This window comes from Methylomonas sp. Kb3, from assembly GCF_002834115.1.
GTDB classification, from domain to species: domain Bacteria; phylum Pseudomonadota; class Gammaproteobacteria; order Methylococcales; family Methylomonadaceae; genus Methylomonas; species Methylomonas defluvii.
In genome coordinates, this window is the sequence record NZ_PIZT01000011.1 from 1 (window position 1) to 55,117 (window position 55,117).

Below are 55,117 nucleotides of genomic sequence, written 5' to 3' on the forward strand. Positions count from 1 at the left end.
ATCAATATGGCTCGCCAATCGATTTTCAAAGGGATTATGACAAAATGGCAACAGCCCCCAATGAAATTGCAGAGATGAGCAAAGTCGTTGATATTGTCTGTCGCTAACCGAAAACCGTAGTGACGGGGGGCTGTTTTTAGTCGACCGATAAGCGATTGACGCCGCTAAACAGTGCGCCGGGCGACGCGGTCAGACTGCAAGCCGACGGCCTCATCAGCAAACAGGAACTGGCCGACCGCATAGGCCTGTCGGCATCACCCTGCCTGCGGCGGGTGCGAGCGGTGGAGGAGGGCGCCTGAGCGTCGGCTATCGGGCCTTGTTGGATGCCAAAGCCTTGGGTCTGACACTGATGGCCTTGAGCCACATTCCGATAGACCAACACACGTCGGAACGTTTCAACACATTCGAGGCGGCGGTTGCCGGCATTCCCGGCGCGACCGTAGCTTCTTGTTACGGCGGGTCGTGGATAAGACGGCGTTTCCGGTGGGGGGTGGGCCATGATCATTCCGAATCCACTGCTGGGCAGAGTTTGCAAACATGGCAAATCACTGACTCAAACCGTTACACAAAAAATGAACGCCGCAATTATCATTCAACGCGCAACTACTTCCAATGCAAGAGTCTGCCTTCGCGTAGGCTCAAGGCAGCTCTGTCAAAACGTTTGACTGCAATCGGCTCGCCTAATACCATCCACCCACTAAAATCAGCTCCGGTAACAGCCTCAAAGCAGCAAACACACGGCTTGTAATCTTGCTGGCCGACTAATTGATGACCACCCCTTCAAGGATCAGATGAAAACCTATTTGACTTGTTTAAGCGCGATATTGCTTTTGCTCAGCGCTTGCGCCGGTTCGCCGCCGCTAAAATCGAATAACGTAGCACGCGGCGATTACAGCTACCTCAAGACTCATCTAACATGGTTGATTGAACAGGAAATGTCCGAACAGGACGTGGAAGGTTTGAGTATTGCCGTGGTCGACGATCAGCAGGTCGTTTGGGCGCAAGGTTTTGGTTATGCCGATCAAGACAACCGGATTGTCGCCACACCGGAAACGGTTTATCGAACCGGCTCCATCTCCAAGCTCTTCACCGATACGCTGGTCATGCAACTGGCGGAGCAGGGCAAGCTGGATATTGATCAGCCGCTACAAACCTATCTGCCGAATTTTGCCATCAAAAGTCGCTTCCAGGATGCCGGACCGATAACGCCGCGCAACATCATGACCCATCATTCCGGTTTGCCGGGTGATAGAGGCAATGGCATGTGGACTAACAACCCGGCGCCGTTCAGTCAGCTGGTCGACACGCTGAAAGACGAATACGCCGCCTATCCGCCCAATCGCATCTGGGCCTATTCGAATCTGGGCATCACTTTATTAGGGACGATGTTGGAACGGCTGACCGGCGAGGATTTCAGCCGTTATGCCGACCGGCAGCTGTTAAAACCGCTTGGTATGACCAATGCGGCATTTGCGCCGGGCATATCGGGAGAACTGACTTCCAAAGCCTATAAGAGTGATCAGGAAAAGGCCGAAGTGGCACTGCGCGATATGCCGGCCGGCGGATTGAATGCCGATGTTTTGGATCTAAGCCGTTTTATCGCCATGGTCTTGGCGGACGGCAAAGCCAATGGCCGGCAACTATTGAAGCCGGAAACCCTAAATGAAATGCTGCGCCAGCAAAACCAGGATGTGGCGCTGGATGTGGGCAATAAAATCGGTTTGGGCTGGTTCTTGACCAGCAAGCCCGGTATCGGCGATGTGGCCGCACACGGCGGAGCAACGCTTTTTCACCGTAGCCTGCTGACGGTGCTGCCGGAACACAAGCTAGGCGTGGTCGTGCTGGCGAATTCCCCGCCCACCGGCGACTCGATCGACAAAGTCACCGATAAGGCACTAAAACTGGCGGTTGCGATAAAAACCGGCCAGCCGCTGCTGGAGGACGCCGAAACGCCTGAAATCGAAACACGCGGCTTAACCGCGCAAGAGCAACAATTGGGGGCAGGGCAGTATGCAACCGCGTTAGGCTACATCAAGTTAACAGCCGATGGCGACACCTTGGTCACCGAACTGAACGGCAGCAGTATGGATTTGGTCGGCAGGGACGATGGCAAATTCGGCATTCGCTACAAACTGCTGGGCTTGATTCCAATACAACCAAAGCAGCTGGCCGAGGTTGGCTTGTCGATACGGCATGTCGACGGCCATGATCTGGCGTTGGCCCATTGGCACGGCCAAACCTTTGTATTGGGCGAGAAAATCCAACCCGTACCGATTCCCGCCGCCATGCGTAGCCGTCTGGGTGAATACGAGATTGTGAATCTTGCCGAAGGCGAGGCGATGGTTCCGGAAAAATGCGCGCTACGCGAGCGGGACGGTTTTTTGATGCTGGAGTATTCCATTCCCACATTCGACCTGAATAATCTGACCCTCCCGATTGCACCGGTATCGGAAAACGCCGCCGTCATTCTTGGGCTGGGGCGGGGCATGCAGGAAACCGTGCGGCTGGAGACGATTAATGGTCAAGAATTTGTGGCTTATTCCGGGTATTTATTGCGGAAGAAATGAGCAAAACCTTTAGGATTAACAGTTGCCAGTTAGGGTTTAATGAGTGTTCTCAAGCTTGCCATCATCCAGCAATAAGGTATGCCGATGAGTGAATTTATCGCCTATCTGCCCGAAATGTTCGAACTGTTCGGCACCATTCAGATCCGTAAGATGTTTGGGGGCTATGGTGTCTACCACGATGGCTTGATGTTCGCGCTGGTGGCGGACGATACTCTGTATCTCAAGGCGGATGCCGAGAATGCCAAATTTTTCGAGGAACAGGGGCTTGCGCCATTCGAATATCAGCGGGAAGGCAAAATGACGAAAATGTCATATTACCAAGCGCCGGCCGAGTTTATGGAAGACCGGGAGCAGGCCGTTCTGTGGGCGCGGCGCTCGTACGACGCCGCGCGTAGAGCCCAACGTAAAAAACGCAAAAGCAAAACGGACACGACAGTGATACGTCATTTAGACTGATTCAGAACACCTAATATCGAATAATGTTGAACCCCTCTTCCTGCTGAGGGGCGACGAAGAAACTTGTGATTAGGTCAAATTCGGTATCAGCCACTACAAAAGCGTGAGTGCCAGACGCGTTTCTCGCACGTAAACGTGTCAAGCATTTGTCGTCCGATACATCAAGAAAATGCAACACATGCCTTGATTCGGCTCTGTCGATAAGAGATCTCATCCATTTTCGGTTTGCGACGGTGTTGGCTGGAAAATCCAATACCACGGACACACCTATTCGAAGCAAATCGGTCACGTGTGGACCGATCGCGTCACGCAAATTCGAAGCACATCGAACATAGTCCGCCACAGTCTTGATGTCGTCTGGATATAGATGTACAAGCCAAGTGTCCTCGCTGAGGATCACCGTGTCCGGCGTCTTGGCCAGTTCCTTTGCCAATGTCGATTTGCCAGAGGCGATTTTTCCGCAGAGCAGATGCAATGTTGGCAGTAGCTTTGGCATTTTATATGGCTCCCAGTAAGTCAGTGCCATACGAATTATCGATAACACAAAGCCACTTGCCGACAGGGTCTTCCCGAAAGACATAGGTGGCGCGCCTTGACATGCAATTCGCTACACCGGCAGCATCCGCCGTTTCCAGAACGGTTTCCATGATCACTAGAGCCGTATTTCCGCTCTGAATGACATGCATCGCGCCTTGTTTGACCACAAGACTATGGTTGAAATATTCGGTGATCGCGAGGAACGCCTTATGGATTTGTTCCTTGCCTGTAGCAATCAAGCCTGGCTTGATGACGAGCGTTGCATTGTCTGCGTAGAAAGCCATCAAGGTAACGAAGTCCTCTTCAGTGATTGCTTTGTCAGCAGCTTCGATAATTTGTTTAAGTGGATGGTAAGCCATATCGATCTCCTTGGTAGGTTAAGGCACCAAGAGACAGGCAATATTGAACCCGCCTCAGGGCGGGTTGCAGTAGAAAGTAAACGTGCTAACCCACCATTGTTGAAATGGTGGTAATAATAGCCAGCAGGGTTGGGAGGACGTTAATCATGATGGGATGCTAACAGAAGCTATAGTGCCGATCAAACGATAAACTAGCTGAGCATTTTTAGTAATTCGAATCTGCGTGCAATAAAACAACGCTAACAGATCGAGCCGCAGTTAGTATTGCTGGAACTAGCGGAACTGGAACAGGCCGTGCGGACCTATCCCTTTCCCGACGCGGAAACCCAGCCCGATACATTGCACCTGAATTTTTTGCTGTCCGCACCGGCCAACCCCGACCTGGCCGCGCTGGCTGCCATCTAGAAAGACAGCGAACGGTTTAGTCTGATCGATCTAGTTTTCTACCTGCATGCACCGGAAGGAATCGGCCGCTCGAAACTGGCGGCCCAGGCCGAAAAGCGCCTTGGTGTGGCGATGATCGGCCGCAATTGGCGAACGGTTTGCAAGCTCGTCGAACTGGCGAGAAGCATGACACTCCCAAACGCCGCGGATCGATAAGCCAAGTGCGAGACGGCATTTGGTTTACCCGCGCATTCGTCATGTGCTTGCCCAGTGCATGCGGCCGCTCGGGCTCGTTCCCATTTCTTAACGTTTGGTTGGCAAATTCGGCGAATTTGTCGAGAACTGATGCCGCCGTGATAATTTCGTGATTAGATTTACGGCTCCGCTTGGCCGATAATCAGCTTTATTTTGTCTAAAACCGCCAACCATGCCGCCTACGAAACACCTGCTCCTGGTCGAAGACGATCCCGACATTGCCGGCCTGCTGGCCGCCAATTTGCGCGAGGAAGGCTACAGCGTGGATTGGGCGGCCGACGGCGAGGCCGCGCTGGCCGCGATTGCCGGCAATCGTTACGACTTGTTGCTGCTGGACGTCATGCTGCCCGGTGTGGACGGCTTGGAAATTTGCCGGCGGGTGCGGGCTGGGCCGGTTTATACCCCCATCATCATCGTCAGTTCCAAATCCAGCGACGTGCAACGGGTGGTGGGTTTGGAAATGGGCGCCGACGACTACATCGTCAAACCGTTTGCATTGGCCGAGGTGGTCGCTAGAGTACGGGCGCTGTTGCGGCGGGTGGCGGCGTTGAGTGAACCCATCGCCATTCAAGCAGATGCCGTTCTGGTCGCTCACGGTTTGCGGATCGATGTGCAAAGCCGCACGGTGGTTTTGGACGGCCAAACGCTGGCGCTGACCGCCCGCGAATTCGACTTGCTGCATTTCTTCGCTCGCCATCCGGGCCGTATGTTCACCCGGCTGGAACTGTTGAACCAGGTCTGGGGCTACAACCACGACGGCTACGAACATACCGTCAACTCCCACATCAATCGCTTACGCGCCAAAATCGAAGCCGATCCGGCCAAACCGGCGCGAATACTGACGGTGTGGGGCGTTGGTTACAAGTTTGCCGAAGCGGACACCGCCGACGCATGACGCTGAGCTTCCAAAGCCGCATCGCTCTATTGTTCGCGGCGCTGTTCGTCGCGGTGCAGGCGCTGACGGTGGCGTGCATTTACGTGGCGGTGCGAGACAACCTGTTGCACCAACTCGACCAGGACTTGCGCTACGCCGAGCAAGCCTTCCGGCAACTGCTGGTCGAACGCGCCGAACGAGTCGCCGGCGAGGCCGGCTTGCTGGTCGCCGATTTTGGGTTTCGCAGCACCGTCACCGGCGGCGACCCGGCCACCATCGCCTCGGCCTTGGAAAACCTGCTGCTGCGCATCCACGCCCAACGCGGCTTGTTTATCGATCCACAATTTCAGGTGCTCGCCGATAGCGCCGGCCAGTGGCAAGGCCAGCCGTTTCCGTATGCGCAAGCCTTGGCAAACACCGACGCCACCCGCTCACTGGTCTGGTTCGGCGTGTTGGACGGCCGCTTGCAGGAATGGGCGCTGGTGCCGGTGTCGGCGCCGCTGCCGGTGGGCTGGGTGGCGGTGGCGCAGGCTGTCGACGAGCAGCGTATCGCCCGATTTCGGCAAAACTCGCTATTGCCGCTGCACATCGGTTTGGCCGAACTCAGTGCCGACGGCGGCCGCCTGCTGGCCGCGTCGGCACCGGACGCGGCCCTGGCCTTGCTGCACAGCTCGACCAACCGGGCGCTGGCGGCCACGGTCGATACCGCGCAAGGCCGCTACCTCGGCCGCATACTGACGTTGCCGGCGGCCGGCGGCGATCAAGGCGTCGCCGCATTGCTGCAAATCAAGTTCACCGATGCCTTCGCCGGCTACCGCCATATGCTGTTACTGGCGGCCGGGGTGTTGCTGCTCGGCCTGTTGACGACGCTGGCTGGCAGCGTGGTCATCGCCCGCAATCTGTCGCGGCCGCTACGGGCCTTGGCCGGTGCCGGCGAACGAGCGGTCAACGGCGATTTCGCTGCCTCGCCGCTGACCGGCCGCAACGACGAATTGGGCAGACTGGCCGATACCTTCGTTCGCGCCGCCCAACTGGCCGGCCAACTGGGCGAACTGCGCCAAAAAGACCAGGAACGCCGCGAGTTGGTGGCTTCGATGTCGCACGATTTACGCACGCCGTTGGCTGCGTTACGCGCTTTTCTCGAAACCATGCAGCGCAAGGCCGATACCTTGCCGGCCACCGAACAGCAGCATTTTCTGGACACCGCGCTGCGCCAGACCGAAAAAGTCAGCCGGCTGGCGCAGGAACTGTTCGAACTGGCCAAGCTGGAATGCGACGACGCCAGCCTGAGTCCCGAGCCCTTCAATCTCGCCGAATTGCTGCAGGACGTCGCCCAAAAATACCGGCTGCAAGCCGAGCAGCGCGGTGTCAGCTTGCAAGCCGAACTGCGCCCGGACTTACCTCTCGTCAGCGCCGACATTGGCCTGATCGAGCGCCTGCTGACCAATCTGATCGACAACGCCTTACGCCACACCCCACCCGGCGGCCGAGTGCGGCTGGACGCCTGGCCGGCGCGCGGCCGGATAACGGTGGCCGTCCGCGATACCGGCATCGGCATCGCGCCGGAATATCTGCCGACTTTGTGCGATTGGGACTCACCGCTGGCCCGCCGTGCCCGCGCCGACGGCGGCGGCTTCGGGCTAATCGTAGTTGGCAAGATCGCCCAGTTGCATGGCGGCCGCTTGCAAGTGGATAGCACCCTGGGTGTCGGCAGCGAATTTCGCTTCGACTTACCGCTGGCTGATTCCACACGCACCGCGACAGGCAAATCGTAAACATGCTGTTATTGGCCGCTCGATTCCCGGTCCCGCCAAGCTCGTTCCCGCAGCAGCGGCAAAGCTGGAAGCCACCCTGCCTAATGCAGTCGCTTCTTCTGCTGACGCTTTTCGGTTTGATGATGCAGATCTGCCGAGCCGACGACGGCCAATTTCCGGAAGTGACCTGGCACGGCCTGCTGGACCTGCGCTACCAACACAGCGACGCCGCGCCGGGCGAGCTGGAGAACGGTCTTGGCAAACTGCGCGCCGGCGGCGAACGCGACCGCTGGAGGGTAAACGAAGCTGCCGCCACGTTGCAGGTGCGGTTGGACTGGGATTCGATGCTGAACGCCACCGTCAAATACGCCGACCGTCAATCGACACCGCTGGACTTGACCGAAGCCTATCTGGCCTACCGGCCGGTCGGTGCCGCCGGCTGGCGTCTGGCCGGGCGCTTGGGCATGTTCTTTCCGCCGATTTCGTTGGAAAACACCGGCACCGCCTGGAGCAGCCCGTACACGCTAAGTTCGTCGACGATCAACGCCTGGGTCAGCGAGGAATTGCGTACTTTCGGCGGCGAGTTACGTGTGGATTACCAGACCGAAGCCGGCGACAAACTCGGCGTGTTCGGCGCCGGTTTGGCCAACAATGATACCGCCGGCCTGATGTTGGCCTGGCGCGGCTGGAGTTTGCACGACTTCGAATCCACGTTGACCGGCCGCCTGCGTCTGCCGGAAGGCATCGCCATACCGGCGCTGTTTCCGAAGCAGGCCAAGGCCAGCCAGACCTTCGTCGAAGTGGACGGCCGCCCCGGCTTTTACGCCGGCATCGCCGCCGAACGGCCCCAGCGTTACACCTTGCGCGCGCTGTATTACGACAACAACGCCGATCCGGCCGCGCTGTCCGCCGGCCAGTACGGCTGGCACACCCGCTTCTGGAGTTTGGGCGCCAAAGCCGAATTGCCCTGGGAAACCACTTTGATTTCACAAGCAATGACCGGGCGAACCAGCATGGGCGAATTGCTTGGCGATTTGCGCGCGGTCGACGTCGGCTTTTGGTCGGCATCCTGGTTGCTGAGCCGGCCGCTGGGCGATGGCCGTTTCAGCGTGCGCTACGAACGCTTCGGTAGCGACGAACGCGATTACCTGCCGCAAGACCGCAACGGCGAACACGGCCAAGCCTGGACCGTCAATTACAATCTGACCTTTGCCCAGCACCATCAATTGAATGTCGAATTCAGCCGCATTTTCAGCGCCCGTCCGGCGCGCCAGGAACGCGGCGAAGCCGCTTATCAGGAGGACACACTGTGGCAAGTCGCTTACCGGCTGTTTTTTTAACGGCCTGGGCCGCCGTCGCGCCGGCTGCGGAATTGGCGGGTAAAGCCTTAGCCGGCGGCCGGCCGTTGGCCGATCTGGTGGTCGCCGCCCAAGCCTTGGATGCCGCCGGCCGGGTCAAAGCGCCGCCGGCGCCGGCGGCCATGGCCTTGGACCAGAAAAGCCGCGAGTTTGTCCCGCACGTGTTGGCGGTGCGCAGCGGCACACCGGTGTATTTTCCGAACAGCGACGCGATCAAGCACCACGTCTATTCGTTTTCCGCAGCCAAGCGATTTGAGATCAAGCTCTATAGCGGCGTGCCGCGCGAACCGGTGCGCTTCGACCAGCCCGGCATCGTCGCGCTGGGTTGTAACATTCACGATTGGATGCTGGGTTACGTCTACGTCAGCGATGCCGATTACCTTGCGGTTTCCGACGCCGAGGGCCGCTGGACGCTGGATTTGCCGGAGGGCCGCTACCGCCTGAGCTTTTGGCATCCGGACGCAGCCGAACAAACGGCCGAGCAAATCGTCAGCGTACCGGCCGGTGAACTCGCGGTGACGGTGGAATTGAAAGCCCGCTTCCCCACCGGCAAGCCGCCAGCCAGCTTGCAAAATCAGGGTTACGGCGACGGGTTTTGATGCGGTGCGAAGCTGGAGTACAAATCTAGTTTTGCACTCCACTGCGTTGAAGCGACCGCCTCAAGCCGGCAAAGCCGACACCGGCGCGCGCTTCCGGAACCAACCGAACAACGGCAACGCGCTGCCGAACAACCATGCCGCCGCCGGAGCCGGCACTTGCGACACCGCGCTGATTTGCAGCAGCGGCGTATTGGCGCCGGGCAGGTCGGTAAAGTTGTAACCGGCCGGCGTTCCTAATCCGGCATAGACCGCGAAGTCGTGGTTGGCCTGAATCGTGCCGTTTTGCGCCGGGCTATCCGCCGCGTTAGACCCGACCAGGAACGCCGCGCCAGTGGTGCCGTCCAGTTCGGTGCCGGCGTCCCAAATGCTGCTGCCGTTCTCGACGAAGGTGCCGCCGGTGAAATGGCCTTGGGCGTCGAACAATTCGATTTCGGTCGGCGAATCGTTACCGACGAAACGGTCGTTGGACGGCACCACCATCGCGAAATAACTCAGATAACGGTTTTTCACCGGGTCCAGATCCAGGGTGACGCTGCCTTTGGCGCCGGGCAGGAAAATGCCAGGGCCGAAGGCGTTGACCGACGCGGTCACCGTCGCGCTGGAACCGCCGGCCGCTGCCGCGCTGCTGGCCGCGAATGCCGACGACAAACCGGCGCCGCTGCCTAATTCGGCAATCGCTTCGATGGCCGACGACGCAGTGGTGCCGACATCGAACGCGTCGAACGAACCGTCGTGCAAGGCGATGAAAAACGGACTCAAGGCCGGCCCGTTGGCAGCAGATAAATTGCTGAAACTCAGCGTGACCTGCGCGGCCTCTGCCGAACTTAAAGGTGCCGCACTGGCCGCTAACAACAGCGCCGACAGCGTAAAAGCATGGTTTTTTTGCATCGTGATTCTCCTTAATATGAATGCCAAATGGCGCGGCCATTGTGCAATCGGAAAAGTCACGAAATCTTCACGGGGAGGTCAAATGCACGTGAGATGTGAGCTGTCATTGGGTCAAATGCCAGAAGGTATCAGTTCGGTCAAAAACAGCCAGACGGAACAGAATTACCAGTCTTAGATGGAAGGCATTGGGAGCGTTGAATTCACGAACCACACCGATCACGAACGATGTGCTTCACGCTGTTCAGATTATCCATGGCCCTCCGGATTTTCGTTTTTGTTGCAAAACGATCAGGATTGCCGAATTCGTGCCGCTTCCTGCAAATCGGCTATCAGCTGCTGCGGCTCTTCTCGATAGCGGCGCATGAGTTCCGGAGGAGCTGCCGTATGCTGGTCGTAAATGACACTCCAACGGCTAATTTCGAGTAGCACAGGCACCAGATCGAGCGCTTTTTCCGTTAGCTCATAAAACACTTGGCGTTTGTCTTCAGGCTTGTGTTTACGGATGACGAGTCCGTCCGCTTCCATTTTTTTCAGTCGCGAAGCCAAAATATTGGTTGCGATTCCTTCTTTCGAAGTCATCAACTCCCGGTAGTGCCGTTTGCCACTTAGCATCAGATCGCGGAGTACGATCAGCGTCCACCGGTCTCCGAACACTTCAAGGGCATAATCAATTGGGCATCTAGTTTCGAGTTTCGAGTCGGACATTTGGCTTATTTACTTGCGTTTTGCAATTGAAATGGGATAATTAGTTGCATATTGCAAGTATATCAATCGAAGCTTATTCCGCAAACCACATTCATCAGGAGATCGTATATGTCGCCAATAAATTCTACTGCCACCAATATCTCGTTGCCGCGGATTTACACGGCTCCTTGCATCATAGTCGGATCAGTCGCAGCATGGTTATTTTGGCTATTAGCCGGTGAACATCGGGCTGTTCCACCGGAGCTGCTTGTGTCTCCCATGGCCACGCTCTTTACGCTGACGGCTTTGGTATGGCTGACGATGGTCGTCGCACGCAATGTTGCCGTTATTCGAGGACATGCGTCGATCAGGTATTTCGCGGATTACAAGGCGGATGTTCCAGCCGACGATCGATTCGAGCGTCCGGCTCGAACGTTCAATAATCTAATGCAAGTACCCGCGCTTTTTTATGTGATTTGCCTATTGATGCTTGTCGAGAAAGAAGTGGACACCGTTCAAATCGCGCTTGCCTGGGCTTTTGTTGTACTCAGGTATGTCCATGCCGTCATTTATATGGCGGTAAACTGGGTGCCGTATCGCTTTGCGACTTGGGCTTCAAGCTGCATCATTCTGGGCGTGCTTTGGTTTCGCTTTGTGACGGCGGTTGGGTTGGGATAAGCTTGAATGGACTCCAGTTGGATGGTTGTTACAAAAAACCGAGCAGCGCCGCTTTAACGGCCGCTGCGGTTTTGTTGCTGGCATTTAATTTCGCCGCAGCATTGCTGATATGAAAATTAACAGTCCGCTCGGTAATTTTCATGATATTGGCAATTTCTCCGGCGGTTTTGCCATCCGCCGTCCAGCGTAGTACCGCAATCTCGCGGTTTGATAGTTTCGTATCCGCTTCCGGCAGCAATTTGGGCAATAATCTGCGCGACAAGGCGATATGCGCAGTTTGGGTCAACCAAGCCATTTTAAAAGCCTTGTCCGCCAGCTCGGCTTCGCTCAGCGGCTCATCGGATCGCGCCAACGTCAGCATGCCGGTGGCGCCGGGGACATCCCGCATGGATTGCGCCCAACCGTAACGCAAGCCGAACGAGCGGGCTTCTTCCCAAAACGCCGCCGTTGAAGCGAACAAACCGTCCGTCCACAGAATGGGCTGCGGCGAGCGCAGGGCGTGTTTGACAGTGGGATCGATCGCACAATAGTTTTTGGCCTGATATTGCGCTTGCCAAGCCGACGGATAATTGCTTACTTTCACGATCTTCGGATTGCTCAGCGGCAGCGCCAACCGGAGTCCGTAGGTGCAATATTCAAAACCCAATTCCGCACCGAACGCTGCAATGGCTTGAAAAAGCTGATGCTCGCTATCGCTGGTCTGCAATGCTTGAAGTTGAATTTCTTGCCAGGCTTTCATGGGCTTATTGTCGTTAAATCTGTTCGACAGCTTATCCTAAAGGCTGAGTTCACGGAAACCCCATGTCCGGTAATCCTTACCGGTAAACCAGAATGGCGGTATAAGCTGTCAATGTTGACAGTTGTTAGACCGTTGTAAATAGCGTCTAATCCGGCAAAGCGGGTAGGCGTTTAAACTGCACCTGGTATTATGTTCCAAGCCAACAGCCACCCTTTTTTTGATTATTAAGCCGTAGCCATGACTTTCGATATTTTCATTGCCGATACCGACGCGGAAATTCAAGCCTGTTTTCCGGTGTTCAGCGAGTTGCGCCCGCACCTCAAGCAAGAGCAGTTTCTAGCCCAGGTTCGCCGCCAGCGACTGCAGTCCTACCAAATTCTGGCTGTTAGACAGCAGGGCGCCGTTAAAAGCGTGGCGGGTTTTCGTTTCGCCGAGTTTTTGGCCTGTGGCAAAATACTGTATATCGACGATTTGCCCACGCTAAGCGGCGAGACTGCGCAAGGCTTCGCCGGCGCTTTGCTCGATTGGCTGATAGCCCATGCCAAAGCCCACGATTGCCGGGGCGTGCATCTGGATTCCGGCCATCAGCGCTTTACCGCCCATCGCTTGTATCTTAACAAGGGCTTTCAGCTGAGCAGTCATCACTTTTCCCTGACCCTCAACATCTAGATTTGCCATGAAAATTCTGGCCTTATCGGGCAGTTTGCGGGCGGCGTCTATCAATTCCGCCGTGCTGAGGGTCGTAAAACAGTTGGCACCGGCTTCGATTGAAGTCCGTCTGTTTTCCGGGCTTGGCGAGTTGCCCTTATACAATCCGGATTTGGAAAGCGCGCTTCCGACCGTCGCGAAGCAATTGCGCAACGAAGTCGCCTCGGCGGATGCCTTGCTGATCGCCAGCCCTGAATATGCCCACGGCGTTACCGGCACTATCAAAAACGCGCTGGATTGGTTGGTGGCATTCGAGGGCTTTGTGGATAAACCGGTGGCGGTATTGAACGCGACGCCTCGCGCCCATCATGCCGATGCCGCGCTCCGGGAAACCTTAGTCACCATGTCGGCCACACTGATCGAAGCCGCCTCGATCACCTTGCCGTTGCCGAGCGCGCACATAGGCGAAGCCGAGCTGTTGGCGATGCCGGAAATCGTTTCATTGCTGACCGGCGTATTAGCGGAAATCCAAGGCGCAGCGATGAAACCCTATCTGGACTGCAGTCTTTATATCGATAGCCGACATCCGGCAATTGTCGCCCAAGCAGCCAAGTTGGCGGAGGGCTGCGCCGATGAGGAAGAAATCGCCAAACGCTGTTTCGAATTCGTGCGCGACGCAATCAAACATAGCTGGGACTACCGGCTGAATCCCGTGACCTGCAAGGCTTCGGAGGTGTTGAGCCACGGCACCGGCTATTGTTACGCCAAAAGTCATTTGTTGGCGGCGCTATTGCGCGCCAACGGCATTCCGGCCGGATTGTGTTACCAGCGTTTGACGCTAGACGGCGACCAGCCCCCTTATTGCCTGCACGGTTTGAACGCGGTTTACCTGTCGCAACACGGCTGGTACCGGGTCGATGCGCGCGGCAATAAGCCCGGTGTGGAGGCGGACTTTTGCCCGCCGCTGGAAAAATTGGCTTTCCCGATTGTGAATCCCTTGGAACAAGACTTGCCCGGCATCCATGCGGAACCCTTGCCGGCCGTCGTTAAAGCCTTAACCGAACACCGAACCGTCGAGCAGGTGTATGACAACTTGCCGGATGTCGACCGTCAAAATCATACTGTCTAACAGAAGCAAATATGGCCAGAAATATTGAAATCAAAGCGCGAATCGACAGCGTCGAATCACTATGGCCGCTGGTGGTCAAGATCGCCGATGAAGGACCTATCGAAATCATTCAGGACGATACTTTTTTTCCTTGCCCCAACGGACGACTGAAACTTCGCGCCTTCTCCGATTATGACGGGCAACTGATTTTCTATCAACGCCCCGACAGCGCCGGCCCCAAGCAGTCTTTTTATGTGATATCTCCCACCGCATCGCCGGATGCACTCAGGCAAAGCTTGACGCTTGCTTATGGTGAAAGCGGTAGGGTGCGAAAACACCGCACATTGTTCATGGTCGGCAAAACCCGAGTGCATTTGGATAAAGTCGAAGGATTGGGTAATTTTCTGGAATTGGAAGTGGTGCTTGGCGAGGGTGAACCTAACGAAGCCGGTGTGGTAATTGTGCACGCATTGCTGGAAAGGCTGGGTATCTCTGATCATCAGCTTATCGAGGAGGCTTATATCGACCTGCTTGCCAGGCTGGCGGTTGAAAAACCAGAAATCAAACAATTCACTTGAATACTCATCAGAGATTATTACCATGGACGTTTCGCAATTACCTTTCAATCAGTTGATCGGTTTACGGCTAGCCAACTCGGATAGTGGCTTTTTAGTTTGCTTACCGGGAAACCCTCGATACGCCAATCATCTCGGCACCGTCCACGGCAGCGCATTATTGGCGGTTGCCGAAGCAGGTTCCGGAGCGTTTCTTTCACGGCAGTTTTCCGATACCTCAGGCATCGTTCCGGTGGTCAGAAAGCTTGAGGCCAAATTTCGCAAGCCGGCATTAGGGCAGGTTTCGGCCAGATGCAATGTCTCCATTGCAGAGACTGAGCGCTGGTCTTCTGAGTTGACGGCCCGAGGCCGCGTAGTGGCCGCAATTCCCGTTGAGGTTGTCGATGGGGCGGGAGTGGTGGTCATGTCGGCCGTCGTCGAGTGGTTTATCGCTCAAAACGCAACCAATTAATCGAAAAAATTTATGCAAGCAATCGACCGCTCATCCGCTGAGCACTACACATGGGGCGACGGCTGCGACGGTTGGCATCTTGTAAAACGAACCGACATGTCGGTGATCTCCGAGCGCGTGCCGCCCGGCGCAAGCGAAGTACGACATTTTCATGCCAGCGCTCGCCAGTTTTTCTATATTTTGGAAGGTTGCGCCATGATGGAAGTAAACGGCAAACGCATCCAATTATCCGAAGGACAAGGCATTGAAGTCGCTCCAAGGACGCCACACCAATTCATCAATGAATCCAGCGCTGATGTCCGGTTTTTGGTGATCTCTCATCCCACCACAGTAGGCGACCGTACTGAGGTTTAACATCGCCGTTAATCCGAACGCGTTAACGCGCCTCCCTTATGTTTTACGATAGCCGCCATCGGGAGCATCCATGGACAAGATCGACCTCAGAAAAGAATTGAAGCACTTGTATCAAGCCAGCGCCAAAGCGGTCGTGCAGGTTGAGGTACCGCCGTTGAGATACCTGATGGTGGACGGCGAAGGCGATCCCAATACCTCGCAAGCCTATGCGCAGGCCGTCGAGGCCTTGTTTTCCGTATCCTACACGGCCAAATTTATGGTCAAGAAGGGGTCGCAAGCGCTTGATTATTCGGTCATGCCGCTGGAAGGATTATGGTGGGCGGATGATATGGCTGTCTTTGCAGCCAACGACAAGGCAAAATGGAAGTGGACGATGATGATCTTGCAACCTGACTTCGTAGCGAATGACATCGTCGACGCCGCTCTTGCCGAAGTCCGAAGAAAAAAGAATCTGCCCGGTATAGATAGGCTGCGGCTGGAAAATTTCTCGGAGGGTCTTTGCGCTCAGATTTTGCATATTGGCCCATTCTGCGAAGAAGGACCCACTATTGAGCGGTTGCATGCATTCATCGATACCAGGACTAGCCGGATTGGCAAGCATCACGAAATTTATTTGAGTGATATACGGCGCGCAGATCCGAAGAACTGGAAAACCATCATTCGGCAACCCATGAAATGAGGGTTAATGCCACCGCTATGTTACAAGACGACCCATGGACATTACATTAATCAGGCACGGTAAACCGGCGTTCGAGCTGAAAGGCAAAGCCAAAGCGCGAGAGATTGGCGAGATTATCAGAAATTATGATTTATCAGGAATAGCGGACGAAGCGCCGGAAAACGCCAAGCAGCGCGCATCGGCATGCCATGTCGCCGTTTGTAGCGACTTTATCCGTTCTTTGGAATCGGCCAAGGCACTGGGATTTAGCGATATTTTGCTGAGCGACCCCGTGTTTCGGGAAATCGCTACCCCTCATTTCAAACAGGGGGCATTGACGATGTCGGTTAATGCCTGGGGAATACTATTACGGTGTATGTCGGTGCTTGGTTTCGCTGAAAATGGCGAGTCGCTCTCCATGGCAAAACAGCGGGCGCAAATCGCGGCATCGACATTAATAGATATGGCGCATGAGCATAAAAGCGTCTTGTTGGTGGGGCATGGTTTCGTTAATTACTTCATAGCCCAGGAGTTGTTAGCCAGAAACTGGGTCGGTCCCACGAAGCCGGGCCGCGGCTATTGGGAATATGGAGTATATCGCTATCGTGCAATATGACCCGCAAAGGCACAATCCCTCTCGCATTTTAAGTCACATTCAAAAATATGCTCGCATCGATTACCGGCAACACTAAAATACTCGGCGTCATCGCCGACCCGGTTAGCCAGGCCAGAACGCCGGCTATGGCAAACAGACTGCTGGATGAAAGAGGGCGCCTGGGTGATTTTGTCATGCTTCCCATGCAAGTATCGGCAGAAGATTTTCCCGCGTTTATTACGGGCCTGCGCGCCTTGAAAAACTTCGGGGGGGCAGTGGTTTCCATGCCACACAAAGCCGTTGCCGCCCACTTGGCTGATGAACTGACTCCCAAGGCACGCCTGGTCGGTGCCGTGAATGTCATTCGCCGGAACGGTGATGGCCGCCTGATTGGCACCAAGCTGGACGGCGAAGGTTTTGTTGCCGGATTAGCCGGGGCCGGATACAGCGTGAAAGACGCACATATCCTTCTGGTCGGAGCCGGAGGCGCTGCATCGGCGATTGCTTTTGCCCTTGCCAAACACGGCTGCGCTTCACTTTGCATACAAAATCGTACGCCGGATCGGGTGAGTGCTTTGTCGGAGCGCGTCCGTCATGCGTATCCTCAACTTGAGGTAACCACAGCAATCCACGAAACATCCCACTACGATATCGCTATTAACGCCACTTCTCTCGGCATGAAACCGAATGATGAGCTACCGATAGCCAATCCTTTGATACGGCATTGCGACTTGGTAGCCGAATGCGTGATCGCCCCTGAAATGACACCGCTACTCCAGGAAGCGTCCGGCCAAGGGAAAGTCATCCACACCGGCGTTCCGATGTTGGCCGCGCAAATGCATCTGATGCTGGCTTTCATGGGAGCCGAGTGAGATGCAATAGGCCAAGAGCGCTTGTCGATATAGAATAAATCCTAGACTGCGGTTGCAGCGATGGCGGATCATAAGCGAGCTGTATGCCACAGGTTACAAGTTTCACACCATAACCCTGTCAATACTGACAGTTGTTGCAAGACCTGATCCTGAGTTGTAATTAACCCAAAATAATCCGTTTCTATGCGGAAACTGCCGGAGTCAAAATGTTAGGTGAAACCACAGGTACCGTTCGGGTGTTATTGCGACTGGAGGGATTGTGCGTGCTGCTTGCCGCCTGCCTCGCCTACGCAAAATTCGATTTGGACTGGAGCACGTTCGCAATCTACTTCCTGGTGCCTGATCTATCTTTACTCGGTTACTTCGCCGGCGCCAAAGTGGGCGCCATTAGCTATAACACGGCGCATTCATACCTCGGCGCCGTTGTCAGCCTGGTGATTGGTTTTACGGTTCCGTCCCCGATACTTCAATGTGCCGGTTTGATCTGGTGTGCCCATATCGGTTTTGACCGGGCGCTGGGTTACGGACTCAAGTATCCGGCGGGATTCGGCTTTACCCATCTTGGGCGCATCGGCCGATTTGGTGCCAAACATTGGGAAAAACAATAACCGGGTGAGAAGTCTGGACACAACTTCCATACCCAACGCCCTTAGAACGCCGGGTACCGAAGGTTACAGCGAGTGCGCGGCAACATTGATTCTCCAATACGAAACCATCGTATTCGAGGAGCTTCACCGCGCCGAATTACACCTGTTGCCGACAACACCGGGATTTGTTTTGGACATCGGCGCGGGCATTGGTATCGACGCTGCTTGGTTTGCAGCGCGCGGACACAGGGTGGTTGCAGTCGAGCCGACCGAGGAATTCCGCATTGCCGGAATGGCGAGATCCGCGGGCTCTGCAATTGAATGGCTGGATGACGCTTTGCCTTCGCTCGATCGCGTTTTGGCGCGCCGCCAGATGTTCGATACCGTTATTTTGAACGCAGTATGGATGCACTTGAACGAGCGGGAGCGGCGTATTGCAATGGCTAAAGTGGCCGCACTGTTGGCTCCTAACGGTCTCCTGATGTTGTCGCTTCGGCACGGCTCTGTGCCAAAGGGGCGGCGAATGTTCCAGGTGTCAGGCCAAGAAACGGTTAATTTGGCAGGACAACACGGTTTGCGGCCGATTCTAAATGTTCAGGCCGAGTCCTATCAGCTTCTTAACCGCACCAGCGGTGTTGTATGGACCCGCTTGGCTTTCAGACACGCGGAATAGCTTGCCATAAAATTCGTGCGGTTGCGGCTGCTAGTCGTTTGGAATCGTGTATTTTACGGCGCTAGTTGGACCAATTTTCGCCTTATCTCTGCCTCGTCAGCGAAGAATTTGCCAGCCGAGGATTTGACGTACAGATCGTTAAGGTTGATTACGAATTTCAACGCGGCGGTAATCAAATGCAGGTCATCAAACCTAAATAACGAGCTTGGATCAAGTTCAAAAAGGGCACAATTTTTCGCGCTATTTGCATATTTATAAGACTATTTACATGGCAGAATTCAACCACCTTGCTAAGGACCTTCAACAAGACAAAAAAGTTGTGTTCACGGCTCAATCGTGCAAAAACTTTCACCAGCGCATGCTGGTATGCAAACATGCTTTTGAACAGGGAGTGGTTCCAGTAAATCCCTTCAATTTGTTTGGCTATTTTCTCTACGAACTCGTCGACAGAGATTTGGTTAGAAGCGGGAATAACAATCTCTTGAGTCGATGTGATGAATTATGGGTTTATGGCGAAATTAGCGATGGTGTTCTCGCTGAAATTCAGATGTTCAAAGAGTCCGGGAAACCTATGAGATTCTTTGATATATCTAATCTCCCAGCGGAGGTAAAGGAGATTTCCAAGAAAAATCTTGTCTTTGAAGACAATATCAAACAGTACAAGGGCTATATATAGCAATGGGTAAACGTATACCGGACGAAATTTGCGCTTTACCGTAACGTATGCGTTTTATGCCATGGAGGAAGATCGATGAAATACGCTAGATGGATACTCGCGGTTTTGCTGCTGTTGCCGATTTCCGCGGTCGCATTTTTTAAACCCGTTCGGGTGCTGATTCCGGAAGCATTCGGCGTCAGTTGCAACGAACAACACCTATGCGTGGACAATTTTTCAGAGCTTGCGAAGGCGCAATCACTACTCAACGACTCGAAAAGTTATCTTGCCACGCAATGGGGCTTGTCTATTGGCGAGCCGAAGATCATTTTTTGCAGCACGGAGCAATGCCGGTCCACATTCGGCCTATCCAACAAAGCCGGATTCACCTTGGGCAGTTTCGCAATTGCCGTCGCCCCGCGAGGTTGGCAACAACATTATGTGGCGCATGAGCTCATCCATTATTGGCAGGCCGACCACTTTGGCAGCCTGGCGCTGCTAGCCGGTGAGCACTGGCTAATCGAAGGCATGGCCTACGCGCTGAGCAACGATCCGCGAGGGGAACTGCATCAGCCCTTTGAATCCTATCGTCAGCGCTTCAATGACTGGCATAAACGCCATGCCGATATGCCACTCAAAGAATCGCTGGCTGGATGACTCTAAATATGGCAACCAATATTCTTACTGTATTGCGCACCGTTCGGTGCTGGATATATCGGGCCATAAAAACCGGGCTGGTATTGTCAACCGCATTGCTACTGACCGGGGCCGTTTATCAACGCTTCGCGGTAAAGGCCGACTTGGAAAAATACCCGCCACCTGGCCGGATGGTCGACGTGGACGGCCATCTGTTTCATATTAATTGCTCGGGCGCAGGTCCATTGACCGTGATTCTCGAAGGCGGCGCCGGTGCTTCCTCGCTGGCTTGGGCCTGGATACAGCCGGAGGTGGCAAAAAATGCGAAGGTCTGTTCTTATGACAGAGCCGGATACAGTTGGAGCGCGCCAAGCGCGCTCCCCATGGATGCCATTAACACCAGCCGGCAACTTCACGACCTATTGACGGCTGCGAATATTCCCGGGCCCTACATCCTGGTTGGTCACTCTATCGGTGGTGCGTATGCGCGCATGTTCGCCGCGAATTATCCTCAGGATGTGGCGGGATTGGTTCTGGTCGATGCGACCAACCCGTCGGTGCTGGAAACCTATGCCGAAGTCGATTTACCCAAGGTCGAAGATTGGACGCCACCAACCGTTCAGGTATTTCCCTATCTGGCGTCTGTCGGGGCAATGCGCGCGGTTCTTGGCTTGGGGTTGTTCAATCTTGCCGCGGGACTGCCCGCCGATACGGAAGCGGTCGCCAATGCCTTCCTTGCCCAAACCGATTACCTCAAAACCGTCGTTTGGGAATACCGTTTTCTACCGGACACGTTGAAGCAAATTCGTTCCTTGCAACCCTTAAACGATCTGCCGGTAGCGGTAATCGTAGCGGGCCAGTTTACCGGTCTGGATGCCGAGGCTGCGGCAAAATTCATCGATTGGCATCGGAAACAACAGCGCAATTGGCTGAATTTATCGACGAACAGCTCGTTGCGAACCCTTGAAGAAGCCGATCATATATCCCTGATGACCAATCATCGTCATGCTCACGAAGTTGCGAACACGATTTTACAAATGATCGAGACTATTACCGCGAGTGCTGTACAAAGTACTCCCGTTTTCCGAAGTCCTAACGATTCTGCCTCGGACTCCGCATCAGTAAGCACATACTCTACGGCTATGGAGGTCGAGTGAGTTCCAATAATCCTGTAGCGCTTGTCGATACCCAGCAAAATGAATGGAACAAAATAGCCGGTGAAATCTCATTTTCGCTTGAGCCGGACTTGGATAAGTTAGCAACGCTAATTAGCAAGAATGCAAAAATACTGGATTACGGTTGCGGCTATGGCAGGATAACGAGCGAGCTGCGCGCCAGAGGATACGGTTGTTTGACAGGCGTAGATACGTCAATCGAAATGATCAGGCGCGGCTTAAAACACTATCCAACGCTCGATCTACGTTACATCGATAGCCATGAAATACTTGCCGACATTGGAAAATTCGACGTCATTTTATTTTGCGCCGTACTGACCTGCATTCCCATTAAGGCGCAGCGCTTGAAAATCGTCGAATCGGCCTATGAGTCGCTGAATGAAGGTGGCATCATTTATTGCGTCGAATTTCATCGGTCGGAAAACATCCTTTATTCTTCAACGGGCACGTTCACCGCATCTTTCAATGTGGCAATGAAACATTTTGTTCCTACAGAGATTGCTGAAGAATTATCGCTATTTGATGAAATTAGCCATTTTGTCACTGAGGCCGCGACAGTTTCCGGTGCAAAAACCCATGCCATTCATTATTTCGGGAAAAAACGCTAAATTGGAAAACGGATGCGCAATTCGATGAGTGGCGTACTTTATTTTGCAAAGTATCAAAACTCATGATGTATTGGGAATCGAATAACTGAAAGACTACAGGAAATAGCATGACCGTAAAAGAACACCACGACCGGCATCTTGGCGACTTTTATGCATGGATGGTTGGAGACTTCGATGCCAGGCAAAAAGAACATCAACAATTTTTGGTAGCTAACGACCTATCTCCACATAGCACTTCAATCGCCCTAGATCTGGGGGCGGGGCACGGTATACAAAGTGCTTCCCTGGCAAAATTGGGATATACGGTAAAAGCGATTGATTTTAACCAACAGCTTTTATCCGAGTTAAACGACAATACGCAGAGACTTTCCGTTACCGGCTTTAATGACGATATTCGTCTGGTAAAAAAATATGCTGATCCCCAGCCGGAACTCATTATTTGCTGGGGCGACACACTGACACATCTTGAAAGTTTGGATGAAATTAGGCAATTGGTTATCGATTGCTGCGAATCGTTATTTGAAAGCGGAAAATTGGTTTTATCTTTTCGAGATTATTCAACGGCACTCACAGACGATCAGCGCTTTATACCGGTAAAAAGTGACGACACCAAAATACTGACCTGCTGCCTGGATTATGAGGTAGACCGGGTGCGGGTGACGGATTTGTTGCAGATTAAAACGAAAAACGGCTGGCAGCAAAAAGTGAGTTCCTACTATAAAGTCCGTGTCTCTCCAGACGATGTCGTGAAAATCCTTGCCGATTGCGGCTTAAGGGTGACGTTTAACGAAGTCGTCAACCGCATGACGACCATCATAGCGATTAAACCCTAACTTCGAGAGATTGCATGAGCGAATTTAAAGGCGGTTGCATGTGCGGCGCGGTTCAATACGCAGTGAAATCCGAGCCGCGTTTGTCTTTTTTATGCCAATGCAGGCAGTGTCAACGAATCACCGGCACAGGCCATTCGGCCGAGGTTGTAGCATTGGCAAAAGACACAATGATTTCGGGAGCGCTGAAATTTTACGAACTGACTGCCGATAGCGGCAATACCGTTACTAGCGGCTTTTGTCCGACTTGCGGCAATCCGGTATTAAAAACATCATCGGGTTATCCGGGCATGCTGTTTTTCCATGCTGCCTCCTTGGACAATCCCGGTTTGTTTAAGCCGCAAACCGTTTTTTGGCATGCAAGCCATCAGCCCTGGGACTTTGTCGACCCAAGTCTTGAATTAAAAGAACACGTTTAACCTGAGGAAATACCGAAATGAGCATGATGAAACGCGCACTCCTGGTCTTTATTGTATTGGTGTCCTGCGTCGGTTGCGATCAGGTTACCAAGTCGGTAGCCCAATCGTTTTTATCCGAGACCGAAGTCTGGTCGTTTTGGGGCGATACCGTGCGCTTGCAGTTGGCTCACAACCACGGCGCATTTTTGGGCCTGGGTTCGTCGCTTCCTGAAAACCTCCGAGAAAGTCTATTCTCGTTTGCTGTAGCCGGAATGTTAATCGCTTTGCTGGGTTACATCCTGTTTTCAAAGTCGGCCTCGCCGTCCTCGATCCTGGCCTATGCGCTGCTGTTGGCGGGTGGCTTGGGCAATCTGATCGATAGATTGATATACGGCGGTTATGTGGTGGATTTTATCAACATGGGCATTGGGCCGATTCGTACCGGCGTGTTCAATGTTGCCGATGTGGTCGTGGTCGTTGGCGCACTGATGTTGTTTACCGGCATGCCCCGGGCTAACAAACGGCTGTCTGAGCGATGAACCCGTTCAGCGAATATCCGCAATATGATGCCCTGGGTCTGGCTCAGTTGGTGCAATCCGGCGAGGTTACGGCAGGGGAATTGCTGAAGGCGGCTCAGGCGCGATTGGCCGCGTGCAATCCGTTGCTGAATGCCGTCGTTACGCCGATGGATGATCTAGCGGAATCGCTGGTGAAAAACCTAGGCAACCGTGGACCGTTTACCGGCGTGCCGTTTCTGGTCAAGGACTTGATGCTGCGTTTCGCGGGTATCCCTATGTCGAACGGCAGTGTGGCCATGAAGGATTACCGTCCCGCCGCCGATAGCGAGATGGCCGCTCGGCTCAATGCCGCCGGACTAATTTCCTTCGGCAAGACCAACACCTCGGAGCTGGGCGCATCGTCGCTAGCCAACAATGCCGTATTCGGCAGCACTCGCAACCCCTGGGACTTAAACCTCAATTCGGGTGGCTCCAGCGGTGGTAGCGCCGCTGCTGTGGCCGCCCGCATCGTGCCTATGGCCTATGCCAGCGACGGCGGCGGTTCGATCAGATTGCCGGCGTCCTATTGCGGCATCTTCGGTTTCAAACCGTCCCGAGGCTCGAACCGCTTCGAGGATTTTTCTAAGGCTTGGGGCGGGGCGGTGGTCAGCCACGTCTGCACGATCAGCGTCCGCGACAGCGCCGCCTATCTGGATTGGGTAGCCGGCAACTCCGATCCGGCTTCCACGTCTTACCTGCACGCCGCCAGCCAGCCACCGAAAAGGCTGAAAATAGCGCTGATCAACCAAGCGCCGGTCGAGACCTTGATACACCGCGACTGTCTCTCGGCCGGGGCCAAAGCCGCCAAACACTGCGAAGCACTCGGCCACGTGGTGGAGGAGGCGGTCTGGAATTTCGACGGCCGCGAATTGATGCGGGCCTTTCTGACCGTGGTTTTTTACTATACCGCACGGGATGTCGCCAACATGGCGCAACTGCTGGAGCTGACCGAGCCTCGGCTGGCCATCGAGTTGAACACCCGGCTGCTGGCCGGCATCGGCAAAGGCGTGAGCGACGAACAGCTGCAGCAGGCCTTGGCGGTTTGGCAGCGGATCGCCGGACGGTTGGCGGAGTTTCATCGCCGCTACGATGTGATTCTGACGCCGACGGTCGCGACGCCGCCGTTGGCGGCCGACGCCCTCGATCCCACAGTTGTGGAACGATGGCTTATGCGCGGATTGCTGGCAACCGGCTTGGCCGACAAATTGTTCTCCAACCGCTTGCTGGATGCGATCATCAGTAAAGCCGTGCAGCAAACGCCGTGCACCCCGCTTGCCAACATTACCGGCCAACCGGCCATGTCGGTGCCGCTGTATTGGAGCGACGACGGCTTGCCGCACGGCGTGCAGTTCATGGCCGCAACCGGTAACGACCGGCTGTTGTTCCAACTGGCCGCCCAGCTCGAACAAGCCGAACCTTGGAAACACAGGATGCCGCCGTTATGCAATCAATAAAATTTAGCCAATACGGCGCTGCCGACGGTCAGCCGGTGATCTATTTCCACGGTACGCCGGGTTCGCCTGACGAATGCGAAATTTTTGATCTTCATGGCAAACAACATCATCTGACCATCATTTGTTATGACCGCTCGACCATAGCTCCTCGCTTGCAAGGCGACGTTTATTACCAATGCATAGCCGATGAGATTGCCAAGAAGGTTGGCGCTAACCCCGTCGATTTTATCGGCTTTTCGATCGGCGCTTTTATTGCCTTGCAAGTCTGCCGCGCGATGAGCGGCAAAGTCCGCAGCCTGCATTTGGTTTCCGCGGCTGCGCCGCTGGATGCTGGCAACTTCATCGACGTAGCGGCGGGAAACGCCGTTTTCCGATTGGCTCAAAATCATCCGTCCGCTTTTATGTGGCTGGCTCGAGTACAAGGATGGCTAGCGAGTAGGTTTCCCGGCCTGTTGTTGCGGATGTTGTTTTCCAGCGCGGCCGGCGAAGACAAGGTTTTAGCAGAGGACAAGACGTTTCGGACCACCATGACCAAAATGCTCAAAACCTGTTTCAAGTGCGATTCGCTAGGCTATGCTCGCGACATCATCGCCTACGTGCAGCCCTGGAAAGCGACGCTGGCCGATGTCAGCACCGATACTCATATCTGGCACGGCGCGGAAGACAACTGGTCGCCGGTTGCGATGGCGGATTATTGGGCATCGGCGCTGCCTGACTGTTCGAACATCACGGTACTGGACGGGCTTTCCCATTATTCCTGCCTGCATCGAAGTGCGCCGACGATCTGTATGTCGATCAACACCTTAAATTAGCCGAGGAATTTACGCACCCATGACCAAATCAATCGCACTGCTTGGCGAATACACTCCGACATTTTCGCCGCATCTGTCGACCAATACCGCCATCGAACATGTCAAGGCGGCGTTCGGTTTGGATATTAGCTCCGACTGGGTTTCAACTGCCGACATCGACCAAACGCTGTTCGAGCGCTGTTCCGGTATCTGGATCGCCCCCGGCAGCCCATATAAGAACATTGACAAAACATTGGCGGCAATTCGCCATGCCAGAGAAAACAACATCCCATGCTTCGGTACCTGCGGCGGCTTTCAACATATGATTATCGAATATGCTCGCAACGTGTTGGGATTTAAAGACGCACAGCATGCCGAGTACGATCCGTATGCCTCGAATTTATTTATCTCGCAGTTGGCTTGTTCGCTGGCCGGACGCGAGATGCAACTGAGCTTCGAACCCAACTCTCGCGTGGCAGCCATTTACGGTGCAACGACGGCTACCGAGCAGTATTACTGTAATTTCGGCATCAACCCGGACTATGTCGATGCGCTGAAACAAGGTCCCATGCAAATTAGCGGTGCCGATGCCGAAGGTGATATCCGGGTGATCGAGTGGCCTGGACATCCATTTTTCGTCGGTACGCTGTTCGTGCCGCAAGCCCGATCCACGCCGGAACGACCGCACCCTTTGGTTTCGGCTTTTTTAAGGGCCGTGGAAAACCTATGAATGCTTATCTCATTTTGGATCTAACGATCCATGATTTTGATCGATTCCGAGAATACATCTTGAAAATACCGGCAGTCATAGAAAAACATTCCGGAAGGTACGTGGTCCGGGGCGAACAGCCTACCGTTATAGAGGGTGATTGGACGCCTGAAAGGGTTGTTGTCATCGAGTTTCCATCACGAGAACAAGCTAACGGCTTTCTTCAAGACCCCGAAGCGCAACCGCTTTTTTCATTGCGCCATCAAACGACTACCAGCAAACTCGTTTTAGTGGATGGATGTTTGTAACGCAATCGTAAAGTCCAACATATCAATGGTTAGATCATCAAAATGGCGCAAATCAAAATATACGGCATCAAAGACCATCTCAACCCCATCAAACGGCCATTGTCCGATGTGATTCATGAGTGTGTGGTGGAAGCGCTGCAGTTTCCGCAAGATAAGAGAGCGCATCGATTCTTTCCTATGGAAAAAGACGACCTGTTCGCGCCATGCGGCAGGACCGACGCCTACACGATTATCGAAATCAGCATGATCACCGGCCGGGAGACCGCCACCAAGAAAAAACTCATCCGTTTGCTGTTCGACCGCATTCAGGAACAGATCGGCATTGCCCACCAGGACATCGAAATTTGCATATATGAAAGTCCTGCCTGCAATTGGGGATTCCGCGGCATGCACGGCGACGAAGTGACCTTGAATTACCAAATCAATGTCTAGTGCCAGCAACACTTAAGCGGCCAGTATCCAGCAAGAACACATGTATATACCTAAGCATTTCGAAGAACCCAGCATCGATGTCATGCAGACATTGATACGCGATTATCCGCTAGCAACATTGGTCGCCTCATCCGCCAGTGGTTTGAACGCAAACCACATTCCGTTGCATTGGGTAGAGGAGGGCGGTTCACCTTACGGCAGCTTGCGAGGTCATATCGCCCGCTCGAATCCGCTGTGGACGGACTTCGACCCGCAAACCGAAGTATTTGCGGTGTTTCAGGCAGAAAACGCCTACATCTCGCCATCCTGGTATGCGACCAAACCCCAAACCGGCAAGGTGGTGCCCACCTGGAATTATGCCGCTGTGCATGCTTACGGCAGGCTACGGGTGATTGATGATTCAGTTTGGATTCGCCGGCAATTGGAGTCTATGACGCGGGAGTTCGAAGCTGGTTTTCCCGAGCCCTGGTCTGTATCGGACGCGCCTGCCGATTTTACCGAACGCTTGATCACACAGATTATCGGCATAGAAATCAGCGTGACGCGGCTGCAAGGCAAGTGGAAAGTCAGCCAAAACCAGCCGCCGGAAAACCAAAATAGCGTGATCAAAGCTTTGCGAGAATCCGGCCAGTCGGCCATGGCGAGTTTGGTCGCCGATGCAGCCAAGCCTTGAGTCCGACCATTGAGAGAAGTCGTCATGAAGCCATTTGCAGTTCGCCAAGCTACGCTGTCTGACCTGGAAGCACTCATTCCGTTATTCGACAGTTACCGCCGGTTTTACGGTAAACCCAGCGATCCGAATGCGGCGAAATCATTTTTGCGGGATCGATTCGAACACGGCGAATCGGTACTGTTCCTGGCCGAGCAGGACAATAGAACCACCGGCTTTGTCCAGCTATACCCCAGCTTTTCGTCCGTCTCGCTGGCTCGAACCTTCATTCTCAACGATCTATTCGTCGATGCCGGATTTCGTAGGCAAGGCATTGCCGGTCGGCTCATAGCTGCGGCAGTCGAATATGCGGCCAGCTTGGGCGCTGTTCGCCTGACCTTGTCAACGGCAGTAATCAACACCGAGGCGCAGGGGCTTTATCGAACAACAGGCTGGACGCGCGACGAACAGTTTTATGTCTACCATTTGCCGATCCCGGCCATTGAACTTTTAAGCGAATAAATCATGAATGCTTTGTATGATTGGTTCGGTATGAACCAAGAAATTTTTTACGCCGTTAATGGCTGGCATGGACCTTTGATTGATGCGTTGATGTTGACTGGTACAGCGGTTGGTGACTTCAGAAATATGCCTTGGATACTTGGTGTAATACTCCTTGCGATCGCCTTTCAGCAACTATTTCCGTTTAATGCGGAGCGGCTCCCATCGCTGCCAGGCTTGAAACAGCTGCTAATGCGTTTAATGCTCGGTTATATGGTGACTGCGGGAACTGTGGCACTGTTGAAGATCGGGTTCGACATGCCTAGACCTAGTGCCGTGCTGCCCTCAGGACGTGTTACCGTTTTGGCTCTGCCGGAATCAAGACACAGTTTCCCCAGTGGTCATTCTGCGTTTGCGATGCTGATCATGACGATGTTTTGGCCGTTATTAACAATTCGCGATCGGTTGTTGTTAGCCGTTATGACGCTATGGGTAGGCCTATCGCGAATCAATGTGGGAGCCCACTTTCCGGCTGATGTGTTGGCGGGTTATGTCTGTGGGATAGTCGGCGGCTTGCTTGCCAATAAGGCCGTTATGAGTCGGCTAAGATGAAAATACTGTAGATGTGTAATGCTTAGGAGAACGGGAATATGAAACATCACATCATCACCGTAATGATTTTAGCGGTAGCCGTGGCTTGTTATCTGGCCGGCTATTCCGGTGTTGGTAAAACCGCCTTCATCGTTGGCGCAGGCTTCGAGACGTGGTTTTGGATTCGGCTCTTGATCAAACGTCCGTCCGCTTAAAGCAGATTAGTGTTCGACGCTGATTGGCAGCCGGGTACGTGGCGCGCGGCAGATCGTTCACCGGTGGGCACAAGCTGAAGCGCCTCTTACTAATTGCCAAAACAGAGCCCCGATGCACCATTCAAACGAAATGTTAAGCCAGGAACTGGTGGCGATGGCAAAAAACGACCTTTCAGTACGGGAGGCGTTGGTCGCCGATGGCTCTCTAGGCCACGCTCTCTATCACCCGCATATGGAAGCCGTACATATCAGCAATGCCGCTCGCCTGATGGCCATCATGGACCAATATGGTTGGCCCGGAAACAGTCTGGTGGGCGAGGAGGGAGCTTGGGCGGCCTGGTTGATCGTGCAACATGCTATCGGCAATCCCCCATTCATGCGGCATTGCCTATCTTTGCTGAAGCAAGCCGCTGCCAACAACGACGTGATGTCTTGGCAAGTTGCGTTTCTGGAAGACCGCATTCGCATGTATGAGGGAAAACCTCAATGTTACGGGACTCAATTCCAGCCGAATAAGAACGGCGAACTGGAACCGTATCCAATCGAGAATCCGGAATCCGTCAACGATCGACGGCTTGCGGTCGGTTTGAATACCATCGAGGAAAGAACCGCCGAATTAACAGCGCAAAGCACTCGCGAGAATATTTCAACCCCGCCCGACCTGGACGCGCAATATCAACAATGGCTTTATTCCGTGGGCTGGAGGGTCGCAAGTTGAAGCCCGACAACCGGTTCGGATATTGTTCGATTTTCTCGTACCATCCAACCCTCCGTTGGCTGACATGAAATTGGTATGGTCTCGGCGCTTTCGCTTCTTGTGCTTCGGGTTGGCAATCACATGTTTTGCCGCGCTATCGGGAGCCGTTTATCAAGCCGAAAGAACCGTGGCCGACCTTGCCGCATTCCCGCCACCTGGGCGCATGATTTCGGTGAATGGCGTGAAGCTTCATCTTTACCGCATCGGTTCCGGTTCGCCAACGCTGGTTCTCGAAGCGGGCCTTGGCGAAAACGTGTTGAGTTGGCATCCGGTCCAAGCCAAGCTTGCACAGACCATGCGCGTTTGTGCCTACGACCGCCCCGGATTGGGCTGGAGCGATCCCGTAGACACAGCCATCCACCCGGAAGATGTAGCTAAAAACCTGCATACGCTACTCAACGATGCCGGTATTACGCCGCCTTTTGTGCTGGTCGGTCATTCTCGTGGCGGAATCTACGTGCGTGCTTTCTATCACCAGTTTCCCGAAGATACGCAGGGTATCGTTCTTGTCGATTCGACGCATGAGCAAAGCCCGATGCACCAGTATCCCTATGCCTCGTGGGACTACCGCAAACAAGCCATACAGATTGCAGTGGCCGAGCCGTTATCGCGAATTGGTCTCGTAAGGCTGTTGGGGATTGCCGATGCCGACCGCAAGCCTTCTCCGCTACCGGCGGCAATCCTGGCAGCGAAAACGGCGGTACAGAATCGCACCGATACCGCTCATGCGGTGGTCAATGAAATTGCCGTCATGCGCCGAGGGCTCGATCCGGCCACACCGCCTCCGGGCAGCTTAGGCAATCTCGTGTTATTGGTTCTAACCGCCGGCAACTTGGTGGACCTGGATTATGTCGCGCGCGAAGCGGAGAGATCGGGCAAAGATGTCGAAGCGGAAAAAGCACTTGCCAAAATTCAACAGGCCGAGCAGGACGAACTAGTCCATCTGTCCAGCCATTCACGGCTTATCATCGTCAGCAACAGCGGCCATTTCATCATGCAGGATCAAGCCGATGAATTTGTCGGCGCCGTGAGCGAGTTTGCGAAACCTCTTGCTCAGAAATAGGATGGCGAACGGCTGACCAATTTTTCCGCCGGGCTTGCGCGAAGTGCCAAAATCAACGTTTAAGAAACCAAGGGGATATATCGCTCGTGTTCGAACTCTACATTGCCAATAAAAACTACTCATCATGGTCGCTAAGACCTTGGATACTGATGCGTGAGCTCGGCATACCATTTGTCGAAAAGCTCGTCCCGTTTGCCCAAACCGATGAAACTAACGCCTTCCACAGTTTTTCGCCGACCGGAAAGGTACCCTGTCTGATCGACGGCGAAACAGTGGTCTGGGATTCGCTGGCGATTACCGAATATTTAGCCGAGCGAACGCCGGCGGTTTGGCCGGCCGATGCCTTGGCACGAACCTGGGCGCGTTGCGCGGTTGCGGAAATGCATTCGGGGTTTCAGGTACTGCGGTGCGGATTACGAATTCAAATTGCATCGCCTTCGCCGGCCTTGGAAAAGGATCTGGCGCGACTGAATGACCTATGGCATGAGGGCCTGACTCGCTTTGGCGGTCCCTACCTGGCTGGACCTGCTTTTACCGCCGTCGACGCTTTCTTCGCGCCCGTCGCGTTTCGCGTACAAACTTATGGACTGGAAATGACTCCGGCTTGCCGAACCTACGTCGATCGCTTGTTGGCCTTGCCCGCCATGCGTGACTGGTATGCGGCTGCGCTAAGCGAGACCTGGCGAGATGAAGAACACGAACAGATGGCCAGAAACGCCGGAACTTGGCTAGACGACTATCGTAAGGTTGGCTTGTAACCTCCGCTGCAAAATTTAAACAATGTCATGAAATACGCCAGTCGCCCCAGCCGAAAGCATTAGAACCATCGACTTAAACCTAACCGACAACCACGATATGATCAAAAAAGTAGGTAGCACAATCATTAATGCCAAACACCGCGCCACCTGCCATTGCGGCGCGGTGGAACTCGAACTCGATCTTCTCGACGGCATTGTCGATCCACGCCGTTGCGATTGTTCGCTATGCCGGCGCAAAGGCGCCATTATGGCATCGGTTCCGCTATCGGGAATCAGGGTCGTTAAGGGTCAAGAGCACTTAAAGCTTTATCAATTCAACACCATGAGCGCCAAACATTATTTTTGTTCGAATTGCGGCATCTATACCCACCATCAACGCCGTTCGATGCCTAGCCAGTACGGCTACAACGTCGGCTGCCTGGAAGGTGTTAATCCGTTTGATTTGGGCGAAGTGCGAACCGGTGACGGTATCAATCATCCGGCGGACCGGCAGTCGCGTTGATCAGCGAGCTATCGGTCAAGATTTTTTATGTCTAATTTCCAAGACGCTCCGCTGCAGTCGAGACACCATGGCATGGAAGCTGAAAACGTATATCAGGTTTTCGATTGGCTTTGGTGTTCCGCGCAACTGACTGAGAAGGACATCGCCAAACTTCCGGCGCTTGGCATAGAGGCGGTGATTAACTTGGCGCCGCCAACGGCTAGCAACGCATTGCCAGGCGAAGCAGAATTGGTTGCAGCCCAAGGCATTGCATATATGCAAATTCCCGTGGCGTGGGAACACCCCAGACTTAATCAGTTGGAACAGTTCTTGGGTGTTATCAAGGTATTCGAAGGACATAAAGTCTGGGTGCATTGCGCAAAAAATATGCGAGCATCCTCGTTCATTTATCTCTATCGCAGGCTGTACTTGGCGGAAGAGGAGGTGATTGCATCGTATCCGATGAGCGAAATCTGGGCGCCGAATCCCATCTGGCAAACGTTTATTCGTAATGTACTGAGTACAGCGCTCTAGCTCATTCACTGGGCTGGTTGTTTCAACCTGATGGGGTTTGAATGGCATATCGTTTTAAATGTACTAAGGAATCATCACGACATGATTAAAATTTGGGGAAGGCGTAGCGCATACAATGTGCAGAAGGTGTTATGGACTATTGGTGAGTTGGGTTTGGCATATCAGCATATTGATGCCGGCGGCAGTGCGGGCGGTCTCGATCAGCCCGATTTTCAAGCCATGAATCCGCATGGCCGTATACCGGTGTTGGTCGATGACGACCTGACAGTTTGGGAGTCCAACAGCATCGTCCGCTATTTGTGCGCCAATTACAGTCGTGATCATTTGTGGGCCGAAGCGCCGGCAAAACGCTCGATGGCGGAGCGCTGGATGGACTGGGAGCTGGCAACACTGCAACCAGATTTTCTGGATTTGTTTTGGGGATTTTACCGCACGCCGGAGGCACTACGGGATCAGCAGAAAATTCAGCATGCCGCTATGCGCTGCCAAAAACATTTTGCCATCTTGGATGCGCATCTTGCCGAACAGGCTTTTTTGGCGGGCGATGCGTTCAGTATGGGCGATATTCCCGTCGCCACCTCGCTTTATCGATATTTTGAAATGGGCATTCCCACTCCGAAAATACCTAATGTTCGCAGATGGTACGCTGCGCTTTGCGAACGTAAAGCTTACCGCGAACATATCATGACCACCTTTGATGAGTTGTACGCTCGACAAACGTTTTAATGCCGTTGGCAAGTAGAGAAAAAAATGATTTTGGAAATTGCAATACTCAACGTCATTGCCGGACGGGAGCTGGAGTTTGAGACTGCCTTTCGTAAGGCGTCAGGCATTATCGCCTCAATGAACGGCTATATTTCGCATCAATTACAGCGCTGCATAGAAAACCCCAACCGATATGTATTGTTGGTCAATTGGGATTCGCTGGAGGATCATACCGAAGGCTTTCGCGGCTCAATCCAATACGACGAATGGCGTGCCTTACTGCATCACTTCTATGAACCGTTTCCGACGGTAGAACATTACTCGCTGGTGATGGAAAATCACCTCTAACACTTCTTCCTGTGTTACTGAGGAAAACGGTACTCCTAATAACAATGGCTATGGTCTTTATCGACTTCGACCAACGCCCCAATATTTAGGCAAACACAACATGCACATTTTCGAAAAACTCGGCGGCATCGCCATCATCGTGGGATCTTTATTGCTCAGCGCCTATGCGGTCTTGTTCCCGATCTTGTTACCGTTAGGGACGGGGGCTTTCGACTATGCCGAGGTGGTGCGCTGCCCAGGCTGGGTACCTTTAGCGCTGGTCGCCTTCGCTGGCGTGTTAGCGTTGCTGGTGGGGTTTTATGCCGTTTATGCCAAGATGCGTGACACGGCTGGATTGCGCGGTGCCGTCGGTTTTTTATTCGTGGAGGCGGCTTATTTGTTGCAGGCCTGCAAGGTGACTTGGGAGCTGTTTCTTTACCCAGTGATCGCCCGCTATCCGGAAACCGCTTTTCTGTTACGAGACGCCGTCATCAAAAACGATCCGGCGGTGTTGGCGTTTAGAATTTCGGCATCCGCGACGATATTGATCGGCATCGTGTTGTTTTGTCTGTCGATCTATCGTTCGACTATCTATCCCAAACCCGCGGCGGTATTGATCTTCACCGGAGCTTTGGTTTACGCGCTAGGGCCTGCGATTTCGGTATTCGTGTCTATCGTTGGGATTTTCATCTTTGCCATGGGCTGTATGTTGCTTGGGGTTCGCTTGCTACGCTGACTGCGACGGCTTCCTTTCGTAGTTCAATCAAACCGCGCATCTTGATTGGCGAAAACGCTAGAGCCCCTGAGCCGCCGGTGCTAATCTGCCGCCATCTTGGCTTGCAGGAATTTTACGATGAACGATATTCGCGATCCGGTTTACGCGCGACTGCTCAAGGCGGCGCTGGAGTGTTTCCTTGCCGACGAATACCACAAGGTTACCACTCGTGCAATTGCCGACAAGGCAGGCGTGAACGTCTCGATGATCCGTTATTACTTCGGCAACAAGGAAGGTCTCTATGAAGAGATGATACGTGAGACGCTCAAGCCCATCCTGGACATGCTCGACAGCGATACGCTGTCCGACGTCGGCGGCTTCACCGAATATCTGCGCTTCTATTACGACACCATGTGCAAGCATCCCGAGTTTCCCAAGCTTATTCTCAAGGTGCTTGCCCTCAACCACGGACCGGGCCGACGTTTTATCCTGCAATTGTTGGAACGTGGCCGCAGCGGTGGCGCGCGGCGGCTGGAACAACTGAAGGCAAGCTGTCAGGTCGATCAGGCGATCAATCCCGACGTGGCGCGGATAGCTTTCGTCAGCCTTGCAATGATGCCCATGCTGCTGAAAGACATCTTCGAGGAACAGATGGGCGGGCAGATGGACGAAGCCTTCCTCGACGAACTCGCCGCGCTTAACAGCAAACTGTTGGCGGCTGGCATGGCCATCGCACAACCGGGAGCATTGACATGAGATTGCAAAAGAATGCCGGCGCGGTGCGCCGTTTCGCCAAACTCGCTCGATTCGGCGCCTGGCTACAAAACCTGCCCAATAAACTCGTGCCGGCGCCGTTCCGCCTGATCCAGATCGGTTCGGCTTATTGGCAATCGCGGGCGTTGTATGTCGCCGCGCGACTAGATATCGCCGACGCGCTGGCCGATGGCGCGTTAAGCGCCGAAACCCTGGCCGAACGAGTCGCCGCCGACGCCGATGCACTTTACCGCTTGCTGCGCATGCTGGCGGCGGTGGGGGTGTTCGAGGAAGTCTCGCCGCGTCGCTTCCGCAACAACAAGCTTTCGTCTTGTTTGCGCCCGGATCATCCCCAAAGCGTGCGGGCGATGGTGCTGATGCACAATTCGCCGGAAATGAGCCGGCCGTGGTTCGAACAATTGGAACAGGGCGTGCGCAGCGGCGTGCCGTTCGAATTGGCGCACGGGCAGGCTTTTTACGACTACATGGACAGCCACTCGCAGCGGACAGCAGGCCATTGTGTCGCCGAAACTTGAGTGGCGATACTTCTGTCACGCTTGCATCCCTGGCAGGCCCCGCCTCCCGTGTGGTCGGCAAAACGGTGGCGTCCGACGATCTGCCGCACTCGCGCCAGTGCATTCCATTTGTTCTACGCATTTCCGGTATCAATTGAGCACGTTGAGTAAGGCGCGAAGATTAGGCGCTTGTTACAGTAGCGCTCGATTGAGGAGGTATGAAAGTGGACGATAAAACGGCCAGCGCGGCCTATGCCATGCGTTTCGATAGGGTTTTCGATTACATAGACCAACATCTGTTCAAGCCGTTGTCGGTCGACGAACTGAGCAAACAGGCCAATTTTTCCCGATTTCACTTTCAACGCCAGTTCTCCGCTTACACCGGGTTGAGCACGACGCGCTACATTCGGTTATTGCGCTTACGCAAGGCGTCTTACCAACTGGTATTTCAGGAGCGGCGCAGCATTACCGATATTGGCCTGGACGCCGGTTTCGAGAATGCGGAATCGTTTTCCCGCGCGTTCAAAAAATGCATTGGACAAACGCCTACTCAATTTCGAAAGCACCCGGCATGGCAGCCATGGAATGAGCGCATGCTATTACCCAAACGCCTAAGGAGTCCCCGGATGAACGTTACCATCGTCGATTTTTCAGAAACCCTAGTCGCAGCGCTGGAGCACCGTGCATCACCCAGCCTGCTTATGGACACGGTCAGAAAATTCATAACCTGGCGTAAGCAAAGCGGCTTGTCGCCGATCATCAGCAGTCGGACGTTTGGTATCGCGTATGACGACCCGACTAACACGCCCACGGACTCATTCCGATTCGATGTCTGCGGGGAGGTCAAGCAACTCGTGCCGGCCAATTTGCACGGCGTGGTCAACAAGCAGATTCCGGAAGGGCGATACGCCGTGGTGCGCCATATCGGTTCAACCGACCGTATCAGCGACAGTGTTTATTACCTCTACCGGGAGTGGCTGCCGGAAAGTGGTGAGGAATTGCGGGAATTTCCGGTATTTTTTCATTACATCAAACGCGTGTCTGAAACGGCCGAACACGAACAGGTTACCGATGTTTATCTGCCTTTGGTGTAAGCGGAAAGCGGTCTAACTGCCGAGCTAGGGTAAAACTCGGGGTGCGTGGAGAGCAGGGCCGGGTGAAGATAATCTTTGCCATCCCTTGTGAAAAAGCGGAAGACTAAGATTTAGCTTTTCCGATGGCCTCCAGGGAGAAGAGTGAGTAAGCAGGCGTGTCATCGGTGTAAAAAAATCAGAACTGCGATCGCCTTGGTAAACACCTGCGCTTGGTCGACCTACGCCGATTTCTTCCGCAATAAATAGCCGGAATAAGCCACGTGTTCCCGGCCGGCGACATCGACTAGAAAGCCGGTAGTAACGAACAATCGATCGATCAAACCAGCGTTGTGTGGTGTAGCGGATTTGAGATTCCAAAAAGCCAATCATCACTATCCAATAATCAGAGAATCAAGTTAAACAACTGCTTTCCGTGGCGATGAACGGGTGAATCTTGGCGCCTCGGCCTTTGTTCAAAACCTGAATGAAGAGATCATTGATGAGACTTACGTCGCCTCGTGGACAAAGACAGCCACGGGCCATTCCGAGACGTCATAGTTGTAGCGATTGCTAACGACGGCGGCCAGATCCGTCAACAGAATCGAATCAATGGTGCTGCCAACCATGCCATCCGATAATGAGTCAAAGCCAACGTGAGCGACTTGGACTTTAGTGGCGAGCCACAGGGATGCGGAGTCAGCAGAAAAACATCATAATTTCAGTGTGAAATTTTCTGACAACAAAGAGTGTGTTGTGAAGATCTGGCACCTAAAAGCCAAGGAATTGAGACGATGAGGCGTTTCATTAGTGACAGTATAGGTTTTAGTATAGTAAATTAAGTTTAATATAAAAAAATCCTTATATTTCATGGGTAATACATTGCTGCATCATCGGCGTGTGTTGCATTTTCTCGTCTTGCTTGGCGCCTTGTGTTTTCTGGTTATTCATTTTTAAATATTTGATATATAAGTAATATTTTTTATTAAAATATTATCGACACTTATAAAAATTTATCTGCACTTTAGCGGGTAGTGTAGGTTTTAGTATGGGTTCCTTCAGGTTGTACATGTGCCTTCATTCGTAAAAAAAACCTATACCAAATGCAATTCTACGCCTGCACCGCAACAGCTTTGCAACCTGGGCGGGAATGGCGTTTGATGGTTACCCTGGAATATGTTTGTCTGCGAAGGTGAGAATCTGATTTTGTCGCTATAGAAGCTGTATTGATGGATGTATTCGGCAGGTATCGATTGGTCATTGGCCGGCTGTGTCGTTTCTATTGGCTATTGTCGCCTGGGAGGCTTTGAAAAACCAGTGTGATTCTCGCAGTGATCCAGTATTAGAAGCCAACTGGACATGTTTACCGCCATAGTGCCTCAGAGGCTTCAACTGAAATTGCGAGGATGTTTTACACGATGCTAAGCGACATGGCGGATTTATGATCCACTTTAATTAGCCGAGCAATGGCTTTTGATTTGATTCAAAAGTACGCTGCAATATCGCTCGTGCAGGCTGGGATATTACGATGCGAGCTAGGCGCTGCGTTGGATTATGCAATGGATGCAGGCAGACTGCCTGAAGCCGCGGTAGATTGGTGGCGCTTAATTTTGGCGTCTGCGACAAGATTTATGAGCTCAAATAGCCCATTTACCCAGCCGTGTCTAAAAGCTAAGCCCGCTTTACGCGGGCTTTTTTGTGCCGATTGCTTTGAATTAGCCGTTGGCCGCAGAGAGCTCGACGCTTCGTTCGAAATAGTCTCCCTGTACCAGATCAAAGCCGGTGTTACGAGCCAATGCGGCTGTGCGTTTGTCATCGATTTGCAGTATGAAGCTTCGGCTGTTGATCGAGCTTGCCAAACTGCTTAATTGTTGGAGTTTTTCCAGGAGTTTATTGTCGCGGATGCGGTCCAATTCCAGCGCCGAGATGCCGACGAAGTCGGGCGCAGCGCGAGTAATTAACTCGAAGGCCGATTTTTCCAGCGAGTGATAATCAAACTTCAATGCCAGTTGGTAACCGCGGCGTTGATAATTTTGCAGGCCGCGCAGCAGCAATTGATAAAAACCGGCATAGGCGTTGTTTGCTGTCAGTGTGATGGTGACGTTGGCGGTTTGCAGGCCGCAGGCCACTATGACCTCTTCAAAATAGGCGCCGTGATCTTCCTTGACACCGAGAATGTGCCGAGGGTCGACTTCCAGAAACAATAATTCGTCGAGATGCGCTTGCGGCAAATAGTTCAGCATATGCACGGCTCGCGACATCCGGTCGAAGTTGATGATGGACTCGACATTAGCCTGTTCGGCCTGGGGCTGGGCCAGATATTGTTCCAGCTCGCTGCTTTGTATCGTTTGTTTGTGAATAGTGGACACGTTCAGTTGCGCAATGTGACCGATAACATTGGCCGTGCGCAAAGTCTGGCGCAGCGGCGACAATCTGCTGCCGATGCAGATGGGGCCGAATGCCCCGTGCACCGCGCCGTTATCCAGCACAAACGGCCGTAAGCCGTTATTGTGTTCCTGCTCCAGTCTATCGTTAAAATATTCGACTAATTGTTGTAAAGGCATGAGTATCTGTCCAGTAAATCCCTAATAACTGATGGTTTGCTAATAAACGCAGAGGGTAGCGAAACTAACTCATTAAATAAAACGATAATATTTGAAATTAATATGCCTAAATTAGAAGTGCAGCCGCAAAGCCAGGCATGCCGATTTTTAGGAAAGTGGTCAAACGCGATATGACGTGTAGGTATATCTGAACGAGCGGGTGTTTCTATTCGTAGTTTGGAAATGGAACTCGTCCGAGTAGGGCTCGGACAAGTCCCGACAAGCCGAGTTGCCGGCTGGAAATGCCTTAACGCTGGATGTTTGGCGTTTGGAGCCGATGGAATTATTCGCGAACCCGGATCAGATCGTGGCAGCTTTTGCAGGTAGCGCCGACTTTGCCGAATTGGGCTTTAACTTCCGCCGCATCGCCATTGGCCGCCACTTTTTGCAATTCGTTGGCTTCCTTGATGAAAGTCGCTTCGATTTCTTTTACTTCGTCCTGTTTTTCGAAAAATTCAGGTTTCAGACGGGTCGGTTTCCAGCCGGTGCCTTTATCGGTGCCTTGCCCGTAAAGGCTGAGCAGGCCGGAATTGGCGACTGCAGCAACGGCGTTAGCGGCCGCGATTACCTGATCCTTGTTAAAGGTTTCCGGATGGTCGGCTGCCTGCGCTTTGATTTTCGCGGTATTCCAGCCCAAAAACGAGTAGGCCGATTGGCGGAAGCGGATTTGGTCTTCCACTTCGCCGGCCACGGCCGCCGTCGTGGCAGCGCCCAGCGCCAGTGCGACTATCAGTTTCAATTTCATGGGTTAACTCCTTGTGGTTGTAGAAAATGTAACGTTTAAGTTTTTGGATGGGCCGTAGCCGTTTGGAAGCTGGCCAACGGCGCCAGATAATTCACAAAGCCGCCGCTCCAAACGCCCCAGACTACCGTCACCGCGATCAACAAGGTGATGACGAAACGGAACGGCCCGACCGGTTTGACCGGGGAGGGCGCCAGGGATCTGGGCAATTGCTTTTTGCCGGTCAGCATGGCGCCGACCAGATTGGTTTTTTTCAGGCGTTGGTACAGGACAATCGCGCTGACATGCACGGCTACCAAGCCCAGCAGGATATTCACCGCGTAAATGTGCCAGCCGCTCAGTTTGTCGCTGAGTTCTTTATCGATGCTATGAAACAGCGGGCCTTCAAAAGCAATATCGTCGTTGGCGAACAGGCCGGTGACGGCCAGAAAGCTTAAGACTGCCAGCAAAGCAATAATCGCTATCGCACCGGCGGGATTGTGGCCGACGCCTTGCCATTCGCCTTTAACGTATTCCACCAGTCTGGAAAAGGTCGGAAAGAAACTGGCGAAACGGGCATGGGTGGTGCCGATGAAGCCCCAGATCAATCTAAATACCAGCAAGCCCAGAATCAAACTACCGAAGCGGGCATGCCAATCGGTCAGATTGCCGCCCAGTTTGCCGGTGGCGTAAGCGCCGACCACAGCTATGACCAACAACCAATGAAACAGGCGTAATGGCCAATCCCAAATATGCACTTCCACTTTCATTGAAATTCTCCCGATGATTTAACTGTCGCGTAGATAAGCGTTGAAGAAACTGATGGTTCTGTCCCAAGCCAGCTTGGCGGTGGCGGCGTCGTAGCGTGGGGTGGTGTCGTTGTTAAAGCCGTGCTGCACGCCTGGATAGGTGTGGGCTTCGTAATTGACGCCGGCTTTTTGCAAGGCCGCTTCATAGGCCGGCCAGCCGGCATTGATGCGGTCGTCGACGCCGGCGTAATGGATCAGTAACGGCGCCTTGATTTTTGCGGCCTGATCGGCGGCGGGTTGGGCGCCGTAAAACGGTACGCCGGCGCCTAGATCCGGTAGCCGGGTGGCTAGGAAGTTGACGATGCCGCCGCCGTAGCAAAATCCTACCGCGCCGAGCTTACCGTTACTTTGCGGTAATATTTTGATGGCTTGCGCCGCCGCCAAAAAGTCGGCCTGGGTTTTTTCTTTATCCAGTTTTTGGAACAATTCGCGGGCTTTGTCTTCGTCGCCCGGATAACCACCCAAGGTAAACAGTGCGTCCGGTGCGAAGGCAATGAAATTATCCAGCGCCAGGCGCCGGGCGATGTCTTGGATATGCGGATTCAAACCTCGGTTTTCGTGGATAACCAACACCACGGGCAGTTTGCCTGCCGCTTTGGCCGGTTGCACCAGGTAACCACGAATTCTGCCGTTACCATGTGGGGAGGGATATTCCACATACGTGGCTTTAATGCGCGGATCGTCGTCGGCGACTTGCTTCGCTTCGGCAAAACGCGGATTCAGCGCTTCCAGCAACGCTTCGGCGGTCAGGCCTAATAAGGCGTATTTAGGTACCGACGATAAAAAATCCCGCCGGGAAATATCGCCGTGCACATATTTGTCAAAAGCTTGTAAGGCTTCCGGATGAAAGTCTTGAGCGGTCTTGCGCGCCATCGTACAGTTCTCCTAAAAGTTTGTTCCTAAACGCAACGAAACCCTGGACGCAGCGGCTGCATCCTTGGTTTTGGCGTGGTTCGGATTGTGCTTGTGCGGCAGCGTTTGGCGCCGCGATTAACTAGCCGGGCAAACTTGTTACCCGGCCAGTTCATGATTTATTGCGGAACCGTCAGAACCGACAGCTTTGTGACGCCGGCTCGCTCGATGGATGACATCACCTTGGCAACGATGCCGTATTGCACCGCGTCGTCCGCGTTCAGATTTAACGCAAACTCCGGGTTAGCCGCCAGGCGGTTGCGCAATTCGCCTTCGATGATTTCCAGCGGAAACTCCTGTTTATCGATATAGATTTTGCCTTGCGCATCGACACTCAAGTAAGACGCCTGTTTGTCATCCGGCGGCGCGGTTTCCGCGGTTTTCGGCAGGTTGACGTGTACCGCCTGGGTTAACAGGGGCGCGGTGACGATAAACACCACCAGCAGTACCAACATCACATCCACCAGGGGCGTGACGTTGATTTCACCCATTACCTCATCGCAGCCGTCTTCTTTTGTATTAAATGCCATTATGCGTGCGCCTCTTTCGCGATTAATTCTTCATGGGTGTCTTTGATGTTGGATTTTTTGCCGCCGCTAACATCGGTCAAACGTGCGGACGCTACCGGTTTGCTGCCGGCGCGTTCGATGATGAACGAGCTTTTCAGGGCCAAATGCACAAAGTCGATGGCAAAATCGTCCAGGAATGCCCAAACCACTTTATTGCGGCGGATGAAAAAGTTGTAACCCACGACCGCTGGTACCGCGACCGCGATACCCACTGCGGTGGCGATCAAAGCTTCACCGATAGGGCCGGCGACCACTTCCAAGCTGGCAGAACCGGTTTTGCTGATATTGGTCAACGCCCCCATGATGCCCCACACGGTACCGAACAAGCCCACGAACGGCGAGATACTGCCGATGGTGGCCAGCACCGCCAAACCGCTTTCCAACGAGCCGCGTTCTTTCTGCATTTGTTGACGCAAGCGTCTGTCCAGCAACTCCTGCCTGTCCCAGGTGTGTTCCAGGTCGTGAGTAGAGGCGCCGCCGTCGGTTTCGATCAGCGTGGAGAAACCAATGCCGGCGACTCGGGCGGCCGGACCATCCTGATTTTCCAAATGTGCGGCAGCCTGGATGTTGGGCGCGCTCCAAAATTCCTTGTTATAGCGGCGGTTGTGATAGGAAATGCGGATGTGTTGTACGCCTTTGATCAGAATTAAGCCCCAGGTGACTACCGAGGCGGCGATTAAAGTGTTCAGGGTGCCATCGACGATGACGTTGGTTGCTATCTCAGACATTTTTGATCCTCAAAAAATAATTACAATTTAAAAGTGAATGGAACCGTGGTGTAGCGGGCAATCGCGGTATCGCCGCGTTTGGCCGGCACGAAAGACCACTTGAGAACGGCTTTGACGGCAGCATCGTCCAGCACTTTCTGGCCGCTGGATTTGCTGACGGTCACGCTATCGGTAGTGCCGTCGGGCAGCACGTGTACTTTCATCACCACTTTGCCTTCCCAGCCGCGTTCTTGCGCAACTTCCGGATATTCAGGCAACGGGTTGTGCAGGTAAGCCGCGTCGGCTACCGGCTCGGTGATTTTTTCCTCAACCACCGGCGCGGGAGGCGCTGGCGGAGCCGGTGGGGCGTTGTCTACTACCGGCCCTTCAACAGGCGCCGGCGCGGGCGCTTCCTCAACGACTTTAGGCACCGGTTGGATTTTTGGCGGCTTTAGCGGTACGACCTTAGGTTTGGGCGGTTGTGGCTTAACTTTTGGCGGTGGTGGCGGCACCGGTTTGGGTTGCGGCCTGGTCAGTGTGATTTGGACTTTGGTCTCAGGCTTGATTGGCTCCACAATTTCTTGCTCAAACGCCGCGCCGCTGAAGTGATCGACTACCGTGTTATGGATAAAGATGGTTAGTGCGCCGATTAATAGAAAATCGACCCATTTGTGATCGCGAGTTTCGGTGACGTATTTAAAGTCTCCCAAGGCTACTGCAACCCGTGAATGCGTCAAACCTTCCGGCAACTGAGTAACAGGCGATTTTAATGAAACCACCTCTGCCGCGTTCCAATCTGCGGGGGCTCCCGCCGGTACCAGTTTATTAAAAGTTGCTAAAGGACTGCTCATGCCAATGTTCCCCATTTCTTAAATATAAAGGCCATATTCCCCGTTGTGCCGCGTAAAGTAAGCGATTGTTTAAAATGGTGAATAGGCTTTGATCGCTGCTATTGATTTCTAATAGAGCACGAGCTGTGCCAGATTGTCGGATGGCGTCGCTATATCTGGCTTGGATGGCGAGTTAGAGAGCTAAGTGGTTTATTTATCGATTGTTTTTCAGGGAAAACGCCGGGCGATGCGCGAGCGGATAGCTAGGAATTTCAGCGGATATTCAATCCCGTATTGCTTGCTGAGCACCAATTTTCCGGAGCTTGTGTTTAAAGGGTGTTTGCAGGGCAACAGTTGTTAAGTGCAAGAGATGTCTTAGCCGCAAACGACAACATGCGTTGAGTGTGGGATGGGCCTAAGTAAGCCGGCGAGGACGCGCTGCTGTCGGCTTGGGTCGCCAATGCCGACAGCTACAGAAAATCTTTGGGTTTGGTCGGAGCTTTTGTCCGCCAGCAATTCCAATACCTGCCGCAAGCTTTGTTAGGCGGTTTTGGATTGCAATTGTTGCCGTTCCGCAAAAGGCATAAAGGCTAACAGTATGTAAGGGCGGGGTTAATAGTTTGCCGGCAGCTATAAGTTTATGCCGTGTTGACTTAGCCATGGCTTTAAAAAGCTCCATAACAGTCCGGCTGTACCGCTACCGACAATAACCGGAATAACCCCGGCTTTGTAGCGAAACAAAGCCAGTATGGCGGCTAGCCCGATTAATAGAGCGACCTTGTCCGCCACACCTTCAAATCCTTGGGGCCAGAAGACGTGATAGGCAAAGAATACAGCCAGATTCAGAATGACACCTACCACGGCGGCGGTAACGCCGGTCAATGGTGCGGTGAATTTCAAATTGTTGTGAGTCGATTCCACGAGCGGTCCGCCGGCCAAAATGAACAGAAAGCTGGGCAGGAAGGTGAAGTAAGTCACCACGGTAGCGGCTAGCGCGCCCGCTAAAAATAAATGCTCGCCGCCGAATAGTGTTTGGTTCCAGCCGGCGACGAAGCCGACGAAGGTGACGACCATGATCAGCGGACCGGGCGTGGTTTCGCCCAAGGCCAGACCGTCAATCATTTGCGTTGGTGTCAGCCAGTGGTAATGTTCCACCGCGCCTTGGTACACATAAGGCAGCACCGCATAGGCCCCGCCGAACGTGAGCAGGGCCGCTTTGGTAAAAAACCAACCCATCTGCGTTAATGCGCCGTCCCAGCCGTACTGAGTGCAAAGCCAACCGAGCGCACCACCCCATAATCCCAAAGCGATAAAGGCCAGCCTGACCAGCTTACCGGTATTGAAGCGGGCGTGCTCGGGGGGAGGCGTGTTGTCGTCTATCAATGCCGGGCCGAAATGTGGGTTAGATTTGCCGTGACCTCCGCCCAAATTAAAATATTGGGGGGCCCATTTACCGCCGAGCGCGCCAAGCAAGCCGGCGACGAACACGATTAGCGGAAACGGTATTCGCAACGCAAAAATAGCCAGAAACGCTAGGGCGGCGATTGCCCACAACCAAGCGTTTTTCAGGGTCCGGGAGCCAATTCGATACGCGGCAAACAGCACAATCGCGGTCACGGCGGGTTTTATGCCATACAGTACCCCGGCCACGGCTGGTAAATGCCCGTAAGCCATATAAACCCAACCCAAACCGATTAGAATCAACAAGGATGGCAATACAAACAAGCCGCCGGCCATGATGCCGCCCCAGCTTCGATGCATCAGCCAGCCGATATAGGTTGCTAATTGTTGGGCTTCCGGGCCGGGCAGCAGCATGCAGTAATTTAAGGCATGCAGGTAACGGCGCTCGGAGATCCAGCGCTTATTTTCTACCAGATCCTGATGCATGATGGCGATCTGTCCGGCGGGACCACCGAAGCTGATAAAGCCCAGTTTTAGCCAATACCCAAAAGCCTGTTTCAAACTCACGGGCGGCGGTGGATTGCTGGATGCCTGATTGTTGTTCATCGGTTTGTTCCTGAGAGGGCTTTACAAAAAGTGTCGAAAATATTTCCCGGTTTCGATCTGCGAAGCAAACGCGGCTTGCCATGACTTTGCCTGGTTTGGTGCGTGTCTTTGTTGTTTGGCATCAATTATGCTCGAAAAATTATGAGATTTGTTCGTCAACTAATTGACTATCATAAGAAAAATTTTGCAACTAAGCGTTTTAAAATTCGCCACGCAACGGGTATCGGACTATTATTAGTCCTGTTTCTAGGAATGCTTTTGCGGCCTGGTTCGCAGTACGGAATTAAAAATGTGTTAAGCGATCGATGCTTAGATAGGAACGCATTTGCCATAGCGGATTGTTAATCGTCAGGGTAATTTTGGCCGCTACCGGCAGATAGCTTAGACCGAGCGGGTTGGACAAGCGTCTGTAACAGGAGGATTTGTTCGCCGAGCTCATAATGCCAACTTTGGAACAGGAGGAAATCATGAAAGCCTATGATTTTTCGTTTCTGAAGCAGTCCAAACCCATTTCCGCCGTCATTGGCGGCTGGCTGGTTATTTGTGCGCTAAATGTCCTCGCAGATGCGCCGCCGGTAAGTTTTGAAACGCCTTCCGCGTTAATTCTGACTCCTTCGGATCAAGCACTGACAGCCGATGCCACTGATAGCTCGAATCTTTTGTTGAGTAATGCCGGGCGCAGCACGGCAAACATTAATCCGACTGAAAAACGCAAAAGCCGACCAGTAAACTTGGGTTGCGGTGTCGATGTAAACCAATTCGCCAGTGAAGACAATTCCCTGTCCAGTCGATTGGTTGGGGCATGCGACTTGAAGTTTCGTTACTGAAATCAGGTATCTGTTGGTCGGACAAGATTCAAGTCTGGAAATGCGCTTAGCCGACCAAATGTTGGATTTGCTGACTGGTAATCGCGACGGTATTTAATTTGCGGATTTGCGGTTCGATGCCGTCGAAATTGCCACGAAATTCCATCAGACGCAGTTCGGCTTCAATATCGGCTACTTCCAGCAGGTTTTTCAGCAACCTATCCTGCATTTCTCGCAAGCCGCGCTGCCGGCCGAAATAACCCTCCAGGCACTCACCCACCAGCATGAATGCTGCCGCAAACACCGTCAATACTGCAAAAGCCAATACCAATTTTGGCACACCCTGGGTTAATGCCGCTATCAATGCGCCCGCCGACAGGGTGGCGATGGTGCTGCCGATCAAACGCAAGCGCACCGAGCCTCGCAAACGTGTGCTCAGCAAATTATAAATACTCAAACACTCCTGTCTGACCAGGCCTTTGGTGCTCATGGCTAAATCGACCAGTAACTGGGATTGCGACGAATTGTCTTGCCCGATTAATTTTCCGGGCCTGAGGGTTTCGGTGTAACCGGGATGCTTCGCGCAAATTTGATCCAGCAATTCCGGTCTTAACCTGCTGAGCAGATTGACCAGAGCCTGAATATCAAGAGCGATTGAGTCAAGCATGCATATCTCCACCGGGGCGTGTAAAGGGACAACGGCCAATAATAACCGGGCTTTGGCTATTGCGGGCACAGATTTTTCGGCACTGCGCAAGTTTAGGAGAATTGGCGCAAAAACCAAGGAGGTAAGCGTTGTTAAAGCAAGTGGCTTCAGTTTTAAACGATTTTAGATTGGGCTGAGACATGTTGATGAAGCGCGATTAAGTTCTTCGACAGGCTCAGTGCCCGCAGGTTTATTGATTCCGTTCGTGGTGTGCTTTTTGAGGAAGATTCGTCACCATAGCGACCGTATTTGTCGCTTATGCCCCTATTCTAGCTCCAATCAAAATGTTGTCGCTTTGGAGTCAGTCATGATTAAAAATTCTTTCCCTACATTTATGCGGCCTACACGCAGCACTCGCAGGCGCAGTGCTAAACGCCAACAATTCGATGCTTATCAACGTTTGGCGGCAATCTACCTATTGCGGCTTGTATTAAATATGTCGGGAAGCCTGAAACAAATCCGTTCATTGCGTTTTATTATGAACGACATACTCAGTCTTATAGAGTTATCTGAATGTCAAATAAGTGAAGGTGATTTTGAAGACAATGAAGGCGATAAAAAGAATACCCTAGCACATAGTTCTACAGCGGGGTTACGAAAGCGCATGCGCCGCCATCTGGACTATTTATTGGCAGAGGGTATTGATGCCAATATGCCATTATTCGCGAACATCAAGCTGATCGGCCAGACTTTAAAATTAAATAACGCGGAGCAGGAAATACTAATCCTGCGTCTTTTGATGCCCTTGATAGAACCTTTCCGGGATAAGGTCACTGATCTTTGCGTAGGTTGCACCTTGCAGTCCATGGTGGAGTATCTTAGCGTAATGACGGTACGTTCCGCCGGGGAAATCCGCAAGGCCTTGCAGCCTGCTAGTCCATTATTGCAAATGGGTTGGCTCACTATTCAGCCGGGACTTAATGACCTGGAAGACAAATTGATCCCGGCCGATGGCTTGTTGGACATCTTGCTCCGCGACCATGCCAGTACGGATGAATTGTTTGCCAACTTTTATCAATTGGTCAATCGAACCCAACTGGAGATGGACGATTATGCTCATTTGCAGCACGACATTGATGTGCTGCTGCCTTACCTGACAACGGCACTCCAAGAAAAGCAAGTAGGAGTCAACATCCTCATCTACGGCCCGCCCGGCGTCGGCAAAACCGAGCTTGCCAAGCTGTTGGCGCAAACATTGGACACACCGTTGTATGAAGTCCTGTGTGCTGACCAGGAAGGTAACGCCTTGCGCGGCAATGCCCGCTTTACGGCGTGCAATGTCAGTCAAAAGTTATTGAGCAAAAGCCGTAAGCCCGGCTTGCTATTGTTTGATGAAGCCGAAGATGTCTTCCCCGGCAGGCATAGCGTCTTTTTCGATGATGCAGACGACGGGCAAACTAACGGTCATGGCGACAAAGCCTGGATCAACAAGCAACTTGAAACCAACCCTGTACCGGTCATCTGGATTTCCAACCGTGTTGCAACAATGGACAAAGCCTATTTGCGCCGCTTTAGCTATTCGGTGGAAATCGACAAAATGCCCACCAACATCCGTCGTCGTATCGTCAACAAATACAGCAAAGGCTTAAAGGTCAGTGCGCAGTGGCGGGATAATCTGGTTAATTTCGACCAACTGACTCCCGCTCAAATCGAAAAGGCAACGCGGGTGGCGCGGAACACCCAAAAGCATGCGCCGGATCAGACCGAGCAGATTGCTGAGCGAGTGTTGAAAGCGAGTATGCGCTTGCTCAAGCAAAAGTACAGCTCTCAATCAGCGACAGTTTGGACGCAGTTTGACAGGACATTTACCAATACCGACCTGGATTTGGATGCCTTAATCGCCGGGCTTAAACGCAATGCGCGCGGCAACTTCTGTTTTTACGGTGCGCCGGGTACGGGCAAAACCGCATTGGCACTGCATATCGCGGACATAACCGGGCTGCCATTGCATATTAAACGCGCTTCCGACCTGCTCGATAAATATGTCGGCGAAAGCGAGAAAAACATTGCCAAGATGTTTGAGGAAGCCGAAGCCCAGGGCGGTATCCTGTTATTGGACGAAGCCGATAGTTTGTTAAGCGACCGCAGCTATGCCCAAAGAAGCTGGGAAATTACCCAGGTTAACGAAATGCTCACCCAGATGGAAACCTTCTCTGGTATTTTCATTTGTACCACTAACCTGATGGATAAACTGGATGCGGTATCCTTACGCCGCTTCGATTTTAAGGTGAAATTCGATTACCTCACTCTCGATCAGCGTTGGTCGTTGTTTCGGCAAGAATGTCAACGACTTGGCGGACAATTACCGTCCAACCCGGAAAACGTGGCTATACTCAAACAGCAAGTCCAGCGGCTTTCCAAGCTTACACCGGGTGATTTTGCCGTGGTCAGTCGGCAAGTCGCGGTGTTAGGGGTAATTCCACAGCCGGAAAGAATGATTCAAGTGCTGGAGCATGAGTGCAAGGCGAAGGGGGAGACGTTTACGCAGATTGGGTTTGTGCAATAAGAATAAAAGCTTTTCAAAGGAGAAATTTATGGAAAATAACGCTCAATTATCATTGCGAAAAACTTATTCGTTCGCAAAAAAGTTTTTAATTAAACAGATACCATATCCCAAGGCAAAAGATATTGTTGAAAGTTATCTTAATATGCCTGATAAAAGCGATGAGTCTGTCAATATAAAAGTTCTTTTCAGAAGTTTATTAAGATCAGCCCAAAATGCAAATATGAAGAAAAATGTTGTCGGTGGATCGATAGATGGGATAGACAATCTGGGAAAAGCTCTTTTTTCATTTAATCCACGTAAAGTCGAAGCGGAATTTTTCAATAACCCTGAAGGCCTTTTAGATCATATTATTGTTGTTCTTCAACCTTCTGGACAAATTAGAAATGATTCGAAAAGCATTTGGCCAAAATATTGCAAAACAATACTTTCGGCTGCTGCTTTTTTAAACCAGTTTAAAGATGGTGAAGAGTTTTATGATTGGGCTAATCATTTTTATCAAGATGAAAGGTCAATGCCAGCATTACCGATGATAATTGCTGAAGAGATATATGGCCTTGGCTATCCGCTTGCTTGTGATTTTTTGAAAGATTTAGGATTTGTTGATTATGGCAAACCTGATGTACACATTAAAGACATATTCGTTGGTATCGGTCTATGTGAGGAGAATCCAAGTAATTACCAAGTTCAAAAGGTTATATTTCAAATAAGTAAAGCCGCAAAAGTAACCGCTTTTGACGTTGATAAGGTATTTTGGTTGATAGGAAGTGGCGTCCTTTATAAGCACCCGAATCTCGATAACATAGGTAGATCAAAGAATGATTTTATAGATGAGTTCAATAGTTCATTTAATAACTAAATGGACACCATCCTCCGCTACTTCGAAATGCTCAGATTCATCCCCAAAGAACCGGAGTCCATTACCACTCCGGATTTGCTGAAAAAACTGCAAGACTTAGGTTACGAGGTGGACATCAGGACGGTGCAGCGGGATTTAAATAAGCTGTCTTCATCAGGCTTGTTTCCCTTCACCAGTTCGGATGAAACCAAGCCCTTATGCTGGTTCTGGCCGAAGCAATCCGCGCGTATGCAATTTCCGTTGATGTCGGCGGATGAGGCGCTGACATTCAAGCTAGTTGAGCAGTTTTTGATTCCGTTGTTGCCGTTATCCGTCAGAGCGCATTTGGCCGATTATTTCGCGTTGGCCGATGGTACGCTGAAACATTCTCCCTTGGCCCATTGGCCGGATAAAGTTAGAACGATTCCCGCCAATCAAACCTTGTTGCCACCGCAAATCGACGTCGAGGTATTGAAGGTAGTGTACGAAGCGCTGTTGAAAAACCGGCGTTTTTCAGCAGGCTATCTGCGGCGGGACGAAGCCGCCAAACAGTACGAAGTCAACCCCTTGGGCTTGATGTTCCGGGGCAATGTGGCTTACCTGCTGGCGACGTTGTGGGATTATCAGGATGTAAAACAATTGGCGTTGCATCGTTTCGAACAGGCTATATTGCTGGATAAGGCGGTTACCGTACCCGTGGATTACGATCCGGATGTTTACATAGCCTCAGGCGAGTTCGACTACCCAACTGCGCCTGACGCCGACATTCAGCTGGTAGTGAAAATTTCTCCCTGGGTGCGTAAGCACTTGTCGGAAACCCCGCTGAGCCCTGATCAGCAGATTACGGCGCTCCAGGACGGTTATTTCCGGTTGCAGGCTTCGGTAAAAGACACCTTGCAACTGCGGTGGTGGTTGCGAGGATTCGGTGCGGATATTGAGGTGCTGGAGCCAGATTCGCTAAGGCAAATGTTTGCCGAAACCGTTCGATTGCTGGGCAAAATATACGGTATGTAGGCTTCCAGTATGAACAACCTCTCGATAGCCTATCCGTGGAAATCGTCATGCCAGACTATGGTGCTCGAATTGAAATGCTGCGCGGTAAGGCTATGAACGCCGGTTTCGAGTTGGACATGGACATCGCGTGCTTTATCGCTAGGCGGATTTGCTCGGATGTCAGGGAGTTGGAGATTACATTGCATAAGTCGCAAGCCTAACCAATATGTTTGGAGAAAAAGTGACGCTTGCGCAAGTGGAAGCTTTGTTGTTTTTAAACTAAGGCGCGCAATGCGAAAACGCCGAGATTAAACGACCGGTTTTGTCGCATGGTTCCCGTAGATTGTCTATTTGCAATCACTGGAGCTAATAAGATGTCAGATAATCGTTACTTGCGCCGCAAGAGGCCACAGCAAGCGGGAAATGCTGCGTGAACCAACAAAACGCGATTTTGCGTGCCGCCCAAGCCATTGCCGATGCGGACACTCTGTTGATTACCGCCGGTGCCGGCATGGGTGTCGATTCTGGCTTACCGGATTTTCGCGGCAAGCAAGGCTTCTGGCGCGCACATCCAAGCTATGCCGCCGAAGGGTTGACGTTTCAGGATCTAGCGAATCCGCAATGGTTTTTTAACGAACCGAGACGCGCCTGGGGCTTTTACGGTTCTCGCTACCATTCGTATGGAAATACGCAGCCGCATGCCGGTTTTAAACTGTTGAAAAGCTGGTTAGACAGCAAGCCCAATCCGGGGTTTGTGTACACCAGCAATGTGGACGGACATTTTCAAAAGGCGGGGTTTGCCGAAGAGAGCATTTACGAATGTCACGGTTCAATCCATTACTTGCAATGTTGCATGCCTTGTAACCAAAGGATTTGGCCTATTAAAACACTCCAGCTAACGGTGGACAGCCACAGTATGATAGCCCAGGGCTCCTTGCCTTTTTGCCCCGATTGCGGCGGATTTGCCCGTCCCAATATTTTGATGTTTGACGATGCCTTTTGGTTAGAGCATCGTGCCCGGCAACAACAAAAGCGATACTTGGATTGGCGCTTACGGGCCGTGCATCAACAAGTTGTGATCATTGAGTTGGGTGTCGGCTCGGCAATAGGCCCAATTCGCTGGGTCGGAGAAAATTTTCCCGGTACATTGCTTCGTATCAACCCGAGCGAATCGAAGGCCCCCAAAGGCAGTATTTCGCTTGCCATGTCGGCATTGGCGGCGCTGACTGCTATCGAGCGGATTCTCTCCGCTGGGCACGGACCGCAAGACCTAGAACTGTAAGACAGGTAAGCCAAGAGTTTGACTGCCAAGAAACGATTATTGGCAATCGAACTGCTTAGGCCAATCCCGATAATTGAACACCTGACCTTCTTGGCGCACAGTATCCACCGCCGCTAAATCCAGGTCGGCATACACCCATTGCGCCTGGTTGTATTCACCAATCGCTAAAATCCCGTTGTTCGGAAAACCACGATCCACCGGCGTGTAGATTGCCGCCGCGCCGCAGTTGACGTCCACCGCTTCCGACCAATCGGCGTTGCCAACCAAGGAGGCTTGTACGACATAGCATTGATTTTCCAAGGCGCGGGCCTGGCAACCGATGCGCACCCGGTAATAACCGGCCTCGGTATCGGTGCAGCTAGGCACCAGAATCAAGGTGGCGCCGCGTTCCGCTTGTTGGCGGGCGTAATGCGGAAATTCGCTGTCGTAGCAGATATTGATGGCGACTTTGCCGAATACGGTATCAAATAACTTGATGTCCAAGCCACGGGAAATATGCCATTGCTCGTTCTCGAAGCGCGTCATGGTCAGCTTTTCTTGATAATCCAAGTTGCCTTGCGGGGTGAAGAAATAGGCGTGATTGCGAAATTCGCCGTTGGCGTGTTTGACCGGGTAAGTCCCTGCTTGAATGTAGACTCGGTATTCGGCGGCCAGCGCTTTAAATAGGTCCAGATAGCCGGGCAGCAAGGTTTGCAAAGCATCTAACTGGCCGTTCAACGAGGAATACACTTCCTTGGGAAACAGCGATGCCAGTTCCATGCAGGCATATTCCGGGAACAAAAGAATGTCGGCTTTGTTATCGGCGGCTTCTTTGACCCAACGGCGGGCCTTGATTTCAAAGTTTTCCCAGGTTTCCAGGAAGCTGATGTCGTATTGGGCGCTGGCAATTTTAGGCACGGTCTTCCCTCAACCAAAAAGTCATCGGTTTGGCGGTTTCGGCGACGTCGTCGAGATCCTTCCAGGTGTAGGTGGTTTTCAACTCGGGATGTTTGAAGTAGCCGCGCTTGTTCCAGAACGCATCCAGTGGCACGTAATCGGCTGGCCGGCGCGGGTGGTCAAGCGGGCGCTCGACGCAGCAAAAGGTGATGTGTCTGAAACCGCCCAAATCTTCGGCATGGGCTTCGCGTTGTTCGAAAAACTTCACGCCAATGCCGAGCCCACGGTAGGCCTTGTTCAACACCGATTCACCACAATAAAACACTTGATTCGGATCGTAGCAATGTTCGATGAACGGCTTTTTGACCTCGTCGGTTTCATATTTCAACGGGATCGCCGTCGACGCGCCGATGATGGCGTCGCCATCGAACGCCAGCACGATGACGCTTTCCGGGCAATTTATATAAGTTTGCAGGTATTTCTTCTCGTACTCGTAATCGCCGTCATACAAATACGGAAAATCCCGGAACACCTCGATGCGCAGTCGCGCCAGTTCCGGAATGTATTGAATCAAGGCGTCGCCGCTGAGGCGCTGGATGCGGATGTCTTTGCTCATGCTGGTTTGCGGTTGAATGAAAACAAAATGTCGGTCGCCAAGCTTAAGGCGCGAAAGACATATTGTATTGTAGGCGGTAGCGAATTGCCTATGGCAAAGGTTTATGAACCAGCCAGCTAATCAAATTTCAATGCAGCTCCCGTTTCGTCAAAGCGTAACAGGTCGATCTCGCCATCCGCATCCGTTATTTCCGCCTCGGCTAGAACCCCGTTAGCATGATAGGTGTAGACATGGCGTAATTCCACTTCGCCATAGACCAGTTTTTCCAGCAGCATCAGACGTTCATCGGCAGCGTAGCAGCCGCGGAAGTAGGTGTTGCGGTTTTCCAGATGGCTTTCGTCTGCCAGTTCGTTGACCAGTTTCAAGGGTAGTTTTACGCCGCTATAGCTAATGAAATAGCGGGTATCGCAGTTTTCTAATTCCACTTCAATTTTCCCAAGTCAAAGAAACTAATTTCCGCAATATTTGTGCCGGAATAAGCGAGCCGAATTGTCTGGGT

The 55,117-nt window shown here is 52.8% G+C and carries 69 protein-coding genes; 52 read left to right on the forward strand and 17 right to left on the reverse strand.

Features of this window, described 5'->3' with window-relative positions:
• The first annotated feature begins 155 nt into the window (after window positions 1-155).
• The 3 genes from CWO84_RS24900 (at window position 156) to CWO84_RS08875 (ending at window position 3,023) form a co-directional block, all read left to right on the forward strand.
• Window positions 156-299: a winged helix-turn-helix domain-containing protein gene (locus CWO84_RS24900; protein WP_343221727.1), complete on the forward strand. Its 144-nt coding sequence runs from the start codon at window positions 156-158 to the stop codon at window positions 297-299.
• A 492-nt stretch (window positions 300-791) separates the two neighbouring features.
• On the forward strand, window positions 792-2,567 hold the full coding sequence (locus CWO84_RS08870; RefSeq protein WP_033158714.1) for a serine hydrolase domain-containing protein: 1,776 nt from the start codon (window positions 792-794) through the stop codon (window positions 2,565-2,567).
• Window positions 2,568-2,651: 84 nt separating this feature from the next.
• Window positions 2,652-3,023: a TfoX/Sxy family protein gene (locus tag CWO84_RS08875; RefSeq protein WP_033158739.1), complete on the forward strand. Its 372-nt coding sequence runs from the start codon at window positions 2,652-2,654 to the stop codon at window positions 3,021-3,023.
• A gap of 10 nt (window positions 3,024-3,033) precedes the next feature.
• On the opposite strand, the gene CWO84_RS08880 is transcribed toward CWO84_RS08875, so the two are convergent.
• Together CWO84_RS08880 and CWO84_RS08885 are read right to left on the reverse strand one after the other, a co-directional pair.
• Window positions 3,034-3,519: an ATP-binding protein gene (locus CWO84_RS08880; RefSeq protein WP_033158713.1), complete on the reverse strand. Its 486-nt coding sequence runs from the start codon at window positions 3,517-3,519 to the stop codon at window positions 3,034-3,036.
• A gap of 1 nt (window position 3,520) precedes the next feature.
• A complete protein-coding gene (locus CWO84_RS08885; RefSeq protein ID WP_033158712.1) occupies window positions 3,521-3,919 on the reverse strand; it encodes a nuclear transport factor 2 family protein in 399 nt (132 codons plus the stop codon).
• 264 nt (window positions 3,920-4,183) lie between these two features.
• On the opposite strand from CWO84_RS08885, the gene CWO84_RS24360 reads away from it, so the two are divergent.
• From CWO84_RS24360 to CWO84_RS08905, 5 genes are all read left to right on the forward strand, one after another.
• On the forward strand, window positions 4,184-4,324 hold the full coding sequence (locus CWO84_RS24360; protein WP_165385959.1) for a DUF1697 domain-containing protein: 141 nt from the start codon (window positions 4,184-4,186) through the stop codon (window positions 4,322-4,324).
• 406 nt (window positions 4,325-4,730) lie between these two features.
• On the forward strand, window positions 4,731-5,453 hold the full coding sequence (locus tag CWO84_RS08890; RefSeq protein WP_033158711.1) for a response regulator transcription factor: 723 nt from the start codon (window positions 4,731-4,733) through the stop codon (window positions 5,451-5,453).
• On the forward strand, window positions 5,450-7,207 hold the full coding sequence (locus CWO84_RS08895; RefSeq protein WP_051670389.1) for an ATP-binding protein: 1,758 nt from the start codon (window positions 5,450-5,452) through the stop codon (window positions 7,205-7,207). Before CWO84_RS08890 ends, CWO84_RS08895 begins: the two co-directional genes overlap by 4 nt.
• 83 nt (window positions 7,208-7,290) lie before the next feature.
• Window positions 7,291-8,526, forward strand: a complete 1,236-nt coding sequence (locus tag CWO84_RS08900) for a hypothetical protein (RefSeq protein ID WP_129871396.1) — start codon at window positions 7,291-7,293, stop codon at window positions 8,524-8,526.
• Window positions 8,496-9,143 (forward strand): methylamine utilization protein, encoded by a 648-nt coding sequence (locus CWO84_RS08905; RefSeq protein WP_051670387.1) that lies wholly within the window; start codon window positions 8,496-8,498, stop codon window positions 9,141-9,143. The genes CWO84_RS08900 and CWO84_RS08905 overlap by 31 nt, the downstream gene beginning before the upstream one ends.
• Window positions 9,144-9,203: 60 nt before the next feature.
• Here the strand turns inward: CWO84_RS08905 and CWO84_RS08910 are convergent, their stop codons facing one another.
• Both CWO84_RS08910 and CWO84_RS08915 read right to left on the reverse strand, forming a co-directional pair.
• Window positions 9,204-10,031: a spondin domain-containing protein gene (locus CWO84_RS08910; protein ID WP_051670385.1), complete on the reverse strand. Its 828-nt coding sequence runs from the start codon at window positions 10,029-10,031 to the stop codon at window positions 9,204-9,206.
• Between the two features lie 288 nt (window positions 10,032-10,319).
• Complete coding sequence (locus CWO84_RS08915) at window positions 10,320-10,736, reverse strand: helix-turn-helix domain-containing protein (protein ID WP_033158709.1); 417 nt, start codon at window positions 10,734-10,736, stop codon at window positions 10,320-10,322.
• A gap of 108 nt (window positions 10,737-10,844) precedes the next feature.
• On the opposite strand from CWO84_RS08915, the gene CWO84_RS08920 reads away from it, so the two are divergent.
• Window positions 10,845-11,393, forward strand: a complete 549-nt coding sequence (locus tag CWO84_RS08920; protein WP_033158708.1) for an MAPEG family protein — start codon at window positions 10,845-10,847, stop codon at window positions 11,391-11,393.
• Window positions 11,394-11,421: 28 nt separating this feature from the next.
• Here the strand turns inward: CWO84_RS08920 and CWO84_RS08925 are convergent, their stop codons facing one another.
• Window positions 11,422-12,132, reverse strand: coding sequence for an autoinducer binding domain-containing protein (locus CWO84_RS08925; RefSeq protein ID WP_101052365.1), 711 nt, complete (start codon window positions 12,130-12,132; stop codon window positions 11,422-11,424).
• Between the two features lie 237 nt (window positions 12,133-12,369).
• Here CWO84_RS08925 and CWO84_RS08930 point away from each other — a divergent pair, with 237 nt between their 5' ends.
• The 37 genes from CWO84_RS08930 (at window position 12,370) to CWO84_RS09110 (ending at window position 36,864) form a co-directional block, all read left to right on the forward strand.
• Complete coding sequence (locus CWO84_RS08930; RefSeq protein WP_101052366.1) at window positions 12,370-12,801, forward strand: GNAT family N-acetyltransferase; 432 nt, start codon at window positions 12,370-12,372, stop codon at window positions 12,799-12,801.
• A gap of 7 nt (window positions 12,802-12,808) precedes the next feature.
• Complete coding sequence (locus CWO84_RS08935) at window positions 12,809-13,909, forward strand: NAD(P)H-dependent oxidoreductase (RefSeq protein ID WP_101052367.1); 1,101 nt, start codon at window positions 12,809-12,811, stop codon at window positions 13,907-13,909.
• 11 nt (window positions 13,910-13,920) lie between these two features.
• Window positions 13,921-14,466: a class IV adenylate cyclase gene (locus CWO84_RS08940; protein ID WP_101052368.1), complete on the forward strand. Its 546-nt coding sequence runs from the start codon at window positions 13,921-13,923 to the stop codon at window positions 14,464-14,466.
• The gene (locus CWO84_RS08945; protein WP_240618010.1) at window positions 14,435-14,914 is read left to right on the forward strand and encodes a DUF4442 domain-containing protein; all 480 of its coding nucleotides are present in this window, start codon (window positions 14,435-14,437) and stop codon (window positions 14,912-14,914) included. Before CWO84_RS08940 ends, CWO84_RS08945 begins: the two co-directional genes overlap by 32 nt.
• Window positions 14,915-14,926: 12 nt before the next feature.
• Complete coding sequence (locus CWO84_RS08950) at window positions 14,927-15,268, forward strand: cupin domain-containing protein (RefSeq protein WP_101052370.1); 342 nt, start codon at window positions 14,927-14,929, stop codon at window positions 15,266-15,268.
• A 70-nt stretch (window positions 15,269-15,338) separates the two neighbouring features.
• The gene (locus CWO84_RS08955) at window positions 15,339-15,947 is read left to right on the forward strand and encodes a GyrI-like domain-containing protein (RefSeq protein WP_101052371.1); all 609 of its coding nucleotides are present in this window, start codon (window positions 15,339-15,341) and stop codon (window positions 15,945-15,947) included.
• Between the two features lie 34 nt (window positions 15,948-15,981).
• On the forward strand, window positions 15,982-16,542 hold the full coding sequence (locus tag CWO84_RS08960; protein WP_101052372.1) for a phosphoglycerate mutase family protein: 561 nt from the start codon (window positions 15,982-15,984) through the stop codon (window positions 16,540-16,542).
• Between the two features lie 47 nt (window positions 16,543-16,589).
• Entirely contained in the window at window positions 16,590-17,393 is an 804-nt protein-coding gene (locus CWO84_RS08965) for a shikimate dehydrogenase (protein ID WP_101052373.1), read from the forward strand.
• Between the two features lie 206 nt (window positions 17,394-17,599).
• On the forward strand, window positions 17,600-18,001 hold the full coding sequence (locus CWO84_RS08970) for a DUF4260 domain-containing protein (RefSeq protein WP_101052374.1): 402 nt from the start codon (window positions 17,600-17,602) through the stop codon (window positions 17,999-18,001).
• Entirely contained in the window at window positions 17,955-18,653 is a 699-nt protein-coding gene (locus CWO84_RS08975) for a class I SAM-dependent methyltransferase (protein ID WP_205454250.1), read from the forward strand. The genes CWO84_RS08970 and CWO84_RS08975 overlap by 47 nt, the downstream gene beginning before the upstream one ends.
• Window positions 18,654-18,921: 268 nt before the next feature.
• A complete protein-coding gene (locus tag CWO84_RS08985; RefSeq protein WP_101052375.1) occupies window positions 18,922-19,329 on the forward strand; it encodes a hypothetical protein in 408 nt (135 codons plus the stop codon).
• Window positions 19,330-19,404: 75 nt separating this feature from the next.
• The gene (locus CWO84_RS08990; RefSeq protein ID WP_101052376.1) at window positions 19,405-19,965 is read left to right on the forward strand and encodes a hypothetical protein; all 561 of its coding nucleotides are present in this window, start codon (window positions 19,405-19,407) and stop codon (window positions 19,963-19,965) included.
• Window positions 19,966-19,973: 8 nt separating this feature from the next.
• Window positions 19,974-21,101, forward strand: a complete 1,128-nt coding sequence (locus tag CWO84_RS08995; protein ID WP_165786293.1) for an alpha/beta hydrolase — start codon at window positions 19,974-19,976, stop codon at window positions 21,099-21,101.
• The gene (locus CWO84_RS09000; protein ID WP_165786294.1) at window positions 21,098-21,727 is read left to right on the forward strand and encodes a class I SAM-dependent methyltransferase; all 630 of its coding nucleotides are present in this window, start codon (window positions 21,098-21,100) and stop codon (window positions 21,725-21,727) included. Before CWO84_RS08995 ends, CWO84_RS09000 begins: the two co-directional genes overlap by 4 nt.
• Before the next feature lie 107 nt (window positions 21,728-21,834).
• The gene (locus CWO84_RS09005) at window positions 21,835-22,560 is read left to right on the forward strand and encodes a class I SAM-dependent methyltransferase (protein ID WP_101052379.1); all 726 of its coding nucleotides are present in this window, start codon (window positions 21,835-21,837) and stop codon (window positions 22,558-22,560) included.
• Window positions 22,561-22,574: 14 nt separating this feature from the next.
• Complete coding sequence (locus CWO84_RS09010) at window positions 22,575-22,976, forward strand: GFA family protein (RefSeq protein ID WP_101052380.1); 402 nt, start codon at window positions 22,575-22,577, stop codon at window positions 22,974-22,976.
• Window positions 22,977-22,993: 17 nt separating this feature from the next.
• Window positions 22,994-23,494 (forward strand): signal peptidase II, encoded by a 501-nt coding sequence (gene lspA, locus CWO84_RS09015; protein ID WP_101052381.1) that lies wholly within the window; start codon window positions 22,994-22,996, stop codon window positions 23,492-23,494.
• The gene (locus CWO84_RS09020; protein ID WP_101052382.1) at window positions 23,491-24,966 is read left to right on the forward strand and encodes an amidase; all 1,476 of its coding nucleotides are present in this window, start codon (window positions 23,491-23,493) and stop codon (window positions 24,964-24,966) included. Before lspA ends, CWO84_RS09020 begins: the two co-directional genes overlap by 4 nt.
• On the forward strand, window positions 24,954-25,778 hold the full coding sequence (locus CWO84_RS09025) for an alpha/beta hydrolase (RefSeq protein ID WP_101052383.1): 825 nt from the start codon (window positions 24,954-24,956) through the stop codon (window positions 25,776-25,778). The genes CWO84_RS09020 and CWO84_RS09025 overlap by 13 nt, the downstream gene beginning before the upstream one ends.
• A gap of 19 nt (window positions 25,779-25,797) precedes the next feature.
• The gene (locus CWO84_RS09030) at window positions 25,798-26,487 is read left to right on the forward strand and encodes a hypothetical protein (RefSeq protein WP_033158695.1); all 690 of its coding nucleotides are present in this window, start codon (window positions 25,798-25,800) and stop codon (window positions 26,485-26,487) included.
• Window positions 26,484-26,774 carry a DUF1330 domain-containing protein gene (locus CWO84_RS09035; protein ID WP_033158694.1) on the forward strand — a complete coding sequence of 97 codons (291 nt, stop codon included), beginning with the start codon at window positions 26,484-26,486 and terminating at the stop codon, window positions 26,772-26,774. Before CWO84_RS09030 ends, CWO84_RS09035 begins: the two co-directional genes overlap by 4 nt.
• A 42-nt stretch (window positions 26,775-26,816) precedes the next feature.
• Window positions 26,817-27,206: a tautomerase family protein gene (locus CWO84_RS09040; RefSeq protein ID WP_033158693.1), complete on the forward strand. Its 390-nt coding sequence runs from the start codon at window positions 26,817-26,819 to the stop codon at window positions 27,204-27,206.
• Between the two features lie 40 nt (window positions 27,207-27,246).
• Complete coding sequence (locus CWO84_RS09045; protein ID WP_033158692.1) at window positions 27,247-27,879, forward strand: FMN-binding negative transcriptional regulator; 633 nt, start codon at window positions 27,247-27,249, stop codon at window positions 27,877-27,879.
• A 24-nt stretch (window positions 27,880-27,903) separates the two neighbouring features.
• Window positions 27,904-28,377, forward strand: coding sequence for a GNAT family N-acetyltransferase (locus CWO84_RS09050; RefSeq protein WP_033158691.1), 474 nt, complete (start codon window positions 27,904-27,906; stop codon window positions 28,375-28,377).
• A 3-nt stretch (window positions 28,378-28,380) separates the two neighbouring features.
• A complete protein-coding gene (locus CWO84_RS09055) occupies window positions 28,381-28,968 on the forward strand; it encodes a phosphatase PAP2 family protein (RefSeq protein WP_051670375.1) in 588 nt (195 codons plus the stop codon).
• A 38-nt stretch (window positions 28,969-29,006) separates the two neighbouring features.
• Window positions 29,007-29,162, forward strand: coding sequence for a hypothetical protein (locus CWO84_RS24365; RefSeq protein ID WP_165385957.1), 156 nt, complete (start codon window positions 29,007-29,009; stop codon window positions 29,160-29,162).
• 112 nt (window positions 29,163-29,274) lie between these two features.
• Entirely contained in the window at window positions 29,275-29,880 is a 606-nt protein-coding gene (locus CWO84_RS09060; RefSeq protein ID WP_033158690.1) for a DUF6624 domain-containing protein, read from the forward strand.
• A gap of 64 nt (window positions 29,881-29,944) precedes the next feature.
• On the forward strand, window positions 29,945-30,982 hold the full coding sequence (locus CWO84_RS09065; protein WP_084153426.1) for an alpha/beta hydrolase: 1,038 nt from the start codon (window positions 29,945-29,947) through the stop codon (window positions 30,980-30,982).
• Window positions 30,983-31,068: 86 nt separating this feature from the next.
• Window positions 31,069-31,740 carry a glutathione S-transferase family protein gene (locus CWO84_RS09070; RefSeq protein WP_101052385.1) on the forward strand — a complete coding sequence of 224 codons (672 nt, stop codon included), beginning with the start codon at window positions 31,069-31,071 and terminating at the stop codon, window positions 31,738-31,740.
• A 97-nt stretch (window positions 31,741-31,837) separates the two neighbouring features.
• Window positions 31,838-32,242: a GFA family protein gene (locus CWO84_RS09075; RefSeq protein WP_033158687.1), complete on the forward strand. Its 405-nt coding sequence runs from the start codon at window positions 31,838-31,840 to the stop codon at window positions 32,240-32,242.
• 27 nt (window positions 32,243-32,269) lie between these two features.
• Window positions 32,270-32,755 (forward strand): protein tyrosine phosphatase family protein, encoded by a 486-nt coding sequence (locus CWO84_RS09080; protein ID WP_033158686.1) that lies wholly within the window; start codon window positions 32,270-32,272, stop codon window positions 32,753-32,755.
• Window positions 32,756-32,836: 81 nt separating this feature from the next.
• Window positions 32,837-33,481, forward strand: coding sequence for a glutathione S-transferase (locus CWO84_RS09085; RefSeq protein ID WP_101052386.1), 645 nt, complete (start codon window positions 32,837-32,839; stop codon window positions 33,479-33,481).
• A gap of 24 nt (window positions 33,482-33,505) precedes the next feature.
• The gene (locus tag CWO84_RS09090) at window positions 33,506-33,808 is read left to right on the forward strand and encodes an antibiotic biosynthesis monooxygenase (RefSeq protein ID WP_033158685.1); all 303 of its coding nucleotides are present in this window, start codon (window positions 33,506-33,508) and stop codon (window positions 33,806-33,808) included.
• Window positions 33,809-33,908: 100 nt separating this feature from the next.
• Entirely contained in the window at window positions 33,909-34,523 is a 615-nt protein-coding gene (locus CWO84_RS09095; protein ID WP_033158684.1) for a hypothetical protein, read from the forward strand.
• Window positions 34,524-34,640: 117 nt separating this feature from the next.
• Window positions 34,641-35,258, forward strand: a complete 618-nt coding sequence (locus tag CWO84_RS09100; protein ID WP_101052387.1) for a TetR/AcrR family transcriptional regulator — start codon at window positions 34,641-34,643, stop codon at window positions 35,256-35,258.
• Window positions 35,255-35,791, forward strand: a complete 537-nt coding sequence (locus tag CWO84_RS09105) for a methyltransferase dimerization domain-containing protein (RefSeq protein ID WP_174843455.1) — start codon at window positions 35,255-35,257, stop codon at window positions 35,789-35,791. The genes CWO84_RS09100 and CWO84_RS09105 overlap by 4 nt, the downstream gene beginning before the upstream one ends.
• A gap of 203 nt (window positions 35,792-35,994) precedes the next feature.
• Window positions 35,995-36,864, forward strand: coding sequence for an AraC family transcriptional regulator (locus tag CWO84_RS09110; RefSeq protein ID WP_225892846.1), 870 nt, complete (start codon window positions 35,995-35,997; stop codon window positions 36,862-36,864).
• 1,691 nt (window positions 36,865-38,555) lie between these two features.
• Here CWO84_RS09110 and CWO84_RS09120 read toward each other — a convergent pair.
• From CWO84_RS09120 to chrA, 8 genes are all read right to left on the reverse strand, one after another.
• The gene (locus tag CWO84_RS09120) at window positions 38,556-39,404 is read right to left on the reverse strand and encodes an EAL domain-containing protein (protein WP_101052388.1); all 849 of its coding nucleotides are present in this window, start codon (window positions 39,402-39,404) and stop codon (window positions 38,556-38,558) included.
• A gap of 322 nt (window positions 39,405-39,726) precedes the next feature.
• A complete protein-coding gene (locus tag CWO84_RS09125) occupies window positions 39,727-40,188 on the reverse strand; it encodes a cytochrome c (RefSeq protein WP_033158680.1) in 462 nt (153 codons plus the stop codon).
• A 35-nt stretch (window positions 40,189-40,223) separates the two neighbouring features.
• Window positions 40,224-40,934, reverse strand: a complete 711-nt coding sequence (locus CWO84_RS09130; RefSeq protein WP_033158679.1) for a cytochrome b/b6 domain-containing protein — start codon at window positions 40,932-40,934, stop codon at window positions 40,224-40,226.
• Window positions 40,935-40,952: 18 nt separating this feature from the next.
• Entirely contained in the window at window positions 40,953-41,846 is an 894-nt protein-coding gene (locus tag CWO84_RS09135; protein WP_101052389.1) for a dienelactone hydrolase family protein, read from the reverse strand.
• A 158-nt stretch (window positions 41,847-42,004) separates the two neighbouring features.
• A complete protein-coding gene (locus CWO84_RS09140) occupies window positions 42,005-42,415 on the reverse strand; it encodes a biopolymer transporter ExbD (RefSeq protein WP_033158677.1) in 411 nt (136 codons plus the stop codon).
• A complete protein-coding gene (locus CWO84_RS09145) occupies window positions 42,415-43,182 on the reverse strand; it encodes a MotA/TolQ/ExbB proton channel family protein (protein ID WP_033158676.1) in 768 nt (255 codons plus the stop codon). Before CWO84_RS09145 ends, CWO84_RS09140 begins: the two co-directional genes overlap by 1 nt.
• 20 nt (window positions 43,183-43,202) lie before the next feature.
• Entirely contained in the window at window positions 43,203-44,012 is an 810-nt protein-coding gene (locus CWO84_RS09150) for an energy transducer TonB (protein ID WP_033158675.1), read from the reverse strand.
• 609 nt (window positions 44,013-44,621) lie between these two features.
• A complete protein-coding gene (gene chrA, locus CWO84_RS09155; protein WP_033158674.1) occupies window positions 44,622-45,998 on the reverse strand; it encodes a chromate efflux transporter in 1,377 nt (458 codons plus the stop codon).
• 467 nt (window positions 45,999-46,465) lie between these two features.
• On the opposite strand from chrA, the gene CWO84_RS09160 reads away from it, so the two are divergent.
• The gene (locus CWO84_RS09160; RefSeq protein ID WP_133120657.1) at window positions 46,466-46,825 is read left to right on the forward strand and encodes a hypothetical protein; all 360 of its coding nucleotides are present in this window, start codon (window positions 46,466-46,468) and stop codon (window positions 46,823-46,825) included.
• Window positions 46,826-46,871: 46 nt separating this feature from the next.
• Here CWO84_RS09160 and CWO84_RS09165 read toward each other — a convergent pair whose 3' ends face one another.
• Complete coding sequence (locus tag CWO84_RS09165; RefSeq protein ID WP_033158672.1) at window positions 46,872-47,471, reverse strand: hypothetical protein; 600 nt, start codon at window positions 47,469-47,471, stop codon at window positions 46,872-46,874.
• Between the two features lie 643 nt (window positions 47,472-48,114).
• Between CWO84_RS09165 and CWO84_RS09170 the strand changes: the two genes are divergently transcribed.
• From CWO84_RS09170 to CWO84_RS09190, 5 genes are all read left to right on the forward strand, one after another.
• Window positions 48,115-50,016 carry an AAA family ATPase gene (locus CWO84_RS09170; protein ID WP_165786295.1) on the forward strand — a complete coding sequence of 634 codons (1,902 nt, stop codon included), beginning with the start codon at window positions 48,115-48,117 and terminating at the stop codon, window positions 50,014-50,016.
• A gap of 28 nt (window positions 50,017-50,044) precedes the next feature.
• Complete coding sequence (locus CWO84_RS09175; RefSeq protein WP_205454277.1) at window positions 50,045-50,872, forward strand: hypothetical protein; 828 nt, start codon at window positions 50,045-50,047, stop codon at window positions 50,870-50,872.
• On the forward strand, window positions 50,873-51,865 hold the full coding sequence (locus tag CWO84_RS09180) for a WYL domain-containing protein (RefSeq protein WP_033158670.1): 993 nt from the start codon (window positions 50,873-50,875) through the stop codon (window positions 51,863-51,865).
• 35 nt (window positions 51,866-51,900) lie between these two features.
• Window positions 51,901-52,065, forward strand: coding sequence for a DnaA/Hda family protein (locus CWO84_RS09185; protein WP_225892845.1), 165 nt, complete (start codon window positions 51,901-51,903; stop codon window positions 52,063-52,065).
• A 209-nt stretch (window positions 52,066-52,274) separates the two neighbouring features.
• The gene (locus tag CWO84_RS09190) at window positions 52,275-53,126 is read left to right on the forward strand and encodes a Sir2 family NAD-dependent protein deacetylase (protein ID WP_051670369.1); all 852 of its coding nucleotides are present in this window, start codon (window positions 52,275-52,277) and stop codon (window positions 53,124-53,126) included.
• Between the two features lie 36 nt (window positions 53,127-53,162).
• Here CWO84_RS09190 and CWO84_RS09195 read toward each other — a convergent pair whose 3' ends face one another.
• From CWO84_RS09195 to CWO84_RS09205, 3 genes are all read right to left on the reverse strand, one after another.
• Window positions 53,163-54,023: a carbon-nitrogen hydrolase family protein gene (locus CWO84_RS09195; RefSeq protein WP_033158669.1), complete on the reverse strand. Its 861-nt coding sequence runs from the start codon at window positions 54,021-54,023 to the stop codon at window positions 53,163-53,165.
• Window positions 54,016-54,618 (reverse strand): GNAT family N-acetyltransferase, encoded by a 603-nt coding sequence (locus CWO84_RS09200; protein WP_033158668.1) that lies wholly within the window; start codon window positions 54,616-54,618, stop codon window positions 54,016-54,018. The genes CWO84_RS09195 and CWO84_RS09200 overlap by 8 nt, the downstream gene beginning before the upstream one ends.
• A gap of 116 nt (window positions 54,619-54,734) precedes the next feature.
• Window positions 54,735-55,043 (reverse strand): DUF6156 family protein, encoded by a 309-nt coding sequence (locus tag CWO84_RS09205; protein ID WP_033158667.1) that lies wholly within the window; start codon window positions 55,041-55,043, stop codon window positions 54,735-54,737.
• Between the last annotated feature and the right edge of the window lie 74 nt (window positions 55,044-55,117).

Bases quoted from the DNA above. Each gene is read 5' to 3' on its own strand.
- CWO84_RS08870 (WP_033158714.1), top strand. From the start codon at position 792: ATGAAAACCTATTTGACTTGTTTAAGCGCGATATTGCTTTTGCTCAGC.
- CWO84_RS08875 (WP_033158739.1), top strand. From the start codon at position 2,652: ATGAGTGAATTTATCGCCTATCTGCCCGAAATGTTCGAACTGTTCGGC.
- CWO84_RS08880 (WP_033158713.1), bottom strand. From the start codon at position 3,519: ATGCCAAAGCTACTGCCAACATTGCATCTGCTCTGCGGAAAAATCGCC.
- CWO84_RS08885 (WP_033158712.1), bottom strand. From the start codon at position 3,919: ATGGCTTACCATCCACTTAAACAAATTATCGAAGCTGCTGACAAAGCA.
- CWO84_RS08890 (WP_033158711.1), top strand. From the start codon at position 4,731: ATGCCGCCTACGAAACACCTGCTCCTGGTCGAAGACGATCCCGACATT.
- CWO84_RS08895 (WP_051670389.1), top strand. From the start codon at position 5,450: ATGACGCTGAGCTTCCAAAGCCGCATCGCTCTATTGTTCGCGGCGCTG.
- CWO84_RS08900 (WP_129871396.1), top strand. From the start codon at position 7,291: ATGCAGTCGCTTCTTCTGCTGACGCTTTTCGGTTTGATGATGCAGATC.
- CWO84_RS08910 (WP_051670385.1), bottom strand. From the start codon at position 10,031: ATGCAAAAAAACCATGCTTTTACGCTGTCGGCGCTGTTGTTAGCGGCC.
- CWO84_RS08915 (WP_033158709.1), bottom strand. From the start codon at position 10,736: ATGTCCGACTCGAAACTCGAAACTAGATGCCCAATTGATTATGCCCTT.
- CWO84_RS08920 (WP_033158708.1), top strand. From the start codon at position 10,845: ATGTCGCCAATAAATTCTACTGCCACCAATATCTCGTTGCCGCGGATT.
- CWO84_RS08925 (WP_101052365.1), bottom strand. From the start codon at position 12,132: ATGAAAGCCTGGCAAGAAATTCAACTTCAAGCATTGCAGACCAGCGAT.
- CWO84_RS08930 (WP_101052366.1), top strand. From the start codon at position 12,370: ATGACTTTCGATATTTTCATTGCCGATACCGACGCGGAAATTCAAGCC.
- CWO84_RS08935 (WP_101052367.1), top strand. From the start codon at position 12,809: ATGAAAATTCTGGCCTTATCGGGCAGTTTGCGGGCGGCGTCTATCAAT.
- CWO84_RS08940 (WP_101052368.1), top strand. From the start codon at position 13,921: ATGGCCAGAAATATTGAAATCAAAGCGCGAATCGACAGCGTCGAATCA.
- CWO84_RS08950 (WP_101052370.1), top strand. From the start codon at position 14,927: ATGCAAGCAATCGACCGCTCATCCGCTGAGCACTACACATGGGGCGAC.
- CWO84_RS08955 (WP_101052371.1), top strand. From the start codon at position 15,339: ATGGACAAGATCGACCTCAGAAAAGAATTGAAGCACTTGTATCAAGCC.
- CWO84_RS08960 (WP_101052372.1), top strand. From the start codon at position 15,982: ATGGACATTACATTAATCAGGCACGGTAAACCGGCGTTCGAGCTGAAA.
- CWO84_RS08965 (WP_101052373.1), top strand. From the start codon at position 16,590: ATGCTCGCATCGATTACCGGCAACACTAAAATACTCGGCGTCATCGCC.
- CWO84_RS08970 (WP_101052374.1), top strand. From the start codon at position 17,600: ATGTTAGGTGAAACCACAGGTACCGTTCGGGTGTTATTGCGACTGGAG.
- CWO84_RS08985 (WP_101052375.1), top strand. From the start codon at position 18,922: ATGGCAGAATTCAACCACCTTGCTAAGGACCTTCAACAAGACAAAAAA.
- CWO84_RS08990 (WP_101052376.1), top strand. From the start codon at position 19,405: ATGAAATACGCTAGATGGATACTCGCGGTTTTGCTGCTGTTGCCGATT.
- CWO84_RS08995 (WP_165786293.1), top strand. From the start codon at position 19,974: ATGGCAACCAATATTCTTACTGTATTGCGCACCGTTCGGTGCTGGATA.
- CWO84_RS09005 (WP_101052379.1), top strand. From the start codon at position 21,835: ATGACCGTAAAAGAACACCACGACCGGCATCTTGGCGACTTTTATGCA.
- CWO84_RS09010 (WP_101052380.1), top strand. From the start codon at position 22,575: ATGAGCGAATTTAAAGGCGGTTGCATGTGCGGCGCGGTTCAATACGCA.
- lspA (WP_101052381.1), top strand. From the start codon at position 22,994: ATGAGCATGATGAAACGCGCACTCCTGGTCTTTATTGTATTGGTGTCC.
- CWO84_RS09020 (WP_101052382.1), top strand. From the start codon at position 23,491: ATGAACCCGTTCAGCGAATATCCGCAATATGATGCCCTGGGTCTGGCT.
- CWO84_RS09025 (WP_101052383.1), top strand. From the start codon at position 24,954: ATGCAATCAATAAAATTTAGCCAATACGGCGCTGCCGACGGTCAGCCG.
- CWO84_RS09030 (WP_033158695.1), top strand. From the start codon at position 25,798: ATGACCAAATCAATCGCACTGCTTGGCGAATACACTCCGACATTTTCG.
- CWO84_RS09035 (WP_033158694.1), top strand. From the start codon at position 26,484: ATGAATGCTTATCTCATTTTGGATCTAACGATCCATGATTTTGATCGA.
- CWO84_RS09040 (WP_033158693.1), top strand. From the start codon at position 26,817: ATGGCGCAAATCAAAATATACGGCATCAAAGACCATCTCAACCCCATC.
- CWO84_RS09045 (WP_033158692.1), top strand. From the start codon at position 27,247: ATGTATATACCTAAGCATTTCGAAGAACCCAGCATCGATGTCATGCAG.
- CWO84_RS09050 (WP_033158691.1), top strand. From the start codon at position 27,904: ATGAAGCCATTTGCAGTTCGCCAAGCTACGCTGTCTGACCTGGAAGCA.
- CWO84_RS09055 (WP_051670375.1), top strand. From the start codon at position 28,381: ATGAATGCTTTGTATGATTGGTTCGGTATGAACCAAGAAATTTTTTAC.
- CWO84_RS24365 (WP_165385957.1), top strand. From the start codon at position 29,007: ATGAAACATCACATCATCACCGTAATGATTTTAGCGGTAGCCGTGGCT.
- CWO84_RS09060 (WP_033158690.1), top strand. From the start codon at position 29,275: ATGCACCATTCAAACGAAATGTTAAGCCAGGAACTGGTGGCGATGGCA.
- CWO84_RS09065 (WP_084153426.1), top strand. From the start codon at position 29,945: ATGAAATTGGTATGGTCTCGGCGCTTTCGCTTCTTGTGCTTCGGGTTG.
- CWO84_RS09075 (WP_033158687.1), top strand. From the start codon at position 31,838: ATGATCAAAAAAGTAGGTAGCACAATCATTAATGCCAAACACCGCGCC.
- CWO84_RS09080 (WP_033158686.1), top strand. From the start codon at position 32,270: ATGTCTAATTTCCAAGACGCTCCGCTGCAGTCGAGACACCATGGCATG.
- CWO84_RS09085 (WP_101052386.1), top strand. From the start codon at position 32,837: ATGATTAAAATTTGGGGAAGGCGTAGCGCATACAATGTGCAGAAGGTG.
- CWO84_RS09090 (WP_033158685.1), top strand. From the start codon at position 33,506: ATGATTTTGGAAATTGCAATACTCAACGTCATTGCCGGACGGGAGCTG.
- CWO84_RS09095 (WP_033158684.1), top strand. From the start codon at position 33,909: ATGCACATTTTCGAAAAACTCGGCGGCATCGCCATCATCGTGGGATCT.
- CWO84_RS09100 (WP_101052387.1), top strand. From the start codon at position 34,641: ATGAACGATATTCGCGATCCGGTTTACGCGCGACTGCTCAAGGCGGCG.
- CWO84_RS09105 (WP_174843455.1), top strand. From the start codon at position 35,255: ATGAGATTGCAAAAGAATGCCGGCGCGGTGCGCCGTTTCGCCAAACTC.
- CWO84_RS09120 (WP_101052388.1), bottom strand. From the start codon at position 39,404: ATGCCTTTACAACAATTAGTCGAATATTTTAACGATAGACTGGAGCAG.
- CWO84_RS09125 (WP_033158680.1), bottom strand. From the start codon at position 40,188: ATGAAATTGAAACTGATAGTCGCACTGGCGCTGGGCGCTGCCACGACG.
- CWO84_RS09130 (WP_033158679.1), bottom strand. From the start codon at position 40,934: ATGAAAGTGGAAGTGCATATTTGGGATTGGCCATTACGCCTGTTTCAT.
- CWO84_RS09135 (WP_101052389.1), bottom strand. From the start codon at position 41,846: ATGGCGCGCAAGACCGCTCAAGACTTTCATCCGGAAGCCTTACAAGCT.
- CWO84_RS09140 (WP_033158677.1), bottom strand. From the start codon at position 42,415: ATGGCATTTAATACAAAAGAAGACGGCTGCGATGAGGTAATGGGTGAA.
- CWO84_RS09145 (WP_033158676.1), bottom strand. From the start codon at position 43,182: ATGTCTGAGATAGCAACCAACGTCATCGTCGATGGCACCCTGAACACT.
- CWO84_RS09150 (WP_033158675.1), bottom strand. From the start codon at position 44,012: ATGAGCAGTCCTTTAGCAACTTTTAATAAACTGGTACCGGCGGGAGCC.
- chrA (WP_033158674.1), bottom strand. From the start codon at position 45,998: ATGAACAACAATCAGGCATCCAGCAATCCACCGCCGCCCGTGAGTTTG.
- CWO84_RS09160 (WP_133120657.1), top strand. From the start codon at position 46,466: ATGAAAGCCTATGATTTTTCGTTTCTGAAGCAGTCCAAACCCATTTCC.
- CWO84_RS09165 (WP_033158672.1), bottom strand. From the start codon at position 47,471: ATGCTTGACTCAATCGCTCTTGATATTCAGGCTCTGGTCAATCTGCTC.
- CWO84_RS09170 (WP_165786295.1), top strand. From the start codon at position 48,115: ATGCGCCGCCATCTGGACTATTTATTGGCAGAGGGTATTGATGCCAAT.
- CWO84_RS09175 (WP_205454277.1), top strand. From the start codon at position 50,045: ATGGAAAATAACGCTCAATTATCATTGCGAAAAACTTATTCGTTCGCA.
- CWO84_RS09180 (WP_033158670.1), top strand. From the start codon at position 50,873: ATGGACACCATCCTCCGCTACTTCGAAATGCTCAGATTCATCCCCAAA.
- CWO84_RS09200 (WP_033158668.1), bottom strand. From the start codon at position 54,618: ATGAGCAAAGACATCCGCATCCAGCGCCTCAGCGGCGACGCCTTGATT.